General features: G+C 70.5%; 53 protein-coding genes and 5 pseudogenes (1 of these 58 cut by a window edge). 26 read left to right on the top strand and 32 right to left on the bottom strand.

Annotation, left to right across the window (positions count from 1 at the left end; genetic code table 11):
• The 3 genes in view from crtI to AB0F38_RS29380 are tightly spaced (each overlapping or abutting the next) and all read left to right on the top strand, a layout consistent with a single transcriptional unit that may run on beyond the window.
• On the top strand, positions 1-1365 hold the 3' portion of the coding sequence (gene crtI, locus AB0F38_RS29390) for a phytoene desaturase family protein (RefSeq protein WP_361899756.1). The gene continues 189 nt to the left of window position 1, outside the view; 1365 of the gene's 1554 nt are visible here — the last part of the coding sequence; the start codon falls outside the window, past its left edge; it ends in the stop codon at positions 1363-1365.
• Complete coding sequence (locus AB0F38_RS29385) at positions 1362-2357, top strand: phytoene/squalene synthase family protein (protein ID WP_361899753.1); 996 nt, start codon at positions 1362-1364, stop codon at positions 2355-2357. The genes crtI and AB0F38_RS29385 overlap by 4 nt, the downstream gene beginning before the upstream one ends.
• Positions 2354-3358 carry a DUF5914 domain-containing protein gene (locus AB0F38_RS29380; protein WP_361899751.1) on the top strand — a complete coding sequence of 335 codons (1005 nt, stop codon included), beginning with the start codon at positions 2354-2356 and terminating at the stop codon, positions 3356-3358. Before AB0F38_RS29385 ends, AB0F38_RS29380 begins: the two co-directional genes overlap by 4 nt.
• 17 nt (positions 3359-3375) lie before the next feature.
• On the opposite strand, the gene AB0F38_RS29375 is transcribed toward AB0F38_RS29380, so the two are convergent.
• From AB0F38_RS29375 to AB0F38_RS29360, 4 genes are read right to left on the bottom strand one after another with little or no spacing between them, the layout of a single operon-like run.
• Entirely contained in the window at positions 3376-4935 is a 1560-nt protein-coding gene (locus AB0F38_RS29375) for an FAD-dependent oxidoreductase (protein ID WP_361899748.1), read from the bottom strand.
• Positions 4932-5666 (bottom strand): class I SAM-dependent methyltransferase, encoded by a 735-nt coding sequence (locus AB0F38_RS29370; RefSeq protein ID WP_361899745.1) that lies wholly within the window; start codon positions 5664-5666, stop codon positions 4932-4934. The genes AB0F38_RS29375 and AB0F38_RS29370 overlap by 4 nt, the downstream gene beginning before the upstream one ends.
• A complete protein-coding gene (locus AB0F38_RS29365; RefSeq protein WP_361899742.1) occupies positions 5666-6880 on the bottom strand; it encodes a lycopene cyclase family protein in 1215 nt (404 codons plus the stop codon). The genes AB0F38_RS29370 and AB0F38_RS29365 overlap by 1 nt, the downstream gene beginning before the upstream one ends.
• The gene (locus tag AB0F38_RS29360; protein ID WP_361899739.1) at positions 6877-7587 is read right to left on the bottom strand and encodes an SDR family NAD(P)-dependent oxidoreductase; all 711 of its coding nucleotides are present in this window, start codon (positions 7585-7587) and stop codon (positions 6877-6879) included. Before AB0F38_RS29360 ends, AB0F38_RS29365 begins: the two co-directional genes overlap by 4 nt.
• A gap of 785 nt (positions 7588-8372) precedes the next feature.
• Here AB0F38_RS29360 and AB0F38_RS29355 point away from each other — a divergent pair.
• Entirely contained in the window at positions 8373-10049 is a 1677-nt protein-coding gene (locus AB0F38_RS29355) for a PP2C family protein-serine/threonine phosphatase (protein ID WP_361899736.1), read from the top strand.
• Positions 10046-10513, top strand: a complete 468-nt coding sequence (locus tag AB0F38_RS29350; protein WP_361899733.1) for a response regulator — start codon at positions 10046-10048, stop codon at positions 10511-10513. Before AB0F38_RS29355 ends, AB0F38_RS29350 begins: the two co-directional genes overlap by 4 nt.
• On the opposite strand, the gene AB0F38_RS29345 is transcribed toward AB0F38_RS29350, so the two are convergent.
• A complete protein-coding gene (locus tag AB0F38_RS29345; protein WP_361899730.1) occupies positions 10495-12786 on the bottom strand; it encodes an ATP-binding protein in 2292 nt (763 codons plus the stop codon). The two genes, AB0F38_RS29350 and AB0F38_RS29345, sit on opposite strands and share 19 nt — an antisense overlap.
• A 181-nt stretch (positions 12787-12967) precedes the next feature.
• Between AB0F38_RS29345 and AB0F38_RS29340 the strand changes: the two are divergent.
• The 3 genes and pseudogenes from AB0F38_RS29340 to AB0F38_RS29330 all read left to right on the top strand — a co-directional run.
• Positions 12968-13123: pseudogene (locus tag AB0F38_RS29340) on the top strand (FAD-dependent oxidoreductase); the annotation flags it as partial.
• A 373-nt stretch (positions 13124-13496) separates the two neighbouring features.
• Positions 13497-13679 (top strand): hypothetical protein, encoded by a 183-nt coding sequence (locus AB0F38_RS29335; protein ID WP_361899727.1) that lies wholly within the window; start codon positions 13497-13499, stop codon positions 13677-13679.
• A gap of 79 nt (positions 13680-13758) precedes the next feature.
• Positions 13759-14358: a GNAT family N-acetyltransferase gene (locus AB0F38_RS29330; RefSeq protein ID WP_361899781.1), complete on the top strand. Its 600-nt coding sequence runs from the start codon at positions 13759-13761 to the stop codon at positions 14356-14358.
• 537 nt (positions 14359-14895) lie between these two features.
• On the opposite strand, the gene AB0F38_RS29325 is transcribed toward AB0F38_RS29330, so the two are convergent.
• The gene (locus tag AB0F38_RS29325) at positions 14896-15987 is read right to left on the bottom strand and encodes a M23 family peptidase (protein ID WP_361899724.1); all 1092 of its coding nucleotides are present in this window, start codon (positions 15985-15987) and stop codon (positions 14896-14898) included.
• 82 nt (positions 15988-16069) lie between these two features.
• Complete coding sequence (locus AB0F38_RS29320) at positions 16070-16618, bottom strand: D-Ala-D-Ala carboxypeptidase family metallohydrolase (protein WP_361899722.1); 549 nt, start codon at positions 16616-16618, stop codon at positions 16070-16072.
• A 170-nt stretch (positions 16619-16788) separates the two neighbouring features.
• Here AB0F38_RS29320 and AB0F38_RS29315 point away from each other — a divergent pair.
• The 5 genes and pseudogenes from AB0F38_RS29315 to AB0F38_RS29295 all read left to right on the top strand — a co-directional run.
• A pseudogene (locus AB0F38_RS29315) lies at positions 16789-16875 on the top strand (TetR/AcrR family transcriptional regulator); the annotation flags it as partial.
• Between the two features lie 76 nt (positions 16876-16951).
• A complete protein-coding gene (locus AB0F38_RS29310; protein ID WP_361899719.1) occupies positions 16952-17665 on the top strand; it encodes a tetratricopeptide repeat protein in 714 nt (237 codons plus the stop codon).
• A gap of 42 nt (positions 17666-17707) precedes the next feature.
• Positions 17708-18043 carry a sigma-70 family RNA polymerase sigma factor gene (locus AB0F38_RS29305; RefSeq protein ID WP_361899778.1) on the top strand — a complete coding sequence of 112 codons (336 nt, stop codon included), beginning with the start codon at positions 17708-17710 and terminating at the stop codon, positions 18041-18043.
• A 330-nt stretch (positions 18044-18373) separates the two neighbouring features.
• Positions 18374-18604 carry a hypothetical protein gene (locus AB0F38_RS29300; RefSeq protein WP_361899716.1) on the top strand — a complete coding sequence of 77 codons (231 nt, stop codon included), beginning with the start codon at positions 18374-18376 and terminating at the stop codon, positions 18602-18604.
• 4 nt (positions 18605-18608) lie between these two features.
• Positions 18609-18776: pseudogene (locus AB0F38_RS29295) on the top strand (transposase); the annotation flags it as partial.
• Between the two features lie 66 nt (positions 18777-18842).
• Here the strand turns inward: AB0F38_RS29295 and AB0F38_RS29290 are convergent.
• Positions 18843-19544 carry a S1 family peptidase gene (locus tag AB0F38_RS29290; protein ID WP_361899775.1) on the bottom strand — a complete coding sequence of 234 codons (702 nt, stop codon included), beginning with the start codon at positions 19542-19544 and terminating at the stop codon, positions 18843-18845.
• Positions 19545-20338: 794 nt separating this feature from the next.
• On the opposite strand from AB0F38_RS29290, the gene AB0F38_RS29285 reads away from it, so the two are divergent.
• Both AB0F38_RS29285 and AB0F38_RS29280 read left to right on the top strand, forming a co-directional pair.
• Entirely contained in the window at positions 20339-20791 is a 453-nt protein-coding gene (locus AB0F38_RS29285; RefSeq protein WP_361899714.1) for a hypothetical protein, read from the top strand.
• A gap of 44 nt (positions 20792-20835) precedes the next feature.
• Positions 20836-21387 (top strand): YciI family protein, encoded by a 552-nt coding sequence (locus AB0F38_RS29280; RefSeq protein ID WP_361899712.1) that lies wholly within the window; start codon positions 20836-20838, stop codon positions 21385-21387.
• A 418-nt stretch (positions 21388-21805) separates the two neighbouring features.
• On the opposite strand, the gene AB0F38_RS29275 is transcribed toward AB0F38_RS29280, so the two are convergent.
• The gene (locus tag AB0F38_RS29275; protein WP_361899709.1) at positions 21806-22861 is read right to left on the bottom strand and encodes a TerC family protein; all 1056 of its coding nucleotides are present in this window, start codon (positions 22859-22861) and stop codon (positions 21806-21808) included.
• 55 nt (positions 22862-22916) lie between these two features.
• Complete coding sequence (locus AB0F38_RS29270) at positions 22917-23426, bottom strand: universal stress protein (RefSeq protein WP_361899707.1); 510 nt, start codon at positions 23424-23426, stop codon at positions 22917-22919.
• A gap of 168 nt (positions 23427-23594) precedes the next feature.
• Between AB0F38_RS29270 and AB0F38_RS29265 the strand changes: the two genes are divergently transcribed.
• The 3 genes and pseudogenes from AB0F38_RS29265 to AB0F38_RS29255 all read left to right on the top strand — a co-directional run bounded on the left by AB0F38_RS29265 (position 23595) and on the right by AB0F38_RS29255 (position 26089).
• Entirely contained in the window at positions 23595-23942 is a 348-nt protein-coding gene (locus AB0F38_RS29265; protein WP_361899704.1) for a helix-turn-helix domain-containing protein, read from the top strand.
• Positions 23943-24285: 343 nt separating this feature from the next.
• A pseudogene (locus AB0F38_RS29260) lies at positions 24286-25487 on the top strand (PP2C family protein-serine/threonine phosphatase).
• A 269-nt stretch (positions 25488-25756) separates the two neighbouring features.
• Positions 25757-26089 (top strand): GYD domain-containing protein, encoded by a 333-nt coding sequence (locus AB0F38_RS29255; protein ID WP_361899703.1) that lies wholly within the window; start codon positions 25757-25759, stop codon positions 26087-26089.
• Positions 26090-26447: 358 nt separating this feature from the next.
• Here the strand turns inward: AB0F38_RS29255 and AB0F38_RS29250 are convergent, their stop codons facing one another.
• Entirely contained in the window at positions 26448-26852 is a 405-nt protein-coding gene (locus AB0F38_RS29250; protein ID WP_361899700.1) for an ATP-binding protein, read from the bottom strand.
• A gap of 226 nt (positions 26853-27078) precedes the next feature.
• A complete protein-coding gene (locus AB0F38_RS29245) occupies positions 27079-27351 on the bottom strand; it encodes a hypothetical protein (protein ID WP_361899697.1) in 273 nt (90 codons plus the stop codon).
• A gap of 339 nt (positions 27352-27690) precedes the next feature.
• Here AB0F38_RS29245 and AB0F38_RS29240 point away from each other — a divergent pair, with 339 nt between their 5' ends.
• Both AB0F38_RS29240 and AB0F38_RS29235 read left to right on the top strand, forming a co-directional pair.
• Positions 27691-28371 carry a hypothetical protein gene (locus tag AB0F38_RS29240; RefSeq protein WP_361899694.1) on the top strand — a complete coding sequence of 227 codons (681 nt, stop codon included), beginning with the start codon at positions 27691-27693 and terminating at the stop codon, positions 28369-28371.
• A gap of 49 nt (positions 28372-28420) precedes the next feature.
• Positions 28421-29071 carry a class F sortase gene (locus AB0F38_RS29235; RefSeq protein WP_361899691.1) on the top strand — a complete coding sequence of 217 codons (651 nt, stop codon included), beginning with the start codon at positions 28421-28423 and terminating at the stop codon, positions 29069-29071.
• A gap of 354 nt (positions 29072-29425) precedes the next feature.
• On the opposite strand, the gene AB0F38_RS29230 is transcribed toward AB0F38_RS29235, so the two are convergent.
• The 8 genes from AB0F38_RS29230 to AB0F38_RS29195 form a co-directional block, all read right to left on the bottom strand.
• The gene (locus AB0F38_RS29230) at positions 29426-30070 is read right to left on the bottom strand and encodes a dihydrofolate reductase family protein (protein ID WP_361899689.1); all 645 of its coding nucleotides are present in this window, start codon (positions 30068-30070) and stop codon (positions 29426-29428) included.
• Positions 30071-30443: 373 nt separating this feature from the next.
• On the bottom strand, positions 30444-30719 hold the full coding sequence (locus AB0F38_RS29225) for a hypothetical protein (protein WP_361899687.1): 276 nt from the start codon (positions 30717-30719) through the stop codon (positions 30444-30446).
• A 97-nt stretch (positions 30720-30816) separates the two neighbouring features.
• Positions 30817-31584, bottom strand: coding sequence for a glucose 1-dehydrogenase (locus AB0F38_RS29220; protein WP_361899684.1), 768 nt, complete (start codon positions 31582-31584; stop codon positions 30817-30819).
• Positions 31585-31589: 5 nt separating this feature from the next.
• Positions 31590-31907 (bottom strand): hypothetical protein, encoded by a 318-nt coding sequence (locus AB0F38_RS29215; RefSeq protein ID WP_361899682.1) that lies wholly within the window; start codon positions 31905-31907, stop codon positions 31590-31592.
• A 35-nt stretch (positions 31908-31942) separates the two neighbouring features.
• On the bottom strand, positions 31943-32290 hold the full coding sequence (locus AB0F38_RS29210; RefSeq protein ID WP_361899679.1) for a cyclophilin-like fold protein: 348 nt from the start codon (positions 32288-32290) through the stop codon (positions 31943-31945).
• A 191-nt stretch (positions 32291-32481) separates the two neighbouring features.
• Entirely contained in the window at positions 32482-33165 is a 684-nt protein-coding gene (locus AB0F38_RS29205; RefSeq protein WP_361899677.1) for an SDR family NAD(P)-dependent oxidoreductase, read from the bottom strand.
• Positions 33166-33297: 132 nt separating this feature from the next.
• The gene (locus tag AB0F38_RS29200; RefSeq protein WP_361899675.1) at positions 33298-33711 is read right to left on the bottom strand and encodes a cupin domain-containing protein; all 414 of its coding nucleotides are present in this window, start codon (positions 33709-33711) and stop codon (positions 33298-33300) included.
• A gap of 29 nt (positions 33712-33740) precedes the next feature.
• Positions 33741-34757, bottom strand: coding sequence for a zinc-dependent alcohol dehydrogenase family protein (locus AB0F38_RS29195; protein ID WP_361899672.1), 1017 nt, complete (start codon positions 34755-34757; stop codon positions 33741-33743).
• 219 nt (positions 34758-34976) lie between these two features.
• On the opposite strand from AB0F38_RS29195, the gene AB0F38_RS29190 reads away from it, so the two are divergent.
• The gene (locus tag AB0F38_RS29190; protein ID WP_361899669.1) at positions 34977-35870 is read left to right on the top strand and encodes a helix-turn-helix transcriptional regulator; all 894 of its coding nucleotides are present in this window, start codon (positions 34977-34979) and stop codon (positions 35868-35870) included.
• A 432-nt stretch (positions 35871-36302) separates the two neighbouring features.
• Here AB0F38_RS29190 and AB0F38_RS29185 read toward each other — a convergent pair whose 3' ends face one another.
• From AB0F38_RS29185 to AB0F38_RS29160, 6 genes are all read right to left on the bottom strand, one after another.
• Positions 36303-38369 (bottom strand): iron ABC transporter permease, encoded by a 2067-nt coding sequence (locus tag AB0F38_RS29185; protein ID WP_361899667.1) that lies wholly within the window; start codon positions 38367-38369, stop codon positions 36303-36305.
• 6 nt (positions 38370-38375) lie between these two features.
• On the bottom strand, positions 38376-39353 hold the full coding sequence (locus AB0F38_RS29180) for an iron-siderophore ABC transporter substrate-binding protein (protein WP_361899664.1): 978 nt from the start codon (positions 39351-39353) through the stop codon (positions 38376-38378).
• Complete coding sequence (locus AB0F38_RS29175; protein WP_361899661.1) at positions 39350-40249, bottom strand: ABC transporter ATP-binding protein; 900 nt, start codon at positions 40247-40249, stop codon at positions 39350-39352. Before AB0F38_RS29175 ends, AB0F38_RS29180 begins: the two co-directional genes overlap by 4 nt.
• A gap of 249 nt (positions 40250-40498) precedes the next feature.
• Complete coding sequence (locus AB0F38_RS29170) at positions 40499-41125, bottom strand: glyoxalase (protein WP_361899658.1); 627 nt, start codon at positions 41123-41125, stop codon at positions 40499-40501.
• Between the two features lie 5 nt (positions 41126-41130).
• Positions 41131-41595 (bottom strand): AraC family transcriptional regulator, encoded by a 465-nt coding sequence (locus AB0F38_RS29165; protein ID WP_361899655.1) that lies wholly within the window; start codon positions 41593-41595, stop codon positions 41131-41133.
• Between the two features lie 360 nt (positions 41596-41955).
• Positions 41956-42366, bottom strand: a complete 411-nt coding sequence (locus AB0F38_RS29160; RefSeq protein WP_361899652.1) for a VOC family protein — start codon at positions 42364-42366, stop codon at positions 41956-41958.
• A 942-nt stretch (positions 42367-43308) separates the two neighbouring features.
• On the opposite strand from AB0F38_RS29160, the gene AB0F38_RS29155 reads away from it, so the two are divergent.
• Entirely contained in the window at positions 43309-44652 is a 1344-nt protein-coding gene (locus AB0F38_RS29155; protein WP_361899649.1) for a sugar ABC transporter substrate-binding protein, read from the top strand.
• Positions 44653-45221: 569 nt separating this feature from the next.
• On the opposite strand, the gene AB0F38_RS29150 is transcribed toward AB0F38_RS29155, so the two are convergent.
• Positions 45222-47198, bottom strand: coding sequence for a heavy metal translocating P-type ATPase (locus AB0F38_RS29150; protein ID WP_361899647.1), 1977 nt, complete (start codon positions 47196-47198; stop codon positions 45222-45224).
• Between the two features lie 94 nt (positions 47199-47292).
• Between AB0F38_RS29150 and AB0F38_RS29145 the strand changes: the two genes are divergently transcribed.
• Positions 47293-47676: a metalloregulator ArsR/SmtB family transcription factor gene (locus AB0F38_RS29145; RefSeq protein WP_361899644.1), complete on the top strand. Its 384-nt coding sequence runs from the start codon at positions 47293-47295 to the stop codon at positions 47674-47676.
• Between the two features lie 339 nt (positions 47677-48015).
• Here AB0F38_RS29145 and AB0F38_RS29140 read toward each other — a convergent pair whose 3' ends face one another.
• Together AB0F38_RS29140 and AB0F38_RS29135 are read right to left on the bottom strand one after the other, a co-directional pair.
• Positions 48016-48678: a lysophospholipid acyltransferase family protein gene (locus AB0F38_RS29140; protein WP_361899641.1), complete on the bottom strand. Its 663-nt coding sequence runs from the start codon at positions 48676-48678 to the stop codon at positions 48016-48018.
• 297 nt (positions 48679-48975) lie between these two features.
• Positions 48976-50169, bottom strand: a complete 1194-nt coding sequence (locus AB0F38_RS29135; RefSeq protein ID WP_361899638.1) for an MFS transporter — start codon at positions 50167-50169, stop codon at positions 48976-48978.
• Between the two features lie 38 nt (positions 50170-50207).
• On the opposite strand from AB0F38_RS29135, the gene AB0F38_RS29130 reads away from it, so the two are divergent.
• Together AB0F38_RS29130 and AB0F38_RS29125 are read left to right on the top strand one after the other, a co-directional pair.
• Positions 50208-50813 (top strand): CGNR zinc finger domain-containing protein, encoded by a 606-nt coding sequence (locus tag AB0F38_RS29130; protein ID WP_361899636.1) that lies wholly within the window; start codon positions 50208-50210, stop codon positions 50811-50813.
• Between the two features lie 81 nt (positions 50814-50894).
• Positions 50895-51359: a hypothetical protein gene (locus AB0F38_RS29125; protein ID WP_361899633.1), complete on the top strand. Its 465-nt coding sequence runs from the start codon at positions 50895-50897 to the stop codon at positions 51357-51359.
• Between the two features lie 148 nt (positions 51360-51507).
• Here AB0F38_RS29125 and AB0F38_RS29120 read toward each other — a convergent pair whose 3' ends face one another.
• A complete protein-coding gene (locus AB0F38_RS29120; RefSeq protein WP_361899630.1) occupies positions 51508-52275 on the bottom strand; it encodes an NPP1 family protein in 768 nt (255 codons plus the stop codon).
• A 236-nt stretch (positions 52276-52511) separates the two neighbouring features.
• Positions 52512-53573: a hypothetical protein gene (locus AB0F38_RS29115; RefSeq protein ID WP_361899627.1), complete on the bottom strand. Its 1062-nt coding sequence runs from the start codon at positions 53571-53573 to the stop codon at positions 52512-52514.
• A 450-nt stretch (positions 53574-54023) separates the two neighbouring features.
• On the opposite strand from AB0F38_RS29115, the gene AB0F38_RS29110 reads away from it, so the two are divergent.
• Positions 54024-54536: a GNAT family N-acetyltransferase gene (locus AB0F38_RS29110; protein WP_361899625.1), complete on the top strand. Its 513-nt coding sequence runs from the start codon at positions 54024-54026 to the stop codon at positions 54534-54536.
• Positions 54537-54563: 27 nt separating this feature from the next.
• On the opposite strand, the pseudogene AB0F38_RS29105 reads toward AB0F38_RS29110, so the two are convergent.
• Positions 54564-54679: pseudogene (locus tag AB0F38_RS29105) on the bottom strand (glycerol-3-phosphate acyltransferase); the annotation flags it as partial.

The raw sequence follows: 54679 nt of genomic DNA, 5'->3' as shown, positions 1-54679 counted from the left end.
CTGACGATGCCGCACCTGGCCGACGAGGCCTTTGCCGCCGTGGGTGACAGCCTCTACCGGCGGGTGGATCTCGTCGACTTGCACCCTGCGTACCGGGCCCGCTTCGCGGACGGCACCCACCTGGACGTGCATACGGACGGGGATGCGATGGAGGCCGAGGTGCGTCGTTTCGCCGGCCCTGTCGAGGCCGAGGGCTACCGTCGGCTGCGTATCTGGCTGCGGCGGCTGTACCGGGCTCAGATGCACCGGTTCATCGATACGAATTTCGACTCACCCCTGCAGCTCCTGCATCCGGACCTGGCCCGGTTGGCTGCCCTGGGCGGCTTCGGGCGGCTGGATCCGCAGATCGGCAGGTTCCTCTCGGACGAGCGGCTGCGGAGGGTGTTCTCCTTCCAGGCCCTGTACGCGGGAGTGGCACCGGCCCGGGCACTCGCCGCCTACGCCGTCATCGCCTACATGGACACAGTGGCGGGTGTCCACTTCCCCCGGGGCGGGATGCACGCACTGCCCCGAGCCATGGCGGATGCGGCAGGCGACGCCGGAGGCCGGTTCCGCTGGTCGGCCGAGGTGACCGGACTGGAACGCCATACCGGACGGGTGAGGGCCGTACACCTTGCATCGGGCGAACGGATCGCCTGCGACGCCTTGATCCTGACACCCGATCTGCCCGTCGTGCATCGTCTTCTGGGGCGCGCTCCGCGACGTCCGGTACCGCTGCGTCACTCCCCCTCTGCGGTCATTCTCCATGCCGGTACCGATCGCACCTGGCCCGAGCTCTCGCATCACACGATCTCCTTCGGCGCCGCGTGGGAGCGCACCTTCAACGAACTGACGCGAACCGGACAGCTGATGAGCGATCCGTCGCTGCTGATCACCAGGCCGACGACACACGATCCGGGACTCGCGCCGGAGGGAAAACACCTGCACTACGTCCTGGCTCCGTGCCCGAACACCACAACCGGCCCGTCCGGCGACGCGTGGCGCGACCTCGGACCGCGCTACCGCGACAGCCTGGTGGCGGAGCTGGAACGCCGGGGTCTGAAGGGTTTCGACGCCTCCATCGACCGTGAGCTGCTGGTGACGCCGATGGACTGGTCGGCCCAGGGCCTTGCGGCGGGCACACCGTTCTCCGTGTCCCATACCTTCGCCCAGACCGGTCCCTTCCGGCCGCGCAATCTCGTACGCGGCTGGGACAACGTCGTCCTCGCCGGGTGCGGAACGACCCCCGGGGTGGGGGTCCCGACAGTCCTGCTCAGCGGAAAGCTCGCCGCCGCCCGCGTCACGGGCCTCCCCCGATCCGGTGCGCGCGGGAGCGGCCGTACAGCAACCGACCATCGTCCCGTCCTCGAAAGGCAGCGCCGATGACCCGTCGTGAACTGGACGCCGCGGGCATCACCGACCCCGGGATTCGAGCGGCCTACGCGGAGTGCCGCCGGCTCAACGCCCGCCATGGCAAGACCTACTTCCTGGCCACTCGTCTGCTGCCGGTCGAACGGCGCTGCGCGGTCCACGCCCTGTACGGATTCGCCCGCTGGGCCGATGACATCGTCGACGACATCGGCAGGCGGGAGACTCCGGAACAACGCGATCGGCTGCTTCGGCAGTTGGAGAGCGACCTCGCCCGCGGGCTGCGCACGGGATGCGGGGCCGAGCCAGTGGTGCGGGCGGTGGCGGACACCGCGGGACGGTACGGGATCGATCCGAGGCTGTTCGCCGACTTCATGGCCTCCATGCGCAGCGATCTGAGCGTCACCGACTATGCGACGTACACGGACCTGCAGGCGTACATGCACGGTTCGGCTGCGGTGATCGGGCTGCAGATGCTGCCTGTGCTCGGGACGGTGGTAGCCCGCGAGGAGGCGGCACCGCACGCGGCAGCCCTCGGCATGGCGTTTCAGCTCACCAACTTCCTGCGCGACGTGGGTGAGGATCTGGACCGGGGGCGCGTCTATCTCCCGGCGGACCTGCTCGCGGCCCACGGGGTGGACCGGCCGATGCTGGAGTGGAGCCGTCGGACCGGCAACCATGATCCGCGTATCCGCGCCGCCCTCAGGGCTGCCGAGGAGATGACGCGGAACGTGTACCGGGAGGCGGAGCCGGGCATCGGGATGCTCGACCCCCGGGTGCGGCCGTGCATCCGCGTTGCTTGCACGCTGTACGGCGGCATCCTGGACGCGATCGCCGACGCCGAGTACGCCGTGCTGCACCGCCGCTGTGTGGTTCCGCGCCGGCGCCGGGCACGGACGGCTGCCGCCGGACTTGTGCGCATCCTGAGTGCCCGGATCCGCACCAGGGTGCCCGCCACGACGGCGTCCGCGCCCGCAGCGGTGCGTCAAGAGGAGGGACACGGCCGATGAGGGACCGTCGGGGCGTGGGACGTTGGACGTCGCCGCTGCGGATGCGCCGCGGGCCGGGGTGGTTCGAGCAGGCACCGACGTGGCGGGAGGCGAAGCCGTCCGTGATCTCGGATGCCCTCGCGCGGGCCGGCGCGAGGCCCTCGGGGAACTGGTTCGTCGTCGGGGCATCCCGGAGCATCGTCGGCGGCCGCCCCTACGGCAGGACCGTGAGTGGCGTGGAGGTCGTGCTGTGGCGCACGCGGACAGGAGGCCTGCGGGCCGGGCCAGGCGCGTGCCCGCACCTGGGGGCACCGCTGCGCGAGGGCAAGGTGGTCTGCGGAACGCTCGTGTGCCACTGGCACGGGCTGGCGCTTCAGAAGGAGTCGTTCGCCGGCTGGTCGCCGTTCCCCGTCCATGACGACGGGGTGCTGGTGTGGGTACGCCTGGACGAGGCCGGGGGTGAGGCGCCGCTGGAACATCCCGTGCTGCCCGCACGCCCCCCGACCGCCGTCGCGGTGGACTCGGTGTTCACCACGGTCGGGCGGTGCGAGCCGCAGGACGTGGTCGCGAACCGGCTCGATCCCTGGCACGGATCCTGGTTCCATCCGTACTCGTTCGTCGATCTGCGGGTCGTGGACACCCCACGGGGTGATGACCAGGACGCGTTCGCCGTCGAGGTGTCCTTCCGGGTCGCGGGGCGCCTGGTGGTGCCCGTGCGAGCGGTGTTCACCGCGCCGGAGCCGCGTACGGTCGTCATGCACATCACGGAGGGCGAGGGGGCCACCTCCGTCGTGGAGGCGCACGCCACTCCCCTGACGCCTCGGGGGCATCACAGCCCGCGGACCGCCGTGGTGGAGGCGGTCGTCGCGGCGTCAGACAGGCGAGGTTTCGTCCTGGCCCGTACGGCCGCACCGGTACTGCGCCCGCTGCTGCGCCGGGCGTCCGCCCGCCTGTGGCGTGACGACCTGGCCTACGCCGAGCGCCGATGGTCCCTGCGCCGCAGCGGCCGGTTCCCCGGCTGACCGGGCTGATCCGGCCGTCAGGTGTGCCCGGCCAGGCCGACAAGGGTTCGCAGGATCGGGGAGCGGCCTGTGCGGGGCACCGTCCACAGCACCTGCCCGCGCACCTCCCATCCCGCCAGCAGGGCGTTGGCCGCCAGGAATCCGGTGGTGGCGGCACGTTCCATCAGCGCGACCGGCAGTTCGCAGCGGACCGTGTCGCCGGCCGTCATCACCCTCGGATGCGGGGTGCGTACCGAGGGGCGGTGCGGGTAGCCGCCGACCGGGAACATCGGGCAGTCCGCCCGCCATTCGTGGCGGGCGTCGATGATCCGCGCGTTCGTGGTCTCCGGGTAGACCTCGTGCAGTTGAGCGATCAGCCGTTCCTGTACCTCCTCCGGTTCGGCTCCGTCGTCCACGGCGTAGGCGTGCAGTTCCACCACCGAGCCGCCCGTCCGCCGCGCCCACCGAGCCGCCTCCTGGTCGAAGCGCTCCAGCACGCTGACGTTGTCCAGGCCGCGGTAGCCGCTCGTGCCGAGAAATCCGGCACGCTCCGTGCGTACGGGCCGGTCGAGCCAGAGCCGCGAGACGAGGAACGGCGGAGCGTTGCGCAGCCGGCCGATGTCGTCTCGCCAGGAGGCGCTTCCCAGCGCGGGGGACGCGCCCACGACGTGGCGCAGTCCGGCCACGTCGAGGGCGAGGACCACCGCCTGGTGGCGCTCGGTCCCGGCATCGGTCTCCACCTCTACGTCACCGCCGACGACCGGCCGGACACTGTGAGCGGTTGTGCCTGTGCGCACGTCCACGCCGAGCCGATCCAGATATCCGCCCAGCGGGTCCCACAGGGCCTGCGGAAACGGCTCGCGCGGTACGTCGAAGAGGAGGCCCTCGGAGGAGCCGAGGAAATAGAGGTGAAACATCAGCAGCATCTCGGCCGAGGACAGTTCTCGCGGGTCGGCGAAGAAGCTGCGTGAGAAGACCTCGAACGCCAGGTGCTCGGCCGCCTCGGGAAAACGGATGGCCGCCAGGAAGTCCGCCGCGCTGACCTTGTCGAACCGCGCGTACACCTCGGGTACCCGCACGTCGAGCAATGGCAGCGCCGAGAGCGGGTCCATCGCGGTCAGGTCGCGCCACCCGAACGTGGGGCTGAGGGCGACGAAGCCGAGTGCGCTCCAGGGTGGTGTGCGGGGGATGTGGGCGAAGCTGTCGGTCAGGCCGCTGCTGTGCCGCAGGGGGTAGTCGGGCAGCGGGGTGAGTACGGAGAGCTCGGGATCCACGCGGCGCAGCAGACCGCGCAGGTTGTAGTACTGACGGAAGAAGGCGTGGAACCCGCGGCTCATGGTCGCCTCGGAGCCGTCGGCGAGGCGGGTGTGCCAGCCGCTCACCCGGCCGCCGAGCGCCGTCTCCCGCTCGTACAGGGTGACGCGGACACCGCGTTCGGCGAGGGCCGTCGCGGCTGCGAGACCGGCGATGCCGCCGCCGATCACCGCGGCACCGGGTGCCTCCCCGAGGAAACGGGCACGCCCCGGAGCCGGCAGGATCACCTCGGCCTTCCGGTCCCTGCCACGACGGGCCGCGGTGTGCCGTGAGTTCGCTCTCATCGGCCGGCCGCCTGCTCGGAGCGGGAGCCGTTCTCGGCGAGGAACGTGTGAACCACGCCGGTCTGCCATCCGGCGACCGGGAGGGTACGCACGGTGGTGAAGCCGGCCCCGCTGAGCCGGGACGCGAAGGCGGGCGCCCTGTCGAAGGCGAGGACGCTGCGCCACAGGTGGTGGTACAGGTCGCGGTCACCGGTCAGCGTGCCCGCGGGTCTGATCACTCCGCGGCACAGGGCGTTCCACAAGGCTCTGTGGAACGGGGAGCCGCTGAGGCAGTACTCGTGCACGGCGAGGCGCCCGCCGGGCCGCAGGAGCGCGCGGACCGAGGAGAGCGCGGCGTCCGGATCGGTGACGTTGCGGAACAGGTAGGCGGCCAGGACCGCGTCATAAGGACCGTCGCCGTCGGGCGCCATGAGCTCCTCGGCGGTGCGGTGCAGGAAGCGCACGTTGTCGGGCCAGCGTTTGGCGAGCGCTCGTTCGAGCATCCCGGCGGACGCGTCGGCGGCTGTGATGCGCGCGTACGGGGCGGCCCTCAGCAGTGCGCGTGTGGACGAGCCGGTGCCGCAGCCGAGGTCGAGTACACGCAGTCCCGCACCGCGGTGCGGGAGGCCAAGCCGCCGTGCGGAGCGGTTCAGCTCGCTGCGGTAGCCGGGGTTGACCGCCGTGAGCCGGTCGTACGAGGGGGCGGCGTGGTCGAAGGCTGCGGTGAGTTCGTGGTCTCGCAGAAGCGTCATCAGCGGCTCTCTCCGGGCGGGGTGGGGGCGCGACGTTCGAGGAAGGGGAGTTCGGCGGCGGTGCGGAGCATGGCTAGCACAGGGGTACGCAGACCGATGCCGAGCTCCTCCCAGGGAGTGCTCCCGCCGTCGAGGAAGCGCAGCAGCCGCTCTGTCGGGGTGCGGCGGAACAGGTCGGTGAAGAAGCGGGGGCCGTCGATCCGGCCCGTGTCGAGTGCTCGTAGCACCACCGCGTCCATCGCCACTGCCCGGCGGCGGTGGGGACGCGGCACGGTCGTCGTGCCGTCGCGGAGCGCTGCGGCGATGGCACGGCTCTGGCGTTGCACGGCGGCGAACGTGTAGCCGGTCGCCGGCCGGGTGGCCCCTCCCGCGGCCCCGATGCGGAAGACGGACTGCCCGGTCCTGCGCGGGAAACGTGCGTCGGTCATCGGGATGACGCCCTGCTCGGCGCTCTCGACGGTGAGCGGTCCCAGGTGCAGCACGTCGTTGGTGTAGTGCCGCAAGGCGGTCTCGTACGCGGTCGTCGACAGGGCGGCCCGGGAGAATTCGGTGTACTCGACCAGTGCCCGGTCCGGTGCCAGGGGCAGGACGTAACCGAAGGCGAGCCCGTGGGCGGGCTGCGGTACACGAAAGTCCATCAGGTCCGCCACGTCGGGGTCGAAGCACGGGGTGGCTGTGCGGACGAACCAACCGCGGAAGTGCTGGAGCAGTGTGGTCCGGGCGGGCGGCAGACGACGCAGGGGGCGTGAGTCGAAGACCCGTCTGCCACGCACGGTCAGCGCCTCCCCTTCGGCGGTGGTGCAGGAGACCTCGGCTCCGCCTCTCACGTCGCGCACCTCGTGGACCGTGGCGCGCAGGACCCGTGCGCCGGGGTACCGGCCCAGCCGCGAGTGGACCAGGTCCTCGAACGGCGCGGATCGCAGCATCCGGTAGCGAAGTGGCATGGGGCCGGAAGTGATGGTGGCACCGTCCTGTGCCGTGATCCGCAGACGTGGCCAGGAGGCGACGACCGCTTCCTCGAACTCGCCCGGCCCGTCGTCCCAGTAGCACCAGGTGCGTTCGGCCGGCCTCAGCGGTCCGTCGGGCGCTTCGATGAGCGTCACGGCCGTGGTTCCCGTGCTCGTGAGCCGGTGCGCCAGACACAGCCCGGCCGCGCCACCGCCCACGACGACCGCGTCGGCCCGCTCCCGCTCCTCGGCCGCGGAGCCCGTCATCGGACGCGTGGCTCGAAGAAGGCGATCCCCTGGGAGTCGGTGCGCACCATTTCGGCGTCAGCCGCCAGGGCCTCGACCACGGTGTGGACCGCCGCACCGAAATCACCCGCCTGCGGCATGGGGGGCGGGTGACCGGCAACGGCACGGTCGGCGAAGCCGGTGTCCAGATGCCCGAAGCGGACCTCCAGTACATGGATGCCTGCGGGGCGGGCCTCACGGCGCACCGCGCCGAGCCAGGCGGCCAGCGCGGACTTGGAGGCGCTGTAGTCGGCCATCCCGGGCTGAGGACGTTCGGCCACGACACCGGTGATCGCGGCGATGGTGCCGCCTGTGCCGAGCACGCCGAGCGCGGCACGGAAGAACGCGGCAGGCGCGAGGGCGTTCACCGCCATCAGGTGCTCGGCGATGTCGTCGCCCACCGCGCCGGCCTTCCCGAACGCCACCGAGCCGAACGCCGTCAGGACGGCGTCCAGGCCGCCGTGCTCGCCCGCCGCCGCGTGCACGGCGCGGGCGCACGAGTCCGGGGCGTACGCGTCGAACAGGACCGTAGGGGCGCCGCCGAGTGCCTGGGCGCTCCTCGTGAGGCGCTCCTCGTTGCGTCCGGCCAGGACAAGGTGCGCGCCGCGAGCGCCGAGTTCGGCTGCCAGGGCTGCACCGATGACTCCCGTGGCGCCGGCGACCAGAACCCGCGCGCCTTCGATCTTCACGTCTCACTCCGTTCGCTCGGTTGCGGCCGCACCTGCGCTCGGCCGGTTGCCCCGGGCGCGGAGGTGCGTACGAGGACGGGGAGGTCGCGTGGCGGGAGGACCCGCCGGGCAGCGGGCTCCCGGCGTCCGGTGCGGGTCGGCGGTGCCCGCCCCTCCCCGGGACGTCCGGGCAAAGAGCCCAGGGGTGAGCGGCCTCAGGCGCTGACGACGCCTGCCGGACCGCCCACCACGAGGGCGCCGGGCAGCCCGGTCATCACCCGTCTCCCACACCGTTCACATCGGCTGTCTGTCAGCCGACCACGAACCGGCCTCCGATGCCAGCAGCCTCCCCGGACATCGGCCCATTAGTGGCGAAACCACGGGCCTAAGGGCTGTCCCGCAATTCCTGGTGGATCAGCGCGCGGCGTCAGATGCGGTGCATCGCAAGGCGGAGGGACGCCCGAATACTGGACGTATTCGGGCGTTCCGACAACGCGGCGAGGTGCCGTAGCTGTCGTCGTGCGCCCGCCAGGAGTTGCGGGACAGCCCTTAGGGGAACGCCCGCGCCCGGCGCACGCGATCATTGCCGGTGAGGGCCTGAGGCGGGGAGGGAGACCCGCGCCTGGAGGCGCTCCGCCGCAGCGTGGCATAGCGTTTCCGGTAGCGGGCCGGGGCCGACGGTGGCGATACGGAACGGCGGAACATCGGTGGAGCAGCACGAGGAAGAAGCTTGCCCCCAGGCGGATGACGGATGGTGGTCCGGCCGTCTGCATGAGCTCTGGCGTGTCGCCGACACGGCGCAGGACGTGACGAGGCTGGCCGATTCCGTCTACGACATGCTGCTCCGTATGCCCGGTGTGCTGGCCGTCGTGGGCACCCACTGGAGCGGCGGGCTGCTGCACTATCTGCGCAGCGTCACCGTGTCGGAGCCGACACCGTCATTCACCGAAGTCGAACAAAGTTTCGCCAACTGCATCCCCGGTGCGCCAGGTGACGACCCGGCTGTCACGGTGCACGAGGTGTCGGGGCTCGACGGCGCCATGCCGCATGTCCAGCTTCTGGCGGCAGCGGGCGCGCGGAGTGTGGCGGAGTGTGCCGTGCCGCTGGCACAGGGAGGCTGGGCCTCGTTCATGGTCGGCACCGGAGACCGGGCCGCTGCCGATATGACGCTGCGGACCCGGTTGAAGCAGGTGGCCGAGGTCATGATGGCCTGCGACAGGCGCATCATGGCGCGGCGCGAGGACGAGCTGCGTCAGGTGAGTGACGCCTTCCTGGCGGAGGCGTCGTTGCAGATGGATTCGAGCCTTGATCTGGAGAGGACCGTGCGGCGGGTGGCTCGGACGGCTGTTCCCGCCGTCGCAGAGGGGTGCGTCCTGCATCTGCAACTTTCCGGCGGACTGACTTCCGTGGCCTCCTCGCACATGGACGCGGGCGCGCAGCAGTGGCTCGGTGTGGTCGCGGCCGAGGACCTCTGGCTCAAGAACGTGCTGCAGCAGGTCGTCGAAGGCGAGCAGGGGCTGGTGTTGCAGGGCGATGAGCTGGAGGGCGGGCCCTTCGGGCCCGCCTCGTCAGGGGCGGGGCGGGCCGTGCGGGCGCTCAGCGTGAATCCGCTCACGGCTCGGGGGCGGGCTCTGGGCACCCTGACGTTCCTCTACCACCGGGTGGACATCGCCGAGGCGGCCTCGCGGTTCCTCGCCGATCTCGCGGACCGGGCCGCGTTGGCCATTGACACCAGCACCCTGTACGAACAGCGGCGCCGGCACATGGTGTCCCTCCAGCGACATCTGCTGCCGAGCGAGCTGCCGCAGGTCTCGGGAGTCACCCTGAGTTCGGCATACGAGGTGGGCGACGTCTCGCTCGATGTGGGCGGTGACTTCTACGACGCCGTTCCGGGAGCTCAGGGCGGTGTGACGCTCCTCATCGGTGACGTCTGCGGTCGCGGGGCGGAGGCCGCGGCACTCACCGGCCTGGCCCGCCATACCCTGCGCACCCTGCTCGAGGACGGCAGTACGCCCGAGCACGCGCTGGAACGCCTGAACCAGGCGCTGATCAGGGAGGGCACGTCCCGCTTCGTGACAGCGCTCGTAGCGGTGCTGGTGCCGGACAGAGCGGGGTTCAGCCTGCGCTATTGGAGTGCGGGTCATCCTGCGCCTCTGCTGCGGCGTGAGGACGGCGCGGTGGAGGAACTCGCGGCACACGGGGATCTGCTGGGTGTGCTGGAGGACATCGCGTACGGATCCGGGTCAGCGCATGTGGCGCCGGGTGACGCACTGGTGCTGTTCACCGACGGGGTGACCGAGGCGAGAGCGGCCGACGGAACGTTCTTCGAATCCTGCCTGCGGGACGTGGTGGCGCAGCAGGGGGCCGGTGAGGCCAAAGGGTTCGCCGAGCGGCTGGCAGCTGCTGTCGTGGGATTCCGGACGACGGGTGCGGACGACGTCGCCGTGCTCGTCGCACAGGCGGAGACGGAGGCGGTCGCGTGAGCGGGCCTGCCGGGAATCCGAGGATCGATCACGATCTCGTCTGGGTGGTCGAGGACTCGGCGGAGGACGCCGAGGCCATCCAGCGGGCGCTCGGTCACACTCACCCGGGTCTGACGCTGGAATTCACCGACAGGGGGGCCGGAGTCGCCGAGCGGCTGCTGGCGGCCGGCCGACGGCCGGGGCTCGTTCTCCTTGATCTGAACATGCCGGGTCTCGGTGGAGCCGCGGTGCTCCGAACGATCCGCGCCCTGCCTGAACTGGACGACGTGACCGTGGTGGTCTTCACGTCGTCCAGCGCTCCGGACGAGGTCGATGCAACCTACGCGGCGGGGGCTGACAGTTACATCTACAAGCCGGTCAACTTCGAGCTCTTCCGCACCGTGCTGAAGGGAGCCGTGGACTACTGGCAGAGAAGGGCGAAGGGTGGGGACGAGGGCCCTGCCACTCAGTCGCCGCCTTCCTGACCCAGAGTGAAGCAGAAGCTGGTCCCGCGGCCGGGTTCGCTTTCGAGCCACAGCTCGCCGCCGTGCCGCTCGACGATCCGTTTGACGATGGCGAGGCCCACGCCGGTGCCCCCACCGCGCTCGTCCCGCCCGTGCAGTCTGTGGAACAGCTCGAAGACCTCGTCCTGATGGTCGGCCGGAATACCGATGCCGTTGTCGCGGACCACGATGGTCTGCCGGGGGTTACCGCCTGTCGGCGGGCGGAGTGTGCGGACCAGGACCTCGACCGTGCGGTCTCCTTGGTCGGCAGCGTACTTGGCGGCGTTCACCAGGAGGTTGACCAGGGCCTCGTGGAGCCGATCCTCATCGGCGTACACCTCGGGGAGATCTCCTCTGACGACCCGCACATGGGCCTCGCCCAGACGTTCCCCGGCCACGTCGAGTGCGGAGTCGAGCACCCGGTCCAGTGGGACACGGACGCGGTGCAGCCCGGCTCGGCCCAGCCGGGCGAAGTGCAGCAACGAGTCGATCAGGTCGTCCATCCGGCCGGCCAGTCGCCGCATCGTGAGAAGCCGCCGGACGGTTGTCGCGTCGAGGTCCGCTGCGGCGTCCTCCATGACGAATGCGGCGGCGTTGGAGATCCCCCGCAGTGGTTCCTTGAGGTCATGGGCCGCCACATGGGCGAACGAGTCGAGGTCGAAGTTGACGACGCGTAGCTGTTCGTTGAGTACGGCCAGTTCGGCCTCGTGCCGGAGTACGAGACCGGTCAGCGTGCGCCAGAGCTCCTGCGCGGTGGCGCGGTCGGAGGGCGTCCAGGGCAGGCTCCGCCCACGTACGACCGCACGGAATACGGCCCCCGATCCGCGCGGGGTGAGCCGTTCGCCGCGTGGGCCGGTCCGGACGGGCCGGGAGGGATCGGTGGCCCATTGGCGGGCCACGGGACGCTCCCTGCGGAACCAGGCGAGGAAGTCACCCGAACGGCTCAGCGTCACCATCAGGACCCCGGCCGGACCGCCTTCCGCCACGTCCTCGCCGCCGGGTCGGTCCAGTTCCTCGGAAAGCCGGTCCGTACTCCAGAGCGTGCCCGGTGGCAGCCCTGCCGCGCGTGCCTGGAGGGTCTCCAGCAGAGCGGGCGCGACACTCATCCCGTTGGTGGTGCCGCGGCCACCGCGGTGGAGCGCCGCACCATCGGCGTCCAGCAGAGCACCGAGGGCGTCGTCGCCTGCCAGGAGCGAGTCCTGCAGATCGGACGTGAGCCGGGAGATGATCCGGTCGAGGCGCTCACGGGACGCGAGGAGCGCCCCGGCCTGCTCCCGTTCCTGGATGACGGCGAGTTGCAGGGAGAAGACGACACCGAAGAACTCACATGCCGCCCGGAGTTCCGGGGGAATCGTGGCGGCGGCGTCGCCATGGCAGGCGATCAGCCCCCAGAGCTCGCCCTCGCGCAGGACGCTCACCGACATCGAGGACTTCACGCCGATGTTCCGCAGGTACTCCAGATGGAAGTCGGACACGGTGCGCAGTACGGAGTTCGACAGATCCAGCGGCAGGCCCGTGCCGGCCCGCCGCGGGGGGTGTAGGCCCACACTGGTGTCGTCCACGTCGGCGATCACCCGGATCCAGTTGTCGCGGTAGAGCCGCCTCGCCTGGGGCGGGATGTCGCCGGCGGGGAACCAGAGCCCCAGCCAGGGCTCGTGGCCGTCGGTGAGCACCTCCGCGACCACCTCTCCCGGCCCGTTCTCGCCCTCGAAGCGGTAGGCGACCACTCGGTCGAAGCCGGTCAGCGCCTGGATCTCACGGGTGGCCGCCTGGCAGCACTCGGCTACCGTGGTCGAGGACCGAAGCCGTGTCAGCGCCCGGCGCACCCCTTGGTAGTAGCGCGCGAAATGCGGCAACGCGACGGTTCGCGGCTCACACTCCAGGATGATGAAGGGCCCCTGACGGTGTGCGGTCACGTCGAACAGCCGGGGGGTGCCCCCCACGTCGATGGAGACGGGGAGCACCATGCTCGCCGCTTCGTGCTGGGCCCCGACCTCGAGAACCTCGGCCCAGTCCTCCGGGGGCAGCACCCGCGTGACGGGCCCCCCGACCAGCTCCGTGGCTTCGATCCCCAGCAGGCGACCGGTGTTCAGCGCCGCGGTGTCCACCGTACCGGTGTCGGCCTCCACCCCGAGCAGGGTGCCGTGGGACTGAATCCGGCCCAGCAGGTGAATGGGCTCCTGGGCGCACTTGCTGAGGTCGAAGCCGACGGCCGCCGCGGCCTCGGCCTCCCGCCCCGGGTCCGGAAGGGACATCTCTTCTCCCACGTACCGTGTTCTCGATCCGGTCTGGTGTCGGCCCTCCGGCCCGCCGAGATCCTTCCACGGCACCCTGGGGCCGAGGGGCCGCTGCGGGCGCGTGTCGTCGCTGTGGCAGCGGACGCCTGCCGCCGGGCCGCCGATGCGATCGGCCTTCTCACCACACCCCCTGGCGCTCATGCTCGGCCGGCGGGGCCACGAGGTCACGTTGTTCGAACAGGACGCGCGGCAGGCCGGAGAGGACCTGAACCGGGACTTCTTCCACTGGGCCAGGCCCCGGATCCCGCAGGCCGTCCAGCCGCACTCGCTCCTCGCGCCGGTGCGCACCGTGTTGCGCCGGAGCACCCTCCAACAGGTGGGCGGTGAATGACGTCACGGTGGTACGCGACATCCGCCCGCAGGTCGACTATTTCCGGTCACACCTCTGTCGTTTGGCTGGTTTCGGTGCAATGCTGAGCGTGCGGACCCGGAACGCCCCCGAGCCGGGGCTCCCGCAACGGCCCCGCCCTCTGCTTCGGCAGAGGCGGGGCCTGCCGCCCCTCCCGCCCTCCCCACGGGAGGGTCGCTGCACGCCCATCGCCGTGTCAGATTCCGGCGGGCTGACCGCAGCGCAGCCCATGCGATGTCCTACGGACCGGACTTCGGCAAACTCGTGGCTGTCGTCGCCGGTACGGAATGCCGCTGAGCGGACCGACAATCCCCACGGGATGGTGAACCGCTGGACGGAATCCGGCCGGGGGCCGGCGTCCACCGCCTATGTCAGCCACGTTCTCGACGTCTGCGGCTTCCCGCCCCGCATGATCGGCTGCACTGGACTGCTCGACCGGGTCAACACCATGGATCCCGAACGCGTTGCCGCGGCGTTCGGCATGGCCCCGAGGCCAACATGATCTGTCTCGCCGACCACGTCGATCCGCGTCGGCTCCCGAACCGGGCGAAAACCGCTGGCGAGGTCACGCGCCGAACGTGATGATCGAAGACTCGTGTCACACGGTCCGGGTAACGGCTCGGATCATGGAGCAGAGGGGACTCACATTGACCGGGCGTGTGGAATTGCGTCATGTGGACGAGGAGATCCTTCAAGAGCTTCTCCTGGTGGCCGTCAACGACGCTGTACCCGGCGAGGTCATGCCACCCGTGGCCGGCCCACCGGGTTGGACGACGAAGCGACAGGAAGCCTTCCTCGCCTGGCATCGGGTTCGCCGACCAGGACTTGCCGGTCCGCTCCACGAGTGCACATTCGCCATCATCAACGACGGAAGAATCGTGGGATCAGCGCGGCTGGCCCGCCACGACGGCCAGGATGTCCTCGAAACAGGCATGTGGCTCGCCCGTTCCGAGCGCGGACGCGGGATCGGCACCGCCACCCTCCGGAAGCTCCTCGACGAGGCCGCGAGCGCCGGTGCACGTGCCGTGATCGCCGAGACCACGGCCGACAACGCCGCCGCCCTCGCTGCCTTGCGCAACAACGACGCGAGGCTCACTCCGCACCAGGACAGCACCCACGTCCGAGCCCAGCTGGTACTGGACGAGACACAGCCACCCTCGTCGGCCTCCCCGAACCCGTGAGGTTGCTGGCTGGTCCGGCATGCACGCTTAGACAGGATGGATCACTGCCCCGCACACACATGGCACATATGTCGTATGCGGCACCACCAGGCCAGGCGGTCCAGAAGAGACGGCCCGGCCTCGCGCTGCCTCACCTGTGAAGCGCTATGGGAACTCCCTTTCTCCATGGCGTAGTTCGGTAAATCCTGTCCTGCTCGTTCTGCGTTCTGGCGTCCGAGTCCGGCCTCGAGATCACCGCCGCCCGACTCCGCCCCTGGAAGGCCGCCGAGACGGTCGGCCTGGAGCGGTACGTCGGTCGCGACTTCAAGAAGACCCTCACCATCATGGAGATCGTCGGCCGGGCCGAGCCTCCGATGCCACCGAAGGGCCCCGCCGTACGGCACCCCCCACGCACAGCGGTGCGCTGCGCCTGCCCGGCCGCCGGACATCCCGGGATGTGTCAGGCGGCAGCGGGGTGGGAGAGGCAGGTGACCACCAGGGTGCGTGAGGTGGCGGCGTCGCGCCCGGCGGGTCCGAGAGCAGAGGTTCGGGCGATCGTCAGCTGGTGCGGTTGTAGATCGCCGTACCGGGGCAGGCGGTGTTGCCGAGACGGGTGCCGCAGCCGGAGTACTGGCTGGAGCCGTTCCACCATGTCCAGCCGCCGATGGTGCGGCCGTTCAGCCAGGTGTACTGACCGGCGTAGTTGGCGTCGTACGTGCGCAGGCTCCAGTGCACGTGGGCGCCGGTCGCGGAACCACCGGCGCAGATGTCGGTGCCGATGTTGCCGAGCAGGGCACTGCTGGAGATCGCCGTCCCGTTGTAGTAGGTCGCGTTCCACATGTGGTAGTAGTCCGTGGAGAAGCCGCCGGGGTGGATCACCCGGGTCCAGCCGCCCCCGGCGCCGCACATCGAGGTCGCCGTGCCCTCACGGGACGAACGGACGCGCCCGCTGGCGTTGCCTCCGGCGAAGTCGAGGGCGCTCCAGTAGCCGGTCGCGCCGTCGTGGGCGTGCGGGCCACCGCTCAGGGTCATGTAGTAGTCGGGCATCCAGGGCAGCAGCAGCCCGTTGGTGTTGGCCAGGGCCCCGGTCGGCGACGCCTGCGTATCAGGTGTCGCCTTGTGCTCGGCGTACGCCGTCATGGTCCGCCGTTCCGCCTTGCCGACCAGCGGGGACCGGGCCACGTGGTCGGCGAACTCGCGGTCGCCTTCGAGGCCCGCGATCCATTGCCCGTCCTTACGGTGGGCGATGTACAGCCAGCCCTCCGGCTCGCCGTGTTGCGTGCGCGACGCCTCGACGTAGGCGACGCCACGGGCCCAGTCGCGCGAGACGGTGCGTACGTCGACGACCACCTTGCGGCCCTCGTCGGCGAGCTTGGCGACAGCGGCCTTAAGGGCGAGACCCTTGGCGTCGTGGGACCGGGAGAGGACGTCCGTGGAGACGGCGCCTATCAGTGCCGTGCGGCCGGCGCCCAGATGGTCGGCGACGACGTCCGACATCTTCGCGGTGACACCGGCGGACAGCGACTCGGCGGCGGCTACGGGAATCGTGGACGAGCCCCGGGGGGTCGCCGGAGCCGATGGCGCGGCGGCTAGCAGGCCGGTGACGGCAAGGGCGGTGACGGTGATTCTCATGGACAGTCCGGAGAACATGGGCGGTATTCCTTTCCTGCAGGAGAAGGGCCTGCCGGGCGGGCGGGGCCTGGAGCGGAGCGGCTCACAGCCGGGAACCGACCTACCGGCCCGACCGGTTCAGATGCCATAGCCGGAGACGGACCGGAAGCGGGTGCTCCGGTGTTCGACGTGGGTGTGGTCGCCGTGTCCGGGATACCTGGGGCGGAAGAAGCCGTTGAAGCCGTTGGTTCCGGGTTTGCTGGGCGAGATGACAGAGCGGGGGCGGACCGACGCCGGGGTCGGGGGCGTCACCGTACGGATGGCGGCTCGACGCGGCGCCTGTGCCCGCGTCGTTGCAGGGACGGGCGCACGAGCCTCTGGTGACGCGAAGAAGGGGCGCGCCCAGGTGGTGCCGCAGGTGTTCAGCCGGCCGTGGGCGAAGTGAGCCGGAGGGCAGTCGTGGTCGTGAAGCCGGCACATCTTCCCCATCGCGGATCCGGCCATGCCATCGGCGGAACGACCAAGTACGGCAGCCGGCCGCCTGGGTGGTTCCTGCGGTAGCGACCACACCCGTCGCGCCGGCGGCCGACGGTGCGAGAACGAACAAGAACCAGGAGGGGAGAGGAGGGGATGTGAAGCGCGTCTGCGCATCGACCTGCCCCTCCTCCATTTTTGACGTGTACCTGCCCGAGTGTGGCGCCCCTCGCCAACGCGGTCAACCAGGTCAAGGAGTTGTCATTCATCGGCCCAATGACGGTAGAGCGGACGCCCTCGGGAAGCCTTGCTACCACTCGCTCTCTCGAGCTGACGGCCGCAGGTCACCGGCCACGTGACCGGTCCACCCCGGCCGTGCTGGCGTACCTGGACTCGATGGCCGGGAGCTTCCGGGCCGGCGGCCTCTCCGCCGACCTCACGCACCACGTCATGCAAGGCCATCACCGCGCTGACTCCCGCCCTGGAAGTGGCCCGGCGCCGGGGCAACCGCCTGGAGGAAGGCCGCTGCATGCGGCACCTCGGCAGCATCCACGGCTACCTGGGCCACCAGAAGCAGTCTCTGCACCACCTGCGACGCGCCACCATCTCCCTCGAAGAAATCGGCGCAGTCGGTGAACAGGCCCGCGCCCACTACGCCACGGCCTGTGCGCTGTTCCTGTTCGGCCGGATCCATGATGCCGTGGCGTCCTCCGAGCGAGGACTCGCGCCCTCCCGAGCGGCTGGGGACGAGCTGTGGTTGGCCGAGTGCCTCATCGAGCTCGCCTGGTTCCACTCCAACTTGGGGCACCTCGAAAGGAGCCTCGTGTACAGCGAGGAGGGCCTCGCCCTGCTCCAGCGCCTGGAGGCGCCGTGGCAACAGGCCCAGGGCTGGGCCGTCTTGGGCTACAACTACCGTCTGCTCGGTCGCTACGAGGATTCGGTGGCCACCTACCAGCGGGCGATGGAGGCGTTCGAGGCACTGGGGGACCACAGAAACGCCGTCGGTGCGCTGATGCGACGGGGCGACACCCGCCTGGCCATGGGTGACACGAAGGCCGCGCGAGCCGACTGGGCCCGCGCGCTCGACAGCGCCGAACAACAGGCCCTGTCCTACAGCGCCCAGCAGGTCCGGGACCGGCTCACCGCCCTGGACATGGAAACGGACCCGGCCCCCGTCCTGCCGGAAAGGGCCGCCGGCGCTCATCGCATTCCGGCTCCGGCGGTTGGTGACGGTGTGGGCTAGCTTTCTGACCGGGATGGATTCCTTGGCACCCGCGATGAACACATCCGGCCCTGGCTGTATACCGTGGTCAGGAATCTGGTCATCGACCATCACCGGGCCCGGCGGATTCGGCCTCTGGAACTGACGCCGGTCGAGGATCTGGACGCCGCCTGGGACGGCACGGACTCCGCGATCACCTCTCACGCCGTACTGGAAGCACTACGGGAGCTGAACGAGCAGCAGCGGACCGTCATCCGCCTCATGTACTACCTGGAATGCAGCGTGGCTCAGGCGGCCGAGCACCTCGGCGTCCCGCCCGGAACCATCAAGAGCCGCGCCTTCTACGCCGTGCGGGCAATGCGCAAGGCATTGGAGAAGCAGGGCGTACGCGGCGAGTAGCCACGGCACGGACGGCGGGGCGGCCCGATACACCGGCCGCCCGCGCCGGGCTGCCGGCCGGGTCGTGCCGTCCGCCGGGTCGTGCCAACGGGACGTGCGGGTAGCACCGTCCGTGACAGCATCCGACCGCGGCACGCCCTCCGCTCCACGTCTCCCCGGCTCAAGCCGCGAGTACTGCTGGAGGAGCAGGCCGTGTCTGACAAACGATCACCGGGCATGGACGGGGCTCCGGGCACAATGCGCTTGTCCGTGCTGACGTCGGCCGGCGATGCTGGGCCGGTGCCAGGACAGGGGAAGAGGAAGCGGCGGCAAGAGGCCGGGAGGCAGCGGATGGCTGCTCGCACTGCGCCGGACGTGGGACGTTGGGAAGTGATTCTTGAGTCGAGGGACCAGGCGGAGTTGCGCGCGCACCTGCGTAGGCTTCGGGAGGCGCGGATCGACGAATCGCTGATCAGGATCGACACGATGTGCCGGCATCCAGTGGAGCAGACCACCTATCGGCTGAGCCGGTTCGTGGCAGATGCCACGCGCGAGTCTGACCGTGAGCTCTCTGAGCATTGATCCTGTGGCGGATCGGGGGGAGTTGACGGACGCGGCGTGGAGGCGGATGGGGCTCTTGCTGCCGTGGGCGACGGGGGGGCCGTCCGTGGCGTGATCATCGCCAGGGGGTCAACGGTGTGCTGTGGCGGCTGCGCACCGGGCTCCGTGGCGTGATCTCCCGGAGCGGTACGGGCGAGTCGGGCTGACGGAGTCAGCGCCGTCCGCCAGGAGCTTCGCGCGCCCGGCTGGCTCGGCCGTCTCAATACACGCTCAGGCCGTACGCTGACAGCCACTCCGTCACCGGCTGGTAGTAGGTGTATCCTCCCGAGCTGCAGTTCCCGCTGCTGCCGACGATGATGCCGAGTGCTGTGCCGCCGGAGAAGGCCGGACCGCCGGTGTCTCCGGGCTCGGAGCAGATGGTGGACCGGAACAGTCCATACACGGTTCCCCCGCCGTAGCTGATGGTGACGTTCACGGCCTGCAGGGTCCCGCAGCGGTATCCGGTGGTCCGCCCGACGTGGCAGAGCGACTGCCCGACGACGGGATTCGCCGCGTTGGTGATGTCGCGGGTACCGGCGGCGCCCAGCGAGACCTCGCCCGGGTAGGCGACCGCCGTATTGGTGTACCGGACACTCGCGTAGTCGTTACCCGGGAAGCTGACTCCCGCGGTGACGCCGACGCTGACGGTCAGGGCAGCATCGGCGTACCAGGTGCTGGCGCCCTGGGCGCACCGGCCCGGGACGAGTGCGTACAGCGCGGAGCCGGAGCGGGCGTTGAAGCCCACGGTGCAGCGAGTGGCCGCGCTGTAGAGGGTGTCGCCTCCGCGCACCGCGACGGCCGCGTAGTGCCCCGCTCGCTCCCCGGCATGGACGGCCGGTCCGATGACGGCGGACCAGCCGAAGAGCAGTGCCAGTGCGACGACGGCCCGGGCAACGGTGCGGAGGGGTCTCTCGAAACGCATGGGACTCACGGCGGCCTCCTATGGCATGTGCCTGTCATTATGTGCTGCCCGGACTCGGATGGTCAGGCCGAAAGCCGCCAACTACTGGATGCGTGGACGCGACCGTTGGCCATCCGCGTGCGCAAGGCCGAGGAACTCCTCTGAAGACGTGGGAGGATTCACCCTCCCTTTCCTGGGCTTCGGCGGGTCTCGTCTCGCGGTCGAAAAGAGACAGAAGCCCATGTCAATCGTCATCACTGCTGGGCAGCGCGGGGATCCCCCGACAGCTCGAACCGGTGCTGGAGCGTATCCGGGTGCCCCGGCAGGGTCTGGGGCGGCCACGCAGACGGCCCGCCAAGGTGCGTGCCGACAAGCGTGACACCCCGCGGTGGCCGCTGAGACAGACCCGGCCCGCGCCACACCTGTCCGCATACATCCTGTTCGCGTCAGCGGTATGGAAAGCACGTGGAGGGCGGTGGTGTGCAGCCGATGTACGCCACCACCCCCGTGCACGCCGGAACGACCGCCCGAGGCGGCTCACCGCGCTCCTCGCCGTCTGCCGGGAGTCCGCAGTGAGTAGACCGTTGCGTGCCCTACTCGGCGGAGGCGGAGGCGGTGGGCAGCAGGAACGCGGCAATGCGGAGGCTGACCACTGTGGTCGTCTTCTTGAACTGCCTGGTTCCTCAACCCACTCACCCCCGTAGGCCCGAGACGAGCTGAGCACCCACAGCAGTGCCCCGGGCCTCGCAGGTCCGGGCCACTGCTGAATCTGCTGAATCGACCCACACCGCCACGCGTTACGGGAAAGTCAGCGCGTGATACGTCTGGCGGACCCGCTCCGCTTCCTCACCATGCTCGCCGCCTGGGTGGCCACCTCCTGGGCCCTCGCCCCACGCTCCGTGGTGTCAGTGGTCCTGCTGCTCTGCGTGCTGACCGTCTTCGTCACTCCGGGGGACAACGGGACGGACAGGGAAAAGATCCTCGTGCCCGTCCCGGGCGTGGTGACCATCGCCCTAATGCTGCTCCATCATCTCGCGGCCGTCATCTCCTCCTGGGCGGCCTGGCCGACGTGGGCGGCCGGCACCGTGACGATACTGGCCGCGACCAGCCTGATCACAGAGCGACCCCGCTGGCGGGACCTGCTCGCCGTACGGAGTGAGCACGGCTCGAGCAAGACGGTGAACTCCGATAGCCAGAAGACCACGATGCGATGCGCGGACTGCGTACGTGTCCTGCCGGAAGAGGCCGCCGAGCAGCTGTCACAGTGAAACCCCGCTCGACCTGGTTACCCCCTTGAAGGGATCCTGGGGCGATGGAGTTCCTCTGTTACCACCGCGACCGGCCCGGCTCCCTACCGCTGCGCGACGAGCTGCTGGAAGAGCACTGGTCCTACATGGACCAGTACGCGAAGGAGATGATCGCCCGGGGCCCGACCCTCGCCGACGACGGCGACACACCCACCGGCAGCGTGCACATCGTCCACCTGCCCGACCCCGCTGCTGCCCGCACCTTCGCTTTCGACGAGCCGAATTACCAGGCCGGTGTCTACCGGGACGTGCTGCTGCGACGGTGGCGCAACACTCTGGGGCGCACCATGTGGGACTTCCCCGGCGGCCGGACCGGTGGCAACCGGTACCTGGTACTCGGCCTCGGCACGGGACAGGCCGCCGACCTCGCAGTGCCGCCCGACCGGGACGAGCTGATCGCCTACGGGCCGCTGCTGTCCGACGACGGCACCACCTGGCTGGGCACGGCGGCCTTGGTCCGAGCGCCGGACCCGGACACGGCACGCGCCGTCCTGACCCCGGACAGGTACGCCGATGTTGAGGTGCACCACTGGCAGTTCGGCGGGCGCCCGTCATAGGAGAAGATGTCCACCGGCAACACCGGCGAAGCCCTCCGCATCGACCGGCATCACGTCTTCCACCCGAACTCACGGATGCATCCGCCTGCTGCGTACCGGTAACCCGTGGGTTCGCGCTGAGGAGCCGACATGAACGGGAGCAGGCCCCGGCCGGCCTTGGGTTCAAGGGGTCGTCGCAACACCGCCTGGTTCTAGGTGGTGAGTAGATCACGTAGACGCTCGGCTGGGGTATCCCAGCCGAGCGTCCTGCTGCGGGCGGGGTGGGTCCTGGCTGGGCTTGCGTGTGGATGGCCACGGCCTGATCGGTGCGTGAGCCGGCGAACAGGACCAGGAGGCTTCCGTCACCCGCGGCAGGAGGAGTGGCATACGCGCTTCGCGCGCCGGTGAGCCGGTGGCCGACTGGGGGATCCGGGCCAGGTCATGGCGATTCCCTTCGGTGCGTGCCGCGCGGGGCAGCGGGCCGGTCGGGGGCGGGGGCCGTCTCCTCGCCGCCGAGTTGACCGGCCCCGGGCGCTGAAGGCCGGTCGTCGTCGGCGTCGGTGGGCTGGTTGCGGGTGGCGATCAACGACCAGGCGATGGAGACGGTGATGGTTACGGCGATCACGCCGAGGGTGAGGGGGATGGGGAGCTTGCCGACGGGGGTCTCGGACAGGATGAGCTTGACGCCGGCGAAGGCGAGGAGGACCGCGAGGCCGTAGTGGAGGTAGGCGAAGCGCCGGAGGAGTCCGGCGAGGCAGAAGTACAGGCTGCGCAGGCCCAGGACGGCGAAGGCGTTGGCGGTCCAGACCAGGAAGGTGTTGGTGGTGATCGCGAGGACGGCGGCGACGGAGTCGACGGCGAAGACCAGGTCGGTGGCCTCGACGGCGACCAGGACCACGAACAGCAGCGTGGCCACGCGCTTGCCGCTGATGCGGATGAAGAACTTGTCGCCGTGGAACTTCGGGTCGGTGGGGATGAGCTTCTTGACCAGGCGGACGACGGGGTTGCGGTCGGGGTGGACCTCTTCGTCCTTGGAGACGGCCATCTTCCAGCCGGTCCAGATCAGGAACGCGCCGAAGACGTAGGCGGTCCAGAAGAACACCTGGAGCAGTTCGGCGCCGACGAAGATGAACACCAGACGTGCGGCCAGGGCTCCGAGGACACCCCAGAAGAGGACTTTGTGCTGGTAGGCGTCGGGGACGGCGAAGAAGGAGAAGACCAGCGCGAAGACGAAGACGTTGTCGATCGACAGGGCCTTTTCGATCAGGTAGCCGGCGTAGTAGGTGGAGGACACCTCCCCGCCCTGCCACGCCAGAAGGATCAGGCCGAAGCCGAGACCGATGGCGATCCAGACCGAACTCCAGATCGCGGCCTCGCGGAAGCCGATGACGTGGTTGTCGCGGTGGGCGATCAGGTCGACGGCGAGCATCACGCAGATGCCGACGGTGACCGCGGCCCACACCCACAGTGGGACGGCGAACGACAGGTCATTCATAGCGGAACGTTTCCCTTCCAAGGGCCGGACGGCAGGGCACCCGCGGGCGGGGTGGTCACGGCGAGGGCGATCGCAGGGGCACCCAGGAGGCGGGAGCGACCGCGTGGACGAAGGGGCCGCCGCGCAGGGCCGCGGCCTCGATCAGGGCGTGTGCGTCGAGCCCGCGCGGGCCGCGACGGGCGGCCACCACGTCCGGGGTCCGGTGGCGGCCGGCCAGCGCCAGCAGCTCCTTCGCCACCGCAAGCCGTGAACCCCGGCCCGGGGGCAGGTGGAAGACCTCGGGGATGTAGCCGGTGGCGTGCGGGCCGACCTTCGGGATGACCCGGGCGAGCACCGCCCGCACCGACGCTGAGGCCGGACCGAGGGAGGAGAGGCGGACGCGCGGGGGCATCACGGCGATCAGCAGCAGCGGAACACGGCGGGCCAGCGCCATGCGGGCGGCCGCCTCGGCCACCGCGACGTCGTCGATGCGGTCGGTCAGCACTGCCGCCACCGGCTGCACCAGACCCGCCCGCGCGGGGCGGTGGACGGTGTCGCGTGCTGGGTGGAAGAGCAGTCGGGTCATGGCACTTACCCGCCTTCCTTATCGGGAAAAACCCCCAAAATGGGAGGAATCCCCTCCAGCGTCACCCTCCAACCAGACATGCGTCAACAGATACACGAAAATTTTTTCGCTAATAAAGGTTCGCACGAGGGGATGAATATGCGAACCGGACTTCGTATGATGGAAGTCATGAGCAGCTCATCGGCACGCGGCGACCAGTGGACATTCCTGACCAACCACGCACGGGTGCTGCTGTGGATCGCTCGCGACCCGGAGGTCCGGCTGCGGGACGTCGCCGCCGGGATCGGCATCACCGAGCGGGCGGTGCAGATCATCGTCGCGGACCTGGAATCGGCGGGGTACCTCACTCGGACCCGGGTGGGCCGCCGCAACCGCTACACCATCGACACCAGCGTCGCCCTGCGCCACCCTTCGGAGGCGGACCATCCCGTCGGCGACCTGCTGGGAGCCTTCCTCCACCGCGAGGACTCACCGGACGCCGCAGGTTCCGAGCCGCGGGCGGCGACGAGGCCGTGACCGAGGAGCCGCTGCCGCCCGGGGTGCGCGAGGTCATCACGGGCGTCGTCAACGCGGTGAGAGGATGCCCGGTCCGACCGGCTGCCGGGGCAGCTCGTCCGCATCGCCACCCAGGAGCTTGCTCGGTGGGCCGCTTCTTCGCGCGGAGCCCACCGAGAAGACTCCTGGTCTCAGCGAGTACCCACAGAGCGTCGTTTCCCGACACTCATCGCGTGACGCCTGTCCGACTCATTCACCGTGGTCTGCTGTGATCGTTGCTACGGCTGAACAGACTGTCGGGTGAGGGAGAGGGAAGCACACGGTGGAGAAGGGCCGGTCGAAGAACCCCAGGGTTGCGGTGGACATGTCGGAGGGATTCGGCGAACGGCTGCTGGGACAGCTGCTGGACCGGGCTCATGAGATGCCGCCCCAGCTCCTCGCTCCGCTGGTGGCGGAAGAGGTGCACAGGATCGGTGGCCGGGACGTGTCGATCCTCCTGCAGGACTACGAGCAACTCACACTGGTCCCGCTGCCGGGCAGGGGTCTCACCGTCGGCGAAGCGGTGCCGATCGACGATTCCCGGGCTGGCGAGGCCTTCCTGAGCCTGACCGCAGTTGAGGACGAGCAGGACGCCGGTGTGCGGATGTATCTACCGCTGTTGGACGGCAGCGACGAAGTCGGGGTGATGGCGCTCACCCTGGACACGGTGGAGGACGACGACCGGCGACTGCTGCGGCGGCTGGCCGGCTGGTCGCTGACATGGTGGTGACCAAGGGCGCTTACACGGACCAGTTCTTCCAGACCCGGCGGCTTCAGCCGATGAGTCTGGCCGCGGAAATCCAATGGTCCCTGCTGCCGCCGATGTCGATGAACAACCCACAGGTCTCTGTCGCCGGCATCCTGGAGCCGGCCTACTCCGTTGCGGGTGACAGTCTGGACTACGCCCTCAACGAGGACATCCTGCACCTGGCCATCATCGACGCGATGGGCCACGGCCTGAACGCTGCCGTGCTGGCGACTGTCGCTGTGGGCGCCTACCGGCATGCCCGACGCGCGGACGTCGGCCTCGCGGAGCTGTACGCGTTCATGGACAGGGCAATCGATGAGCAGTTCGGCCCCGACCAGTTCGTCACCGCGCAGATGATGCGCCTGGACATCGGGACCGGCCACCTGCAATGGGTCAACGCCGGCCATCCGGCAGCACTACTGATCCGTGGCCACCGAGTCGTGCGCGCCCTGGAGGCCCTGAGGGCACTACCGGTCGGCTTCGGCGGTGCCGAACCGCGGATCTCCTCCATGGATCTCCAGCGAGGAGACCGGCTGATGTTCTACACCGACGGTCTCGTCGAGGAACACCACGCAGGTCAGGAACAGTTCGGTGAAGAGCGCATGATCGACATCATCGAGCAGGTCGGACCCACCACGCAGGGCGTACAACAAATGGCCCGGAACCTGTCCCACGCGCTCAAGCGGGAGAGGGGCGGGACCACCAGCGACGATGCGACCATCTTCCTCGTCGAATGGCGCGGCGGCACCGCCGACCACCTTGCCACGCTGGACATCTGAGACCTGTCCCGCACCTGCTGGGCAGGGCACCCGGCACAGGGTCTCTGAATGCTGTCGGACGTCGTGGGAGAGCGGGTGAAGCCCCCGAGCGCATCCGGAAGCTTGTCGGCCGGGCCGCTCTCGTCCGCCGGTACCCGCGCTGCACCCACTGACCCGTCGACCGTGGGCCAGGCCGGTCATCGCCCGCGGCCGTTCGGGGGACGCGCGGGCCGGTTCGGCACTCCTCCCGCAGAGCGGGGCATCCGTCCATGAAACGAAGGAGAGACGCGATGCCGCTCTATCTGTCGAGGTTCAGCTACACACCGGAGACGTGGGCGAGGCTGATCGGCCACCCCGAGGACCGGGCGAACGCAGCTCAGGCCTACATCGAATCCGTCGGTGGGAAACTCCATGGCTTCTGGTACGCCTTCGGCACGCACGACGGCTACAACCTGTGGGAAGCTCCGGGCAACGTGTCCATGGCCGCGGTCGCACTGGCGATCAGCGGCGGCGGCGCGCTCAGCTCGTTCGAGACGACCGTTGTCCTGACCGTCGACGAGACGATGGACGCCCTGCGCAGAGCCGACCGGATCCGTTACCGGGCTCCTGGCGCGCAGGGGTGAGCGATCCCTGGAATCCGGGGATCGGCCCACGCGGCGCCCACCCCCGCCGCGTGCTCGGAGACCTAGCAGGGGTGGTGAGCGCTGAACCCCGATGGGGCGGAGCCATCGGCAGCGTCGCAGCAGCCCCGCGATAGACAACGCTCGTCAGGCCCAGGCCCGCCGGCCAGCTGGAACGTTGGTACTACGCTCTGTGCGGCCCGAAGCACCTCGTCCAGGACCAGGGCATCGGCTCGTTCGATCACCGCGAGACCCCCGGTCCCTTCGAGGGACCGTTGCCTGGATCCCGCACGCTCAAGCAGCAGGTACTTCACTGCCGACGCGGCCTCGCGAGCTCCCGTGCCGGATCGCCGCAGGGCTGTTACCAGGGTGTGTGACCAGCCGGATCATCATGGGGATCGTCGAGCAACGAGATCAGTACGCGAATCCTCTTCCCGACGGGTTCACGTCGTACCTCGAAGCTCTGGCAGACGGCGAGGACGATCTCCAGGCCGTGCTGACCCGCGCGTGTGGGGTCGGCCTGCCGGGCAGCGGGTAGCAGGGTCCCTGAGTCCCACATCGTGATGCCGAGCATGTTGCCACGAATCTCCAGATCCAGCAGGCACGGCCCCGGCGCGTATTTGCAGATGTTCGTGGCCAGCTCGCTCACGACCAGCTGCGTAATGCCCAGGGCACGCGAGGAGACGCGCCGACCGTGCACGGCCTCGACGTCGGCCAGGAAGTCCCGGGCGAAGTCCCGGGCACCGGCGATTTCCGCGGGCTCCATGTCAAACGCGGTGCCCGCAGTGAGGATCCCGGCGCCGGGCCGGGAGATACCTGGCTGATCCCTGTCACACGTTGCTGTTTCGCTCATATCCCCCGCCGAACCGTCCAGTGCGTAGTAACCCGCCCCTCCGCCTACCCGGATCCGCACGGTTCAGACGGCAAGACGGCGTCCATCCGTGGGGGGTCACACCCACAGCGGGCACTCCCCCGCACGGAAGGGCCAGGAGTCACCCCGGCGACTCCTCCGGAACGGGGTGTTCCGGGTGGATGCCGGCATTGCGGGCCTCGTCGCGGCCCGAGCCGGCCTCGTCGGGGTCGGGCTTGTCGGCGTCGGGCTCGGAGTCCGGTTTCGCTCGGGCGCGTTCGGCACTCGGCGGGAGGACCACGTCAAGGGCGTCCTCGCCGTCCTGAACCTGTTGGTCAGGCATGTCGGCGGGTATCGGCGGCGGGCTGCCCTTCGCCCCGGTGTAGGCGATTCCCGCGGGCCTGCGGTCGGTCATGTCGTCGCTCCCTTCAGTGCGCGCCCATTCTGCTGCGAGAGCGGGCCTGTCGCACCTCGCGTACCCCCAGCGCCCTGGACAACGCATGCCCGCCCCGCACTGCCGTGGGCCCGGGCGTGGCCCCGGGCGACACCCTACGTAGAGGGATACTGGGCGGCCCGTTCTGGTTTCCGAACCTCGGGCGGCTTGCATACCGCCGACTGAGCGCCCGCCTTGGGCCAGTCGGGGAGCCTTTTCGTGCTTGTGCGGTGTCCCGACGCACTCTTCCCGTGATCCGTGTCATCCCTTAGGCGATCAGGCGATCAGTACGACAATCATCTCGGCTCGAAGGAGTCCAGCATGCGCATTTCTACTTCCGTCCACTCCCGCACCGCCCGCACGGGCGCCAGGGTCGCCGCCGCGGTCGCGGTCGCCGGCGTCGCGCTGGCCGGGGCTCCCGCCGCGTTCGCCCTCGGCGAGAGCGGCGACATCGACATCCGCTCGGTCAGCTGGCACGCCCGCGGCGACCGCGACGGCACCGAGGTCTGCAAGTTCGTGCTCGTGGCCAACAACTTCGATGCGCTGCCGTCGGTCACCTGGACGATCACCGAGCAGCCACCGACCGTCCCTCCGGCCACGCTCTCGGCCACCCTGCCTCTCATCAACGGCAAGGCCCGCAGCCAGGAATACCTCCTCCCCGAGGGCACCTACACGCTCACATGGCAGGTCACGGGCGTCCCTCTGAAGCAGAAGGGCTTCGAGGTCGACTGCTCCCGGCGCGGCCAGGGCGGACCGGGTGACCGCCGTACTAACGGTGAGGAGCGTGGTTCCTCGTCGGCTTCCACCGCTGAGAAGACCTACGACAAGCCGTCCGGCGCGGTACCCGCGGGCGGCGGCGGCGTGCCGGACATGGAGGGTGTCAGCTCCGAGAGCGAGTCGAACGTCGGCACCTCGGCCGCAGTGGTGGCCGGCGCGGCCGGGATCGCGGGGCTCGTCATGGTCCGTCGATCTGCACGCCGTCGTGCCCGCAACGAGGCATAGCGCACGCGGCCGACGCCGGCGCGGGCCGAGTCGCGCGTGCCGGCTCGCGATGACCCTCAGCGTGACGCTGACGCTGGTGACCGGTGTCGTATGGGCGAGTTCGGACTCGTCCGAGGACGCCTCGTCGGTCACATCCGCCCGCGGCGGCGACGCCGCGGGCGGTGGGGCACCGCCCTTCCGGAGGGCACCGCACAAACCGCCGAAGAAGGTGCCCGCCTCGCACGCCCCTCTGGTCCACTCCCGTCCGGTGAAGGTCGCCATCCCAGCGATCTTCATCGAGGCCCAGATCACCGGCCTCGGCCTCGACGCGAAGGGCCGGCTCAGCGCCCCGCCGCTGACCAGCCCCAGGCAGGTGGGGTGGTATCGGAAGGGTGCCTCCCCCGGCGAGGCGGGGACGGCTCTGCTGGTCGGCCACCGGGACACCGCGACAGGACCGGCCATCTTCCTCAACCTCAACGCCCTGCGCCGCGGTGACACGGTGAAGGTCACCCGCGCCGACCGGCGGACTGCGGTCTTCACCGTCGACAAGGTGAAGACGTACAAGAAGGACAAGTTCCCGGACGAGCAGGTCTACGGGCCTGCCGGTCGTCCTGAGCTCAGACTCCTGACGTGCGGTGGACGCTTCGACAAGAAGAACGGCTACTCGGCGAACGTCGTCGTCTTCGCCCATCTCACGTCGCTCAAGAAGAAGGCCGCCTGAACCACGGCGTGCCACAGGAAACGGCCGGTACCTCGGTGCGAGGTACCGGCCGTTCGAGGGCCCGAGGCCATTCCCGCTCCCGTGCCGACTGCCGCAGGGAACCTGCGAGCTTGGGCGCCCGGACAAGTGCCATGGCGAACGGTCGAGCCCCACGAGCGCGTTCATGCCGCTCGACTGCCTGACGGCGACGGCATGATCATCGAGACCGGCACCGACTTCTGCCGGCTCGATTCCGCCCTGGCGCGGGCTCAGGAAGCCATCCACGCCGGCGGACAGCCCGTTGCACGACTCGACGGTCCGCCTCAGGGCAGCTCCGGAGGCAGAACAGCCTCCCGGAGCTGCCCTGAAGGCCGGTCACCTTCGCCAGAACAGATGGTGCGTCACCCCGCTCGGGCTGGGAACGACGTCCAGGTGGAACCGGTCGAGCAACTCGTCGGGGGACTTCCAGAGCCGTAGTCCGGACCCGAGCTCCACCGGCGAGACCGCTACGTGCATGGTGTCGACGAGGTCGGCGTCGAGAAACTGCCTGAGGGTGGTGACCCCGCCGCCGAGCCGGACGTCCTTGCCCTGCGCCGCCTCCCGGGCCTGCTCGAGGACCGTGGCGGGGTCGCCGTCGACGAAGTGGAACGTGGTGTCGGAAAGCGTGATCGAAGGACGCTTGTGGTGGGTGAGGACGAAGACCGGGGTGCGGAACGGGGGCTCGTCCCCCCACCAGCCCTGCCACTCATGGTCCTCCCAGGGCCCGCGCTGGGGCCCGAACTTGTTGCGGCCCATGATCTCCGCACCGATGTTGCGCGCGAAATCCCGCGTGAGGTAGTCGTCCAGGCCTCGACTCCCCCCTGAGTCCGTGCGCATCGGCCAGCTCGCCGTGGCACCGGCCCAGGAGAACAGCCTCTCGGGTTCGACATGCCCGAACGGCCTCTCGAAGGTCTGGTCCTCACCGGCACCGATCCCGTCACTCGAGACGCTGAAATTCTGGACTCGCAATAGCTGAGCCATGTGTTCCTCCTGTGCTGTCGACAACGATGGTGAGACCTGCCGGGCCGGGAAAACTCATCGCCGCATCCGCCATCGGTCAGAAAATGGGCTGCTCGGCATCCCGAACTGTGAGGTCTGCCCGGTTGGGCAGAGGATCCTGCGGTGAGGGCACGTCCGCCCCCGCAGAGTCTTACACCGTCTGCTCGGACATCGAGAGAGCCTGAAGGATCTGTCACGCCCGAGCGTGGCGGATCCCGGTCCTCACCTTTGTCGATGGGCCCGCGTGCGGGAAGGCGCGGAAGGCTCCGCGTCCGCAACACCGGTACCCGTGGGGCGTACATGATCACGGGTAGGCCGACGAGGCGGTGCCGCGGATGCGGCCGCCGACGGATGCTCATCCCCGTTCGCGCATACAGCGCTCCACCAGCCGTTCATACGCCCTGTTCAGGTCGTCGCGCTGTCGGTAGCTGAGCAGGAACGCCCGCAGCTCGGTGGCGGATGCGTATCCTCGTGCCCAGGCCTTGTGCGCACGTGCCCCGCTCGCTGTGGCATCGGTGGGCGGCCTTCGGGGTGACGGTCGCCAGGACGACATGCCGAGCCGGGTGAGGGTGTTCGCGAAGTCCTCGGACAGCTCGCCTGCTGCGCGGGTGGCGCCTGTGCGGGAGGGCATGGCCCTGTGGCCTCCTGGTGGTCAGGAGGCTTGCGTGCGTTCGGTTCGTACGGGAGCGGGTCCGGGCGTCGTCGTGACGTACCCGGCCCGGGGGTGGTTACTGAGCGGTGTAGCCGCCGTCGACGGGCAGGGCGATGCCGGTGACGTAGCTGGCACCGGGACTGCACAGCCACAGCACGGCCTGGGCGATCTCGTCGGCGGTGCCGAGCCGGTCGATGGCCTGGCCCGCTTCGGCCCGGCTGCGGTCGAGCTCTCCGCCCTCGACCATGGCGTCGACCATCGGGGTGCTGATCGTGCCGGGACAGACGGAGTTGATGCGGACACCGCGGGGGCCGTATTCGAGGGCGGCGCTCTTGGTCAGGCCGATCACGCCGTGCTTGGCGGCGTGGTAGGCGGCGCGGCCGGGGTTGCCGACCAGGCCGCCGAGCGAGGAGCAGTTGACGATGGCGCCGCTTCCCTGCTCCCGCATGTGGCGCAGTTCGTGCTTCGTGCTCGCCCAGATGCCGCGCAGGTTGATGCCCTGGACGCGGTCGAACTGCTCCGCGGTCTCGTCGGCGGCGTCGGTGGGCGGGGGCATGATGCCGGCGTTGTTGTAGGCCATGTCGAGTCGGCCGAAGACTTCGACTGTGCGGTCGACGGCGGCGGCGACCTGATCCTCGTCGGTGACATCGCAGACCAGCGCGAGGGCCCGGTAACCGTCGTCGGTGAGTTCTTGGGCGGCGGCGTTGACGGCGTCGTCGTTGATGTCGGCGAGGGCGACGGCGGCTCCTGAGGCGGCGAAGGCGCGGGCGGTGGCCAGGCCGATGCCGGAGGAAGCGCCGGTGACAAGGGCGACCTGGCCGGTGAAGTCGTAGGTGGGATTCATGGCGGTTACTCCCAACGAGGTCGTACGGGCGTGGAGCGTGCGGCCGTCACGGTGGCGTCGGCTGCCTGCGGTTCGTCGGCGTCGGTGGTGTGGTGGGCGATGATCCGCGAGGGGTCGGTGGTGCCGCGCAGCGCGAGGGCGGTGAGGGGCAGCAGGGTGAGCGCGGCGAAGACGGCACCGACCAGGGCCGGACCGGTCAGGCCAAGCGAGGAGTGCAGCCCGGCGATGACGAATTCGGTGGTGCCCATGAGGAACGTGCCGACGGCGAGCACCCAGACGACGAAGGGCAGTCGGCCGGGGGTGGACCCGGTGGCGGAGGGCATGCGAAAACTTCTTCCCGTATGAGGGGTGGGCGGGGTCAGGAGGCGGCCTCAATGGTGATGCGGTCGGCTCCGGACAGCTGGTCGGCGTCGGCGTCGATGTGGCCGAGGATCAGCAGATCTGCGGAGGCGGCGGGGCCGTTCTTGTAGAAGATGGCGAGGTTGCCCCACGGTGCGAAGTAGGCGAGGTCTCCGGCCTTGGCCGCGGCCGGTGCGGGGGCGTCCTCGGTGGTCAGCTTCCTCGGCGGGTCGGCGATCCGCTCAGTTCCGTGGAAGTCCTTCAGGTCCAGGGTGAGCGGGAGCAGGGAGGCGAGGTCGCGGGCGGCGGGGCTGTCGTTCAAGGTCGCGCCGACGAGCCGGCCGTCGATGGTGACGCGGATGTCCATCGGAGTGCTCCTGTCTGATCCGGACGGGGTCGTTGACGCCGAGGTCGGCGGCTGCCCGGACGCCGGGGCGGATGACGAGGCGGAGGTTGCGGAGGGGGCCTGCTCGGCGGGTGAGTCGTCGGAGCATGCGTTCACGGCCAGCAGCAGTACGCCGGTGGCGGCGGCGGTCAGGGCCCTGCGAACGGGGAAGGTCATGGGGTGCCGGCCTGCGGGTCGGGCATGGGCTCGGAGTAGTGCCTGAAGCCCTCGCGACCGGTGTGCAGGCCGTACAGCCGATCGGCCAGCGTCCCGGGGCTGGACTGCGCGGAGTCGGGGCTGATCGCCCCGGGCACGATGAGCTGCGCAACGTGGATGTTCTCCGGCGCGAGCACGGTGTGGAGCATCGCCGCGTAGGCGCTCTCGGCGGCGAACGCGATCGAGGTACCGGCCACTCCGGGGCTGGGGCGCACCGCGCTGGACCCGTTGACGAACAGCAGCGTGCCCCGGCCGAGCTCCCGCATGCCGGACAGGACCGCGTTTACGCAGGTGAGCGGCCCTTTGACGGAGAAGGCCAGCGGATCGTCCAGGTCAGCTGCGGTGGTGTCCAGGACCGGCTTCATGAAGTCGCCGCGGGGCACCGGGCTGAACTGCAGGATCTCGACGGGCCCCAGCGTGTCCGCGGCTTCGCGCAGGGCCGCGGTGAGGGAGGCGGGGTCAAGGACGTCGGCCGTGAAGCCGCGGGCGTGGATGTTCTCCCTCACCAGCTCGGCTGCCAGGTTGTCCTGGTGCTGGGCGCTGCGCGAGAGAAGGGCGACGCGGTGTCCGGCGGCGCCGAAGCGACGTGCGGCAGCCAGTCCCAGGCCGGGGCCGGCGCCGACGAGGGCGAAGGTGGTCACGGTGGTTCTCCTCGACATCGTGGGTGGGACGGGGCCACATCGGATCCGCCCGAGGAAAGAGGAGGGCCTCGACGGCGCGGCGTTCGTCCGGGGCTGTGGAGCCCTCGGCGACCTGAGCCACGGGGCCCGGGTTCAGCAGCCGGTAGTCGGGGCGGCGGCGTACTCATCGTCGGTGACGGGGGTCAACCAGTGCACGACGTCGTGGGTGTCGTCGCCCTCGTTGATGGCCAGGTGGACCATCAGCCGGTTCGGCGCCGCGCCGTGCCAGTGCTCCTCGTCGGCCTCGAACAGGACGCGGTCTCCGGGTCGGATGACTTCCACCCGTCCGCCCCGGCGCTGACACAGACCGACCCCTTCGGTGACGAAGACCGTCTGACCCAGCGGGTGACGGTGCCAGTGGGTGCGGGCACCGGGCATGAAATGCACCAGGCCGGCGGTGACCCGGGACGGGGCGGGTGCCGCGGCGACGGCGTCGATATAGACGTCGCCGGTGAACCGGTCCGCCGGCCCCTTGGTCGTGGCGATCGAGCTGTAGGTGATACGCACGGTTGCTCCTCGTGCGGGTGCGGGGCGGGTCAGGGGGTGAGGAGAGTTTTGATGGCGCGGCGTTCGTCCATGGCCTTGTAGCCCTCGGCGACCTGGTCGAGGGGGAGGGTGAGGTCGAAGACCTTGCCCGGGTCGATCGCTCCGGCGAGGACGCGGCCGATGAGGTCGGGGAGATAGCGGCGGACGGGGGCAGGGCCGCCGCGCAGGCCGACGTGGGAGAAGAACAGCTCCTGCCCGTCGATGGCGACCTCGTGGGGCACGCCGACGAAGCCGACGTTGCCACCCGGGCGGGCCGACCGGAGGGCCTGGCTCATGGACTGGGCGGTGCCGACGCACTCCATGACGCTGTCCGCGCCGATCCCGCCGGTCATCTCCTTGATCCGGGCGACACCTTCCTCGCCGCGCTCGGCGACAATGTCGGTGGCCCCGAACTCGCGGGCAAGCTTCTGCCGGGATTCATGGCGGGACATGGCGATGATCCGCTCCGCGCCCAGCTCCCTGGCGGCGATCACCGCGCACAGTCCGACCGCGCCGTCGCCGACGACGACGGCGGTGGAGCCGGGCCTGACCTCGGCGGCATCGGCGGCCCACCAGCCGGTGCCCATCACGTCCGAGACGGCCAGCAGGCCGGGCCAGAACCCTTCGTCGGGGATGCCGTCGGTGGCGACGAGGGTCCCCTGGGCGTTGGGGATGCGGACGTAGTCGGCCTGGCAAGTGGACATGAACTCGCGGTTCAAACAGCTCGACTGAAATCCGTTGCGGCAGTTCGCACACGTGTTGTCGGAGGTTGCGAACGAGCCGATGACGAACTGGCCCGGCTTCACCGCGGTCACCTCGGCCCCGACCTCCTCCACGAAGCCGACGTACTCGTGGCCCATCGGATGAGCGTGATCGGTGGGCTCCGCACCCCGGTACGGCCACAGGTCCGATCCGCACACACAGGTCACGGCCGTGCGGATGATCGCGTCGGTCGGGTGCTCGATCTTCGGGTCCTCCAGGGTCTCGAAGCGGATGTCGCCGGGAGCGTAGATCACTGCGCCGCGCATGAGAGGTTCCTTTGCGTATCGGGTACAGGGTGCGGACCCGGACACGGGTGGCGGACCGCCCGGGCCGGGTGCGGGCTGCTCCTTCGCCGCCCTCGCGGCCGGAAGAAGTAGCGCCACGCCTTCGAGGTAACCCCCTTTTCACGCGCGTAGCGAGTCACCGACAAGGGGTGTACCGGCAGTACATCCCTATGGCGCCCTGCGGGACGTACCGTCGAAGGCATGGACAACCGTGAGGAGGTCCGCGAGTTCCTCACCTCGCGGCGGGCAAAGATCACTCCCGACCAGGCCGGGCTGCCCTCAGGGTCCCGGCGCCGGGTGCCTGGCCTTCGCCGCAGCGAGGTCGCGGCCCTCGCCGACATGAGCGTCGAGTACTACTCGAAACTGGAGCGCGGCAACCTTTCCGGAGTCTCCCCGGCCGTCCTCGAAGCCCTCGCCCGCGCCCTCCGGCTCGACGACGCCGAACGCGCCCACCTGCTGAACCTGGCCCGGGCCGCCGACGGCTCCGACGCCCTCACCCGCCCCCGCCGCCGTGCCACCACCCGGCAGTGGACACCGCACCGCAGCCTGCAATGGACCCTGGACGCGATCACCGCCGGACCGGCGTTCGTCCGCAACGGCCGGATGGACATCCTCGCCGCCAACCAGCTCTTCCACGCCTTCTGCACCGACGTCTACGCCACGCCCGGCAACCAGCAGAACCTGGCCCGCTTCACCTTCCTCGACCCCGCCTCCCACCGCTTCTACCCGAACTGGGACGCCTTCGCCGACATCACCGTCGCGATTGTGCGTGCGGAAGCCGGCCGTGATCCGCACGACAAGGATCTGCACGATCTGGTCGGGGAACTGTGCACCCGCAGTGATGAGTTCCGTACTCGGTGGGGTGCGCACAACGTCCGCCATCACGGCACCGGCACCAAGCATTTCCACCACCACGCCGTCGGCGACCTCACCCTGGCCTTCGAGGGCCTGGAGATGGCCGCCGCCCCCGGTCTCACCCTCACCGTCTACACCGCCGAGCCCGGCTCACCTTCCGAAGAAGGACTGCGCCTCCTCTCCACCTGGGCCGCCACGCAGGAAGCCGGCTCGGCCACGAAACGATCGGCAACCAGCTGAACGCCGACAGCACCGAACCCGACGGTGTTCGGCGCTGTCGGCGCACAACTCCTCCGCTCCTCGCCGGCCCGCGTGGCGCAGGTCGGGACCACAGGGCACCGGGGCCCATCGCTGGGTGACCTCGGTGCGCCGCGCGTGGGCGTCGAGCAGATCGTCCTGCGTGCGGATGCCGCTCACCGAGGGGCGGACCCCACGCTGTTCGAGCGTGCCCATCACGGCCGGGCCGGGCAGCGGACGTTGCCGGGCTGCGTGCGGCGTCGGTCGGAGCGCTGCGGTCCATGCCCCGCAGGGCCTTCATCCGACCCGGCTCGCGCGGCAGGGGGGTGAACCGCCTCAGGGGCGGCTCGCCGCCGGTGAGGGCCGTGAGCCGCCCCTGACAGGGGCGTACGGGCGGGGCGGGGAGTCCGGTTCGCCGGGCGGCCCTCCCCCGCATCAGCGCCGTGTGCGGACCAGCAGGTACACGAAGTACGGGGCGCCGATGACGGCCGTCATCAGGCCGGCGCCGAGCTGGGCCGGGGCGATCACCGTACGACCGGCGAGGTCCGCGAAGCAGACCAGCACGGCCCCGAGCAGGAGCGCGACGGGGACCACCCGTACGTGCCGCCGGCCGACCAGGGCGCGTGCCGCATGGGGGGCCACCAGTCCGACGAAGCCGATGGTGCCGGCCGCCGCCACGGCGGTGGCGCTGAGCAGGACGGCCACGACGAGGAGGCCGAGGCGCGCCCGGGTGAGGCCGAGGCCGAGAAGCCTCGGGGTGTCCTCGTCGAGGGCGACGAGGTCCAGCTCCCGGCGGCGTACCACCGCCACGACGATGCCGGCGGCGAGCACCACCGCGACCGGCAGCACATCGGGCATGTTCCGCCCGTACGTCGACCCGGACAGCCAGGTGAGTGCCTTCGTCGTGTCGAACGGGTCGCTGAGCACGATGACCAGGCTGATCAGCGCCGCCGCGGCGGCGGACACCCCGACCCCGAGCAGGACCAGCCCGTTCTGGCGGAATCCACCCCGTGCAGCCAGTCCGAAGACGATCGACGCGGCAACGGCCGCCCCGCCGAACGCCGCTCCCGCGACCTCCCACGAACCGGGGGCCTGCACCGTGGTGACGAGCAGGACGGCGCCGAGGCCGGCGCCCCCGGAGACGCCCAGGACCCCCGGTTCCGCGAGCGGGTTGCGGGTCACGGCCTGGACCAGGGTGCCGGACAGGGCCAGCGCGGCACCCGCGAGGAGCGCGGCCGCCACCCGGGGCACCCGGGTGTCGAGGACGAACGTGACGACCCGGCCGGCCCGGCCCTGTGCCCAGTTCACGACGTCGCCGAGCAGCAGTTTCGAGTCTCCGAGGAGCACCGCCGCGATCATCACACCGACAAGGACGACAGCGAGCACGACGACGGTGGTGAGGAACGCGGTCCGCCCCGGGATCCGCAGCCGGTCCGGCGCGTCAGCGGCTGCTGTGTCCCGCGTCCGGAGGGCCATCACGACGAGGAAAGCGCCGCCGACCACGGTCGTCACGACCCCGGTCGGCACCTCCACGGCGGTGTCGGCGGGCACGATCGCCCGCAGCAGCACGTCCGAGCCGAGGACGAGCGCGGCGCCCACGAGGCCGGCGACGGGGAGGCTCACCCGGGACCGGACCAGCCCCCGGAAGCGGCGGGTGAGGGGGCGTACGAGCGCGGGTGCGCAGAGGCCGACGAAGCCGATCGGGCCGGCGAGCGTGACGGCCGCCGCGGCGAGCAGGGTGGCGAGCACCACGGTGGTGATCCGGGTCCCGCGGACGGACACGCCCAGCCCTCGGGCGGCGTCGTCGCCCAGGGCCAGGGCGTCGACGCGTCGGGCGACGAGCAGCAGCCCGACAAGGCCGACGGCGACGACCGGGGCCATCTGGATGACACCGTCGAAGCCGTTCTGGCCGATGCCTCCCTGGCCCCACCGGTAGAGGCCTTCGGTCCGCTGGGGGAACAGGAGCAGCAGTGCCTCGGTCGCCGCGTTCAGCCCCAGCGCGAGGGCACTGCCCGCGAGGACCAGCCGGACGGTGCCCCTGCCGAGCCCGGAGAGTCCGAGCACGACGGCCGCGGCAGCGAGTCCGCCGACGAACGCGGCGCCGGACGAGGCCAGGAGGGGAAGGGTGGTTCCGGTTACGGCGACCACGCCGAGTGCCAGGTAGGAGCCTGCGTTCACGGCGAGGGTGTCCGGCGAGGCGAGCACGTTCCGGCTGACCGCCTGGAGGGCGGCGCCGGCCATGCCGAGGGCCAGTCCGACGAGGACGGCGGCGACCATCCTCGGGAGCCGGGACGCGACGACGACGGAGGCGTCCCCCGCCCCGGCGTCGCCGGTGAGAGCACTCCAGACCTCCGACGCGCCGACGTCGGCGGTGCCCTGGGTGATGTCGACGGCGGCGAGTACCGCGACCAGCAGCACGAGCGTGGCCGTCACGGCGATCGCGCCCGTCGTGGCCGCGGCTGTGCGGTCACGGCCGACCGCGGGCTTGTCGATGACGGCCACGGCGGGCTACTTCTTCGTCAGGGCGTCGACGAGGGAGTCGATGTACGCCTCCATCGAGCGGGGACCGCCGAACATCCAGACGCCGTCGGGCAACCGGTGAACGTTGCCGTCCTTGACGAAGGGAAGCGACTTCCACACGGCGTTCTTCGCGAGAGGGCCGGTGAACGCGTCACCGTCGGTTTCGTTGGCGACGTACGAGAAGTGGACGTCGCCGAGGCCGGTGAGCCCTTCGACATCGGTGGTGGCGAGGCCGTAGCTCTCGTCCCCTTCGACGGTCCAGGCGTTCTTCAGACCGAGCTTCTCGTTGACGGCGCCGAGGAGGGAGCCGCTGGTGTAGGCGCGGATGGAGACCTGGTTGGACGCGACGTACCCGTCGGCGGAGGCGATCTCGGCGCCGCCGAGGCCGGCGTCCGCGAGGGCCTTCTTGCCCTCGGCGACACTCGCTTCGAAGTCCTTCTTGGCGGCGTCCGCCTGGGCCGTCGTGCCGGTGGCCTTCGCGATGAGGTCGAGGCCCTCCGTCATCGTGCCGATCTGGTCGGCGGCGTCGGCGGCCGTGATCTCCAGGACGGGGGCGACCTTGCGGAGCTGCTTCACCACCGCGGGCGAGAGGTCACTGGTGGCGACGACGAGGTCGGGGGCGAGGGCGGCGACGGTGTCGATACTCGGCTCGCCACGGGTTCCGATGTCCTTGGGGTCACCGGTGAGCGGGGCCGCGGTGTTCCACGCGGTGTATCCCTTCACATCCGCGACGCCGACGGGGGCGACGCCGAGGGTGATCAGGTCCTCGACCACGTTCCACTCGGTGGCGACGACCTTCTTGGCCGGGCCGTCGAGGGTCACCTTCGTGCCCTTGGCATCGGTGAGGGTGATCTTCTCGGCCGTCTTGTCGGAGGCCGCGGGGTCGTCCGACGAGGGTTCCGTGGTTCCGCATGCGGCCAGGGAGAGGGCGGCGACGGCGGCCGTGGCGAGGAGGTGGCGTCTCATGAGGAGGTGCTGAGCCTTTCGGATCTGGAGTGGTGTCTGCCGATCGCACGGGTGCGCAGCCGGCCGGTCGAGGGATCGGTGCCGATGTCGATGCGGATGCCGTAGACGTCCGACAGCAGCTCCGGCGTGAAGACGTCCTCGGGCACACCGTCGGCGACGATGCGTCCCGCGTGCAGCAGGGCGACCCGGTCCGCGACGGACGCCGCCTGGTCGAGGTCGTGGAGGACGACGCCGACGGCGATCCCGTGGTCGTCGGCGAGATCGCGTATCAGGTCGAGAAGTTCGACCTGATAGCGCAGATCGAGATAGGTGGTCGGTTCGTCCAGGAGGAGTACCCCCGTCTCCTGGGCGAGGCAGCTCGCGAGCCACACACGCTGGAGCTGACCGCCGGAGAGCTGATCGACTCCGCGCCCGGCGAGGTCGGTGACACCGGTGAGGCCGAGCGCCCGGTCCACCGCCGCGGTGCCGCGGGGGTCGGGACGGCCCCATCGGCCCCGGTAGGGGTAACGGCCGAAGTCGACCACGTCCCGGACGGTGAGCCCGCCCGGAGTCGACCGGGACTGGGTCAGGAGCGCGACGCGCTGCGCGAACTCGCGGGCGCCGAGCGCGAAGCCGTCGACGGCCTCGTCCGTTCCCGCGTCGACGGTGAGCGAACCGGTGCGCGCGGACTGCAGTCGGGCGAGTGTCCGCAACAGCGTCGACTTCCCACTGCCGTTGGGGCCCACGAGGGCGGTCACCTCGGCGGGCCGCAGGGCGATCGCCGCCTCGTGTACGACGTCGACCCTGCCGTACGACACGCTCACCCCGTCGGCGGACAGTCCGTGACCACGCGTACGTGGCACACCGGTAGCCGCCGGGGCATCCGAAGCACCGGGGGTGCTTTCACCAGCTCTCATGCCGATTAGGCTAGCCTAACCTTAGGCAACCGTGAACGGCACCCCCGACATCGGGAGGCAGCTCCGGGCACGCGGGCATGGCCGCCACCCGGCGTACGCCTCCCCCATCCCGTGACGAGCCCGGTGAAGCGCTCGCGGCTCCGCAGGTGCCCCGGTGATCGTCCGTCCTCCCCCCGACGGCCACGGCGAGCAGGACGGAAAGGCTGAGGTCCCGTTCGACGGCCGGGCAGGGCGAGCAGCAACGACACATCAGCGCGTGGGCGCCGGCGATGCGGCTTCCCATGCGAACCCGTCCGGGTCGGTGAACGGCCCGGCATCGCCACCGATCACGAGCCGGTGCGATCCGGTGCCGTCGGGAGAGACGCCGACGTCCTTGGCGAGGGCGCGGCGCCTGTACAGCGCCAGCTTGACCGGACTCGCACCGGCAGCGAACTCGACGTACGTGCGTCCGAAGCTCTTCGCCACGGCGAGGCCCTGGCCGACGTAGTACCGCTTGCTTGCGATCACGTCCGCGACTCCCAGCAGGATCACGATCTCGTCGATCCGCCGGGTGGCGGGGCCGGTGTCCTTCTTCGCCGAGGTCGCGACCTTCCAGATCGTCCCGTCCGGGGCCCGTACGACGCCTCCGTATCCCCAGAACGACTTCGTGACGGGCTTCAGCGGTGTGGCGCCTGCGTCGAGGGCGGCGTCGACGAGACTCGTGACGTCGGCCGGCTGGGACACCGTGAGTGCCATCGTGAAGCCGCGGAAGCCTGTCGAGGGTGCCTCCGAGGCCCGCAGGCGGATCTGTGCGCCCAGTCCGAAGGCTGCGGTGCAGAAGCGCCTGGCGGCCGTGGGGTCGGCCACTTCGAGGGTGACTGCTTCGATGGATGTCATGGTCATCACGCTAGTTGCGGCTCGGCGAGGGGCGCTTCTTGATTCCTGACCGGTCCGGTCACCCGGTTCGCCGCACACGGCGGCACGCCCGCCGCACCCACCGCTGCTCGGCGGCGGTAGGCGCTGGGCGGCACGCCGACCATCGCGGTGAAACGGGTGAGGAAGATGTTCGGTGACGAGCAGCCGACCTCGAAGCAGACCTCGGTGACACCGAGGTCGCCGCGCCGCAGCAGCGCCGCCGCGCGCTCGATGCGCCGCGTCATCAGGTAGCCGTACGGCGACTGGCCGTACGCCTGCCGGAACTCGCGGCTGAGGTGCCCGGCGGACATGTGCTCGCCGCGGGCGAGCGCCTCGACGTCCAGCGGCCGTGCGTACTCCCGGTCGATCCGGTCGCGGACGCGGCGCAGTCGCGCGAGGTCGCTCAGGTGTTGGGCCGCGATGCGTGCGCGCGCCCACGAGGGGTGACACATGGAAGAACTCCTCTTCGTCGATGTCCGCGAGCACCCGAAGCGCATGCCGAGGCGGGCGGCGAGGGCTCTATGACGATGACCGGCTTGCCGGAGTCGACGAGCCGTGAGGGCGGGCGAACAGCCGCTCGCCCGGTGGCCGGGTACGTCCGGGACCGAGGCCGGTGGCCGGCCCGGCGGGGATCTGGACGCCGCCGTGGTGGGTGGTCGTCGTACGCCGCCCCCAGCGGCCTGCGTCGCGAGAGCAACGCCGCAATCGTGCGGCCGCCGGGGGTGGTCAGGGGCTGCGGTCAGGCCGACCGCCGCGTTCTTCACAGGTGGTCGCGACGCCGGCCTTCGCGGGCGGATCGACGGCCGGGCGGCTCAGCGGAGTTCCTGGATGCGGACCAGGTTGCCCGCGGGGTCACGGAAGGCGCAGTCACGGATGCCGTACGGCTGCTCGGTCGGCTCCTGGACGACCTCGACATCCCCGGCCTGCACCTTCTCGAACGTGCCGTCGAGGTCCGGGGTGGCCAGCAGGATCCAGCCGTAGGTGCCCTTGGCCATCATCTCGGCGATGGTGCGGCGCTCGTCCTCGGTGATACCGGGGTCCGCGGCCGGCGGCGCCAGCAGGATGGACGTGCCGGGCACACCGACGGGGCCGACCGTGATCCAGCGCATCTTGCCCTGCCCGACGTCACTGCGGACCTCGAAGCCGAGGACGTCGCGGTAGAAGGCCAGGGACGCGTCCGGGTCGTCATGCGGGAGGAAGCTCGTGTGAATGGTGATGTCCATGACGATCATGCTAGGTGCGGCTCCGTGACCCGCGCTTCTTGATTCCTGATCGATCCAGCCGCCTGTTTCCGGGTCCTGCCCCGTGTTCCGCGCAGGGCTGTGGCGCTCGGCGGATGCGCGCGCAGGTGATCTCTCGTGCCGGAAGCTCGCAGGCCTGGGAAACAGGGGCGTCAGCTCGGCCGCGTCCCGCGCCTGTGCATGGGAAACGGCTCCCGAACGGCGGTGGCATCCGGTGGCGATCGCAAAGAGGCCTCACCTCGCCTACAACCGCACCCAGTTCGCAGGGCAGATTCCCACCCCAAACGTGACGTTCCCGCGGGCCGGATGTCCGGCGGGAAACTTTCTTTTGTCCAGCACATTGACGGCGCCCGTGGGCCGACTTACCTTCATCGCGTTGTTCTTCATATGTCATATATGAGACGCGATACGAGATCTGAGAGCCGCCATGCCGACGAGTCCGCCCCTCGTTCCTCCCCGCACCCGGTACGTGCCTGGGACGATCAGCACCGGTGCCTCCACCGGACACCGGCTCGCGGGCAGGCACTCGGAGAGACCGAGGTACCGCGGAGCAGCCGCGTCGCGACCCAGGTACGCGCGGCGTTGCGGCCTCCGGCCGGACCGGGTGTCCGGGGGTGAACCCGCGACGGGGTCATGAGAGCCCCGTGAGGTGCTGCCGCCCAGTTGCCGTCCACCCCGCGGCCACGCCACCGGGGGTGGCAGCGCGTCTTGCTGGAACTCCGCCCGCCCGGCCCCTCGAACGGCCAGGTCGGCGCCCCTCACCCGTGCATTCCGGGAGGCGAATCCGAATTCGGGAGCGCCGCCCGCGGAACCGCTCGCGCCCCCACGTTCCCGAATGAACCCTGACCACATCCCGCAAGGCCTCGCCCTGCACCCGGCTGCCTGGAGAGCCCGGCAGTGAGCACCCAGAGAAGAGAGCCCCTCATGAAGATGCACCGCAGTCGCCGACTCGCATCCGCGATCTCCTTGGTCTCCGCCCTGGCCCTGACCGCAACCGCCTGCGGTGACGACGGAAGCGTGGCCGACGGGGGCGGCGAGGGCTCGGGCACCGGAAACATCGTCTTCTGGGACGAGAACGGTGGTGTCCGGACAGCCGTCTGGAACGAGATCATCGCCGACTTCGAGAAGGCCAACCCCGGCATCGACGTGCAGTACGTCGGCCTCGCGTCCACCGAGGCCCAGTCCAAGTACGACACCGCGATCCAGGGCGGCGGCCTGCCGGACGTCGGCGGCGTGGGTGCGGCGATGATCGCCGGTATCACCGCGCAGGAGGCACTGGAGCCCCTGGACGAGCGCATCGGGGACAGCACCCTGAAGGGCAAGCTCAACGAGGCGATGCTCGCGAACGTGAAGTCGGCCGGTGGACGGGACGAGCTGTACACGGTGCCGATCTCCGCCACCAACGGCGTCCTCTACTACCGCACCGACCTCTTCGAGAAGGCGCAGCTGGGCGAACCCAGGACCTGGGACGACTTCTACAAGGCCGCCGAGGAACTGACGGACAAGAAGAAGAACGTGTTCGGCTACACGATCCGCGGCGGCCCCGGTTCCATCGCCCAGGCTCTGGACGCGATGTACGGGCAGTCCGGCATCGACTCCTTCTGGGATGCCTCCGGGACGAAGACCACCGTCAACGACCCCAGGAACGTCGAGGCGCTGGAGAAGTACGTCGGCCTGTACCGGAAGGCCACACCCGAGGCCGACCTGAACAACGACTTCACCAAGATGGTTGCGCAGTTCGACTCCGGCAGCATCGGCATGCTCAACCACAACCTGGGTTCCTACCAGGACCACGTGAAGGCGCTGGGCACCGACAAGTTCCGCGGCATCCCGCAGCCCGAGCTGGCCGACGGTACGCGGGTGATGGTCTCCAACCCCGTGTCCGGCCTCGGCCTGTTCAAGTCGTCCAAGAACAAGGCGGCGGCCTGGAAGTTCATCGAGTTCGCGGCATCCCACGAGGCGAACTCCAAGTTCAGCGAATCCGCAGGCCTCATCCCGGCCAACCAGGAGGCGGCCGAGGACGCCTGGCTCGACAAGGCCGAGGCCACCAAGCTGGGCGCCGAGGCGCTCTTCTCCGGCAACACCAGGATCGTCCAGCTTCCGTACTACCTGCCGGACTGGAACACGCTGTCCAAGGCCGACAGCGAGCCGGGCTTCCAGAAGGTGATCCTCGGCAAGACGACCGCCGAGGAGTTCCTCGACACCTTCGCGGATCAGCTCAACGAGGCCCAGGCGGAGTGGAAGCAGATGCGGGGCAACCGACCATGAGCGCGGGGGTCGGACGCGGGCCTGCGCCCGGTGGTGCGGCACACGTACGCCGCACCACGGCCCGGCCGGACCGCCCGTGCGTCGTAGGGGGCCGCACGACGACCACCGATGGCGGGCTCCTGCCCGGGGTTCGCCCGGGCGGGTGGACCCACCGTCGTCCTGCGTACGGGGGTTGCACCCGGGGTGAGGAGCTGCGGAGGCGGCTGATGCCCCGGGTCCATGCGGCCTGATCTGGCGAGTGCACGGCCGGACGGAGGGCTTGGTCGTGCGGACGCACAGCGCCTTGCTGTGTCCGGCAGACGGCCCTCGGCTACGTGGACGAGCCACCGCCGGATCCCCTCACAGCACCGTGGTGTTCCCCGCCGGGTGCCCCGGTGCTGTGTCACGGGACCGAGGTCCCCTTCGAGGACGGTCCGGGTGATCTGGGGCCGGCCGTAGAGGCCCAGGATTTCGTTGGCCACGTCCACGGTGTGCAGCGGCCCGCACGCGGTCCGGCGTGCCGGCCGGGTCGTCGACCACTCGTCAGTGCGGCTCGGCGGGGTGGCCGTTCGACCGGCGGGCGCGCTCCCTCATGCCCTGTCCCCGCCGGAAGAGCTGGTCCAGGCGTGTTCGCGCATCAGGCGCAAGCCGTTGAGGCCGACGATGACGGTGGAACCTTCGTGGCCGGCGACGCCGAGCGGCAGCGGGAGCGTGCCGATCAGGTCCCAGGCCACCAGCGCGGTGATGAAGGCCCCGGCGATGACCAGGTTCTGCACCACGAGGCAGCGCGCCCTGCGGGAGAGGGCCACGACGGCGGGAATGGTGGCGAGTTCGTCGCGGACGACGACGGCGTCGGCGGTCTCCAGTGCGAGATCGGAGCCGGCCTTGCCCATCGCGATGCCGATGTACGCAGCGGCCAGGGCCGGGGCGTCGTTGACCCCGTCGCCGACCACCAGCACCCGGCGGCCCGCGGCCTCCCACTCCTTGACCACGGCCGCCTTGTCCTGCGGGAGCAGACCGGCACGGACCTCGGTGATACCGGCTTCGGCGGCGAGGTGCCGTGCGGCGCGCTCGTTGTCGCCGGTCAGCAGGACCGGGGCCCGGCCGGTGAGTTCACTCAGCGCGGCCACCGTCGCCTTCGCGTCGGGGCGGAGCCGGTCGGCGACGCCCAGCACCCCGACCGGGCCGCCGTCGCGCAGGACGAGTACCGCGGTGCGGCCTCGGTCCTCGAGTGCCCGGACCACACCGCCGGTGTCCGGTCCACCGGTCGGGACGAGGCGGGCTGGGGAACCGACCTGAACGGTGCGGCCGCCGATCGTGGCAGTGACGCCGGCGCCGGGGGCGGAGGCGAAGTCCGTCACCTCAGCGAGGGCGAGGCCGCGTTCGCGGGCGGCCCGGACGACGGCGCGGGCGAGGGGGTGCTCGCTGGGGTGTTCGGCCGCCGCCGCCAGCGCCAGCAGCCCGTTCTCGTCCAGACCGGAACCGGGCTCGGGGCGGATGTCGGTGACACGGGGCGTGCCTTCGGTCAGGGTGCCGGTCTTGTCGAGGGCGACGGCGTCGACCTGACCCAGGCGTTCCATCACGACGGCGGACTTCGCGAGGACGCCGTGGCGGCCCGCGTTGGCGATGGCGGAGAGCAGCGGGGGCATCGTGGACAGCACCACCGCGCACGGCGAAGCGACGATCATGAAGGTCATCGCGCGGAGCAGGGCGGGCTGGAGGGCTGAGCCGAAGGCGAGCGGGATCGTGAAGACGGCCAGTGTGGCGATGACCATGCCGATCGAGTACCGCTGCTCGATCTTCTCGATGAACAACTGGGTGGGGGCCTTGGTCCCGGAGGCTTCCCCGACCATCTTCACGATCCGCGCGATCACCGAGTCCGCCGGGTCGCGCTCGACGCGGACCCGCAGGGCGCCTGTGCCGTTGACGGTGCCCGCGAACACCTCGTCCCCCGGGCTCTTGGCCACCGGAAGCGGCTCGCCGGTGATGGTGGCCTGGTCGATGTCGCTGCTCCCGTGGAGGACCTTGCCGTCGGCGGCGACCCGCTCGCCGGGCCGTACGAGGATCGTGTCTCCGACGGCCAGGGAGTCGGCCGGGACGTTCTCCTCCACGCCGCCGGGCAGGAGCCGGGCAGCGGTGAGCGGCGCGAGGTCGAGAAGGCCGCGTACCGAGTCGGCGGTCCGCGCGGTGGCGATGGCTTCCAGGGCTCCGGAGGTGGCGAAGATGACGATGAGCAACGCTCCGTCGAGGACCTGGCCGATGGCGGCGGCGCCGAGCGCCGCGACGACCATGAGCAGGTCCACGTCCAGCGTCTTGTCCTTCAGTGCCTTCAGGCCCTCCCATCCCGGTTCCCAGCCGCCTGTGACGTAGACGGCGGCGTACAGCGGGCCCCACAACCAGGCCGGGGCACCTGCGAGATCCATCGGGAGAGCCATCAGGAAGAGCACCAGTGCGGCCAGCGCCCACCGGGCCTCCGACAGCGCCAGGACTCGCGTGCGCCTCCTCGGCGGCGCCGGACGCGGCTCGGCAGCAGGCGGCACGGACCGCTGATCCAGGACAGCAGGCATGACAGAACGACCCTTCACGGGCGGACGAGGCAACCCGCTCACCATACAGGAACATGTGAACAGGTTTTCATATGTCGCCCGTATGATGGCGTCCATGGGCCACGGAACCGACACCGCCAGCAGCGCAACCACCCGCGAGCGCCTCGACGCCGTCGGCACCGCCGACGTCGCCGCCACCCTCCAGGCCCTCGCCACGCCCTCCCGGCTCCACATCCTGGCTCGCCTCCAGGAAGGCCCCTGCTCGGTCAGCGACCTCGCGGAAGCGGTAGGCATGGAAGCCTCCGCCTGCTCCCACCAGCTCCGCCTGCTGCGCAACCTCGGACTGGTGACCGGCGAACGCCGCGGCCGCTCGATCATCTACGCCCTGTACGACAACCACGTCGCCGAGCTCCTCGACCAGGCCCTCTACCACGTGGAACACCTGCGCACAGGGATCCGGGACCTCCCTGCCGACCCGCCCGGGCCCGCCGCCGACTGAGGCCGACGGCGGTCCGGGAGGGCCTCGTGGGTCCGATCGCCTGGGCACGCACCCCGACGACTGCCGTCCGGACCTTCCGCGTACGTCCCGTGGACGCTCATCCCGTCGACGCCGGCAGGGGCGAACACAGGTGCGCACACGGCGATGCTGTCGCCGTCGCCGGCGAAGGTGGCCCGGCGCCCTGGGCGAGGACGCCGTCGCTGCGGGCCGGCCGCCTGCCCGACGTCGCCCAGGTTCACAGGACGGATCGCCCCTCGCCCGGCTGCCCGGCGACGCCACCGGGCGCGCGCCGCTCCGCCGGACGCCGGCCGCCCCTCAGGTCCCGGCCGGCACCGGTTCTCACGCGGCGAGGGCGATCGGTTCGCCGAGACGTTCGGCGGCCTTCCTCCACGCGTCGGTCACCGCTGCACGGGCGTGGACGGTGCAGCTCGGTATGTCCCCCATCAGCATGATCGGGGCTCCGACGTGGACATGGAGGCCCGGCCTGCGCAGCGGGGCGGTGCCCAGGCCCGCGAGCTGCTTGAGCAGGCTCCCCGAGGCGAGACGGCGGGAGCCGGCCTGCCCCAGGGGGATGACGGGGGCTCCCGTCCGGTGCACGAGTCGGGCCAGCCCGCTGCGGAAGGCTTCCGGGGCGGATTCTCCGGCGTCCTTGCGGAGCGGGATGCCGCCCTCGCCGTAGATGAGGACGAGGCGTCCCCGGGCAAGGGCTTCGGCAGCGCCGTCGAGGGCGTCGCCGGCGCGTTCGTCATGCCGGTGGACGGGGATGTGTCCCTCGCGGGCGAGCGCACGGCCGAGCAGGGGAACACGCCAGAGGCCGGCGGCCGCCAGGACGGCCGGTTCGACTCCGAGACGACGCAGAGCCGCGAGAACCACGGCGGGGTCGGCCAGGGAGCTGTGGTTGGCGACGATGACGCTGCCCTCCGCGAAGACGGCGTCGCTGTCGGTGGTGACCGTCAGTCGGCCGACGGCGGGCACCAGGGCGTCGGCGAGGCGGCTGAGCATGAGCGGGGTCCTCCCGGACTCGAACGGTGGTGACCTTCATCGTGGTCCGGGACTGCGCTACGGGCCTGAGTGCCGGTACTCAGCGGCAGCCCTGTCGGCGTACCCAGGTCCTGGGTTCGAGGTTCAGGGCCGGGGTCTGTGGGGTCCGGTCCGGCTGCTGGGGGCGCGTCCAACGAGACGGGTAGTCGTTCGACGCATCCGACGGCAGGTCGGCAACCGGCACTTCGGTCCCCTGAGACGGCGGCGCGGATACCTCCGGTTCCGGTTCGTACGGCGCGCCCGTGTGCTGGGGCCTGCTCACCCTTCACCCGCTCTGGAGGGACGGGCCACCGGCGGGACTGTACGGAAGACCAACGCGGCAAGGACCTGCACTCCTGCCGCCGCCACCAGGGCGCCGGGAAGGGACCTGGTGGCGAGCGGCCCCGCTACGGCCGCGCCCAGGGCGAAAGCGGTGATCTTCAGGCTGGCGCCCGTGGTGAAGACCCGGCTTCGCAGCTCTTCCGGGGCTTCCCGATGGCGCACCGCGAACACGGCGGTGAGCTGGGGGCCTTCACCGATCCCGGCGATGAGGACGGCTGCGACGAGCGCCACGGGCCGACCGGTCGCGGCCAGGACCAGTGCCACGGCCTGGACCAGGGCGCCGGCCCAGATCATCGTGTCCGGGGTGATCGGACACGGATGGCGTGCGAGTGCCGCGTTGGCCGCCAGGGCGGACACGGCTGCGCAGGAGAGCAGCATCGCGCCGTGGCCCGCCCCGCCGAGGAGGCGTACACCGAGGAGCGGGATGCAGGCCGTCAGCATGCCCTGGGCGATGCAGGAGACGGTCGACGACAAGGTGGCACGGGCCAGGCGAGGGGTCCTGACGATGAGCCGCATCCCCGCAGCGAGATCACCGGCCGCGGAGGTGATGACCGAGCCTGGTACGGGTCCGGGGCTCACGGGAAGCCTCCAGGCGACTGGCACCGCCAAGCTGATGAGTACCACCGAGACGACCACAGCGCCCGGCGCCCCGCACACCTCCGCCACCCCGCCCGCGAGGGCGGGCGCCACCAGGCCGGCCGCGCTGAAGGTCATCGCGTCGAGGGCGTTGGCCCTGGGCAGCTTCGTGTGCGGCACCACTCGGGGCAGCTGAGCGGTCCAGCCGCCCGACAGCGCGGGCCCCAACAGACCGGTGAGCACGGCGATCAGGACGACGAGCGCGATCGGCAGACGGCCGAGCGCTACGAGAATCACCACCAGGCCCGTCGCGTAGAGGGCGAGCGCCCTGGCCAGCAGACGTCCCGGCCGCGCAACCCTGTCGAGGAGCGTTCCCAGCATCGGCCCGCCCACGACAGCCGCGACCGTGATCCCCGCGAGCAGTGACGACGCTTCAACCGCCGAGCCGGCGACGGCGAACCCTGCCAGCATCAACGCCGGTCCGGACATCTCGTCCCCGGCACGGGCCGCCACCGCTCCGGCGAGATAAGAACGCATCGGGTGTCGCCTCTTCATCGACACGAGGCTAAAGAGGTAACTCAAACATGTGCAATATGCGTTACATTGCCGAAGTGCCCTCCTCAGCCGACGGCTGGTCCACCCGCCACTCCGTGCTCACGACGGCACGGCGCGCTGCCGCGCTCATCAACGGGCTTGCCGACGACCGAGCGGATCCTGCCGCAGTCACCGCGCTGCTGCGTGAGTACGGCGAGAGGGATCCGATCCGCCTCACTGCCCATGACGTCGAGCAGATGCGCAGGTCTGCCGACCTGCTTCGCGAGGTCTTCGCCGCCGACCACGCGGACGCCGTTGCCGCCGCCCTCAACCGCCTCCTTCAGAAGCGCACCGGGCCGCTTCGCCTCACCTCGCACGGCGGCACCACCCCGTGGCACCCCCATCTCGACCACGACGACAACGCCGCCTGGAGCGAGTGGTTCCTCGCCTCCTCCTGCATGGCACTGACCGTTCTGTTGTGGGACCACCAGCGTCCGCCCGGCAGGATCTGCGCTTCATCCAGCTGCCACGACGTCTTCATCGCCCACGGCGCCGGCCCGGAACGCCACTACTGCTCACGCCGCTGCGCGACCCGCGAACGAGTCGCGACGCACCGGCGCTCCCGCGCCACCCAGCAGGGACGGTCAGCGTCTCGACGCCGCTGACCCCGTCGCTCACGGCCAGAGAGCGAAAGAGCTGCCACTCCCCCGCCCCGGCATGTCGGCCCCGGCTGAGACACTCCCACCATGGACACCACACCCGAGCACATGGGTTCCTGGATCGCGGCCGGCTGGACCGTCGCGCTCGCGGGGCTCGGCGCAGTCACCGGCTTCGTCTGGGACGGGCCGTTCCTCGCCGTCGCCTGCGCCCTCTCCCTGGGAGGCGGCGCCGCTCTGGGCACGATGCTGTCCCGCCGCCGGATGGTCGCCACCATCCGGGAAGGCCAGGGAGAGGCTGCCGCGCTCGGGTACGCCGACGGAATCGGGGACATGGTGGTGCTGGGCATATCCGCGTACAGGGTCTCCGTCTTTCCGCTGTCCGGCCCCGACGCGGTGGACGCCGCCGAGCGCACGGCGCGCCGTAAGGCCGCGTATCACCTCACAGCCGCCGAGGGCTCCCCCACCACATCCGTGAGGCCGCGGCCGCCGCTCTCGAAGCGATCGACGAAGGTCGCGACGACGACACCCGGTCGGCCATCGACGAACTCGTGAAGGCCGTTCACGAGCAGCGCCGCCACACGTGACCGCAGCCGCACGGCACGGCCGGACCCGCCGGGCCGGCACTCGGATGCCGGGATCGCGACCCAGTCGGCGGGCGGCAGTGCTGCCTACTGGGTCGCGGCGGAACCCTCCTCGGCCGTCAGGCGTGGGCGTCGAAGGGAATTCCGGCCGGCTTGGCCTCGTCGAGGTGAGCGTTGAAACTGCCGTCCTTGAGCCCGAAGGTCGCACTGCCGAAGTCCGCCTGGACCAACTTGTCCCGTACGCCGGGGGGATAGCCGTTCCAGCCGACCAAAGTGGGGAACTGCCACCCGTGGTAATGGTTCTCCGGCGGCTCGTCGTTGCTGTTCGCGGGGCGGAAGCAGTGCGTGCCGAGGCCGTCCTTGTGGTAGACGACCTTCGGGTGCGTTCCGTCCCACCGGATCTGGTCACGGTTGTAGACGTCGAAGTCGCCGTGGGCAGAGGTGGACACGTAGCGGGCCTCGTTGTTCTGCACCCACACCACCACGTGCTCCCAGTCATGCCGGTGCCCGCCCAGCCCGCTGCCGGCCACCGCCTGGTCCTTCTCGAAGTAGAGCCCGTAGATGATCGCGCACCAGCCGTTGTTGCATTTGTAGCGCGCGTATCCGTTGGTGTTGTCCAGGTCTCCGGCGTCGCGGCAACTGCCGTTGACCGCACCGGTGGTGTTCAGGCCGGGGGATATGGTCCCGTCGGGACCGATCGCCGGGGTCGGATAGCAGCCGTCCGTGTCGTAGTCGAACGCGGGCTGGAACGTCTGCTCCATTCCGTCCGCGTTCGCGGGCAGGGCGGGCGGCGGGGCAGCGAGGGCGCTGCCGGCCGAACCGATGACCAGCGTGATGGCGCCGGCGACGACGAGTGACGCCCTACGGAAGCGGGCTCCGGTCTTCATGCATCCTCCAGGTTGGCGCGTGGCGGGGACACGCGAGCATCCTTGGCATGCCCACCACAACCGTGGTGAACCCTTCCGCGTGGCCCAACACACCCTGGAAGCCGAAGCGATGAACGGTCGGTCAACAGACAGGAACGCACTGCCGGTGTCGACTTCGTACGTGCGGCTCCCGACCGTCACGGCCGCCGCTCAGGCTCCTCGGACCGGATGCGCCTTCCCTCGACAGGGGCGCGGCGTCAGCTTTGTCGCGGGCGCGCGCCGGTGACGGAAGAGGCGGCGTGGAGCGCCTTGGCGGCTCCGCCCGGACGGAGGGTCCACGGCACGGGCTCCGTGTTCGTCAGCCACTCTTCGGCGATCAGGTGCCGGGTGATGAGGAGTCGCAACCCACGCCCCTGCTTTCCCCAGCCCATCCCCTTGCACAGCTGCTTGACGGACGGGCCGTGGCCGTGTGCCGCACGGAAGTCCGCGGCGAACTGCGCGGCGCGCGGACCCTCGTCGGGGTGGCTGGCCTTCCATGCGTCGAAAGCAGCACGCACCGTCGCGTCGAACTGGGCGGGAACCGGCGTGCGCATGAAGGCCTCGGCCACCCTCACGGGGGAGATCGAGCAGTGGGAGCAGTGCTCGACGGCCTCGGCGTGCCGACGCAGCGCAGGACTCGCCTGCGCCTTCCACTCGCCCCACGTCATCCTCGGTGCCCGGGCAGGGGGTGTGGCAGGTGGCAGGGCGTGCATGCCCGAGAGGTGCCGCACGGCTTCCCCCAGGAGGTAGCGCCTGCCGTCCAGTTCGAGCAGGAATCCCTTGGCCAGCAGCTCGGGCAGCGCGGCACGACAGTGCCCGGGCAGGTCGGCGGGGAGGTCGGCGTGGTGGTCCGCCGGTCCGTGGGCGGCCAGGAACAGCGCGGCCAGCCGGGCCGCGGCCGAGGTCTTCCTGGCCGGTTTGGAGGTCATGGTCCGGTTCGTCCACCCTGACACCCGGGACCGCGTCAGCTTGGCGAAGGGCAGCCGGCGGTCCGACACGCCCACGAGTTCCGGCACGGTGATGCCCACGGGGACATCTGGGTTGCCGCCGATCAGGTCGCCCCGCGCCTGCCAGCCCAGAGCACCGACGGCCGCGACGGCGCCTTCCGCGTCGGCCAGACGCAGTGAGCGCAGGTCCTGCCCGGTGAGGTTGCCGGTCCCGCCCCGGGCGGCACGAATGGCGACGACCACCGCGAGAAGCTGCGCGTCGGCTCCTTCGAGCGGCAACGAGGCCACATAGGACAGCAGTTGGCGAGCGGCTTCTCCCTGTCGAGCCGTCAACAGGAAGGCGGTAGGGGGCTTCGCCACCGTAGGCGCGGCCGGGGCATGGGACGTACGGGGAGAGGAGAGAGGCACGACCGGTACAACGTGCGCACGGCGCCAAGGTCACGGTCACCGCCCGTACTGCTGTGCGACCTCGGGTCGGTCGCCGAGCGCACCACACCGAAAACGCCCACCGGTGAACGATGCGACGAGACCCCTGGTCATCGAACGCGGCATGACCGGGCATCGGCCGCCACACAGGCATGCGGCCGCGCCGGCCGCGGTGGCGGGGCATCGCCGTGCTGGGGGCGACGGCCGCCGTGGTGGCCCTGCGGGTACGGGTTCGGCGTACACCGCCGGGGCTCCCGCCCCTGGTGAGCGGCAGCGCCACGATCCGTGACGCCGCTCGGCGCGACCTCGACGCACCCCACGTCCCTGGGTGGCCGGACGCTGGCTATCGTCGCGTCCATGACCGTCCTTCAACGCCTTCGCCCCGACCACGCCGCGGCTCTGCTCGCCTTCGAGCGGGAGAACCGTGCGTATTTCGCCGCCTCCGTCCCGGACCGGGGTGACGACTATTTCGCCGGGTTCGACGCGCGCCACAGTGAACTGCTCGCCGAACAGGCCGCCGGGCTGCACCACTTGCACGTCCTCGTCGACGGCGAGGGCTCCGTGCTGGGCAGGGTCAACCTCGTCGATGTCGCGGACGGTTCGGCCGAACTCGGGTACCGGATCGCCGAGCGGGCCGCGGGGAAGGGCCTGGCCACCGCCGCTGTCCGGAAGGTGTGCGTGCTGGCTCTCGCCGAGTACGGGCTGGGCGTCCTGCGGGCGGTGACGACCGAGGACAACCCCGGGTCGCGGGCCGTGCTGTCCCGCACGGGGTTCGAGCCGGCCGGCGAGATCGTGCTGGACGGCCGCCCTGGGCTGCGCTTCACCCTGGACCTGCGGGCCCTCGGGAATCCGGCCGGCGCGCCGCGCTGACACCGAGTCCCGTGGGCACGGAAACACATCGGTGGCGGACCGCGTCGCGGTGGGCAGTTCGATGTCGGGGAAGTAGCCCGGGTTGCGGTGGGTCGTGTTGATGCCGTCGGCGATCTCGGCACGGCGTGCGTGGACGATGACGT

The sequence above is a fragment of the Streptomyces sp. NPDC025273 genome, assembly GCF_040638585.1.
GTDB lineage: Bacteria > Actinomycetota > Actinomycetes > Streptomycetales > Streptomycetaceae > Streptomyces > Streptomyces cinereorectus.
The sequence above is the reverse complement of the archived record's forward strand: the minus strand, read 5'-3'. Positions and strand labels throughout refer to the sequence as shown.

Excerpts from the sequence above, each read along its gene's own strand:
- AB0F38_RS29300 (WP_361899716.1), top strand. The coding sequence starts at position 18,374 with ATGGCTGCTCGCACTGCGCCGGACGTGGGACGTTGGGAAGTGATTCTT.
- AB0F38_RS29110 (WP_361899625.1), top strand. The coding sequence starts at position 54,024 with ATGACCGTCCTTCAACGCCTTCGCCCCGACCACGCCGCGGCTCTGCTC.
- AB0F38_RS29320 (WP_361899722.1), bottom strand. The coding sequence starts at position 16,618 with ATGGAGGAGGGGCAGGTCGATGCGCAGACGCGCTTCACATCCCCTCCT.
- AB0F38_RS29290 (WP_361899775.1), bottom strand. The coding sequence starts at position 19,544 with ATGCGTTTCGAGAGACCCCTCCGCACCGTTGCCCGGGCCGTCGTCGCA.
- AB0F38_RS29160 (WP_361899652.1), bottom strand. The coding sequence starts at position 42,366 with ATGGACATCACCATTCACACGAGCTTCCTCCCGCATGACGACCCGGAC.
- AB0F38_RS29150 (WP_361899647.1), bottom strand. The coding sequence starts at position 47,198 with ATGCCTGCTGTCCTGGATCAGCGGTCCGTGCCGCCTGCTGCCGAGCCG.
- AB0F38_RS29240 (WP_361899694.1), top strand. The coding sequence starts at position 27,691 with ATGCGCATTTCTACTTCCGTCCACTCCCGCACCGCCCGCACGGGCGCC.
- AB0F38_RS29270 (WP_361899707.1), bottom strand. The coding sequence starts at position 23,426 with ATGACCCGACTGCTCTTCCACCCAGCACGCGACACCGTCCACCGCCCC.
- AB0F38_RS29335 (WP_361899727.1), top strand. The coding sequence starts at position 13,497 with ATGGTGAACCGCTGGACGGAATCCGGCCGGGGGCCGGCGTCCACCGCC.
- AB0F38_RS29365 (WP_361899742.1), bottom strand. The coding sequence starts at position 6,880 with ATGACGGGCTCCGCGGCCGAGGAGCGGGAGCGGGCCGACGCGGTCGTC.
- AB0F38_RS29125 (WP_361899633.1), top strand. The coding sequence starts at position 50,895 with ATGGACACCACACCCGAGCACATGGGTTCCTGGATCGCGGCCGGCTGG.
- AB0F38_RS29370 (WP_361899745.1), bottom strand. The coding sequence starts at position 5,666 with ATGACGCTTCTGCGAGACCACGAACTCACCGCAGCCTTCGACCACGCC.
- AB0F38_RS29280 (WP_361899712.1), top strand. The coding sequence starts at position 20,836 with ATGGAGTTCCTCTGTTACCACCGCGACCGGCCCGGCTCCCTACCGCTG.
- AB0F38_RS29210 (WP_361899679.1), bottom strand. The coding sequence starts at position 32,290 with ATGGACATCCGCGTCACCATCGACGGCCGGCTCGTCGGCGCGACCTTG.
- AB0F38_RS29325 (WP_361899724.1), bottom strand. The coding sequence starts at position 15,987 with ATGTTCTCCGGACTGTCCATGAGAATCACCGTCACCGCCCTTGCCGTC.
- AB0F38_RS29170 (WP_361899658.1), bottom strand. The coding sequence starts at position 41,125 with ATGACATCCATCGAAGCAGTCACCCTCGAAGTGGCCGACCCCACGGCC.
- AB0F38_RS29375 (WP_361899748.1), bottom strand. The coding sequence starts at position 4,935 with ATGAGAGCGAACTCACGGCACACCGCGGCCCGTCGTGGCAGGGACCGG.
- AB0F38_RS29155 (WP_361899649.1), top strand. The coding sequence starts at position 43,309 with ATGAAGATGCACCGCAGTCGCCGACTCGCATCCGCGATCTCCTTGGTC.
- AB0F38_RS29195 (WP_361899672.1), bottom strand. The coding sequence starts at position 34,757 with ATGCGCGGCGCAGTGATCTACGCTCCCGGCGACATCCGCTTCGAGACC.
- AB0F38_RS29120 (WP_361899630.1), bottom strand. The coding sequence starts at position 52,275 with ATGAAGACCGGAGCCCGCTTCCGTAGGGCGTCACTCGTCGTCGCCGGC.
- AB0F38_RS29250 (WP_361899700.1), bottom strand. The coding sequence starts at position 26,852 with ATGGAGCCCGCGGAAATCGCCGGTGCCCGGGACTTCGCCCGGGACTTC.
- AB0F38_RS29235 (WP_361899691.1), top strand. The coding sequence starts at position 28,421 with ATGACCCTCAGCGTGACGCTGACGCTGGTGACCGGTGTCGTATGGGCG.
- AB0F38_RS29175 (WP_361899661.1), bottom strand. The coding sequence starts at position 40,249 with ATGAGAGCTGGTGAAAGCACCCCCGGTGCTTCGGATGCCCCGGCGGCT.
- AB0F38_RS29225 (WP_361899687.1), bottom strand. The coding sequence starts at position 30,719 with ATGCCCTCCCGCACAGGCGCCACCCGCGCAGCAGGCGAGCTGTCCGAG.
- AB0F38_RS29220 (WP_361899684.1), bottom strand. The coding sequence starts at position 31,584 with ATGAATCCCACCTACGACTTCACCGGCCAGGTCGCCCTTGTCACCGGC.
- AB0F38_RS29145 (WP_361899644.1), top strand. The coding sequence starts at position 47,293 with ATGGGCCACGGAACCGACACCGCCAGCAGCGCAACCACCCGCGAGCGC.
- AB0F38_RS29230 (WP_361899689.1), bottom strand. The coding sequence starts at position 30,070 with ATGGCTCAGCTATTGCGAGTCCAGAATTTCAGCGTCTCGAGTGACGGG.
- AB0F38_RS29345 (WP_361899730.1), bottom strand. The coding sequence starts at position 12,786 with ATGTCCCTTCCGGACCCGGGGCGGGAGGCCGAGGCCGCGGCGGCCGTC.
- AB0F38_RS29275 (WP_361899709.1), bottom strand. The coding sequence starts at position 22,861 with ATGAATGACCTGTCGTTCGCCGTCCCACTGTGGGTGTGGGCCGCGGTC.
- AB0F38_RS29140 (WP_361899641.1), bottom strand. The coding sequence starts at position 48,678 with ATGCTCAGCCGCCTCGCCGACGCCCTGGTGCCCGCCGTCGGCCGACTG.
- AB0F38_RS29135 (WP_361899638.1), bottom strand. The coding sequence starts at position 50,169 with ATGAAGAGGCGACACCCGATGCGTTCTTATCTCGCCGGAGCGGTGGCG.
- AB0F38_RS29310 (WP_361899719.1), top strand. The coding sequence starts at position 16,952 with ATGCGGCACCTCGGCAGCATCCACGGCTACCTGGGCCACCAGAAGCAG.
- AB0F38_RS29330 (WP_361899781.1), top strand. The coding sequence starts at position 13,759 with ATGATCGAAGACTCGTGTCACACGGTCCGGGTAACGGCTCGGATCATG.
- AB0F38_RS29265 (WP_361899704.1), top strand. The coding sequence starts at position 23,595 with ATGAGCAGCTCATCGGCACGCGGCGACCAGTGGACATTCCTGACCAAC.
- AB0F38_RS29130 (WP_361899636.1), top strand. The coding sequence starts at position 50,208 with ATGCGTTACATTGCCGAAGTGCCCTCCTCAGCCGACGGCTGGTCCACC.
- AB0F38_RS29380 (WP_361899751.1), top strand. The coding sequence starts at position 2,354 with ATGAGGGACCGTCGGGGCGTGGGACGTTGGACGTCGCCGCTGCGGATG.
- AB0F38_RS29180 (WP_361899664.1), bottom strand. The coding sequence starts at position 39,353 with ATGAGACGCCACCTCCTCGCCACGGCCGCCGTCGCCGCCCTCTCCCTG.
- AB0F38_RS29165 (WP_361899655.1), bottom strand. The coding sequence starts at position 41,595 with ATGTGTCACCCCTCGTGGGCGCGCGCACGCATCGCGGCCCAACACCTG.
- AB0F38_RS29255 (WP_361899703.1), top strand. The coding sequence starts at position 25,757 with ATGCCGCTCTATCTGTCGAGGTTCAGCTACACACCGGAGACGTGGGCG.
- AB0F38_RS29215 (WP_361899682.1), bottom strand. The coding sequence starts at position 31,907 with ATGCCCTCCGCCACCGGGTCCACCCCCGGCCGACTGCCCTTCGTCGTC.
- AB0F38_RS29385 (WP_361899753.1), top strand. The coding sequence starts at position 1,362 with ATGACCCGTCGTGAACTGGACGCCGCGGGCATCACCGACCCCGGGATT.
- AB0F38_RS29245 (WP_361899697.1), bottom strand. The coding sequence starts at position 27,351 with ATGACCGACCGCAGGCCCGCGGGAATCGCCTACACCGGGGCGAAGGGC.
- AB0F38_RS29190 (WP_361899669.1), top strand. The coding sequence starts at position 34,977 with ATGGACAACCGTGAGGAGGTCCGCGAGTTCCTCACCTCGCGGCGGGCA.